Genomic DNA, 57,671 nt, shown 5'->3' with positions numbered 1-57,671 from the left:
GGGATTCTTCGGGCACTAACCGAACAGTTTCGCAAGATTTATGGAGGCTAATATGGAAACGACAACTGGACAAAGACTTATTGACTCTCTTCAAGAAGCCTTAGATTACGCAAAAGGTAGCTCTACTAGGGAAGCCAAGGTGTCTCATGTTGAAAGGCTTAAGAAGATAGAAATCCCAGACCTTCTTAACGCCAAAGAAATAAGGGAACAGTTAAAAATGTCTCAAGCTGAATTTTCTGCACGGTTTGGAATCAATCTTAATACGTTAAGAAACTGGGAACATGGGCGTCGTGCGCCTGATTTGGCAACAAAATCCTATTTGTATGCTATTTCGCGTAATGCGGAGTTAGTGGAGAAAGCCTTACATTCTTAAGCGAACCAAATTTCCCCAATGCTGGTCAATAAGTTTATTGAATTCTTATGTGAAATTCGCTAGTGTGCAGCATCGTCCCCTTCGTCTAGAGGCCTAGGACATCACCCTCTCACGGTGGGAACACGGGTTCGAATCCCGTAGGGGGCACCAGAATTAACAATACTTTCGGATAATTTTCCGGGGTTTTTTTGTAACCCCCGCGAAAGCGGGGGTCCAGTTGTGTTTTATAGATTCCCGCCTTCGCGGGAATGACATCCGTGATGTTACAACTTAATGTGATAAATCAGGAACAATGCGGCTGCGGTCGCGGTTACTTTGAACGACCAACACTCTTTGACCTGCACTCATTTTCGGCTCGGCCCCTTGGGTCAGGGTAATAACGTCACCTCGGTCAAGCTGGACTTGATATTCCACGCCCTCTTGTTCTGTCACTTTCCCTTGAATCAAATGACCAGCGCCAGCACCGGCCAGGCCACCTAACACACCCGTCACAACGCGGCCTTCTTTACCGCCGCCGATTTGCGAGCCTAATAAGGCGCCTGACAGACCACCAATGACCGAGCCAGCGCCAGGTTGGCTAGCATCCTGGGCATTAATCATAACAGGGCGAGCCGCCACGATAACACCCTTTTGGGTTTGACTGATTTCACCAGCGCCCTTGACGCTGTAGTCATTGCCGCCCAACTTAGGTGCACATCCAGTGCTGAGCAAAGCAGAAGCGATAACGGCTGAGGCTACAAGAATATTTTTCATCATTGCTTTCCATTTAGTAAAATTTTATATACCTGGCTATTATAGGCAAATTTTATGGGCGGTAGCAAAACTGTTTTAACCATTTCACGAGTGATCAGTATATAATCACAGGATGGAAGGACCAAGGAATGAGGAGAAAAAGCGATGACCCCAAAGTATGAAGAAGATTTTTATGGTTGGGTGACAGGCAACATAGCGTTTCTTAAACAAAAGAGGTTTGACGAAATGGACATAGAACATTTGATAGAGGAACTGGAGGATATGGGCAATAACAAAAAACACGCTTTGATTTCAAGGCTTGCTCAATTAATTTTCCATCTTCTTAAATGGCAATATCAACCAGATTTTAGGGGTCGCAGTTGGGAAGGTAGCATTAAAATGCAACGTATGGAATTAGAGGAGCTTCTTCAAGATAGCCCAAGTTTAAAAAGCAAAGTGACCGAAGGATTTTCTGTTGCCTATAAAAAAGCACAATTAATCATTCAAAAAGAAACGCCTATTGATCTAAAATTGATGCCTCAAATTTGCCCCTACACATTTGAGCAATGTTTAGATGACGAATTTTATCCTGATTGAAAAGTTGTTGTCTGGATTGCTAGGTCGCCTGCGGTTCCTGGTAATGACGTGTTATCGAAAGTAGTGTCATGACTGATTTATCGCTTTACACACAACAGATACGAGAGCGCGTCAACGTGTCTGAGGTGATTGGACGCGATGTCAAGCTTGCACGTAAAGGGCATGAATTCCATGGACTCTGTCCTTTCCATTCTGAAAAAAGCCCCTCTTTTACCGTTAATGACCACAAGGGTTTTTATCATTGTTTTGGATGCGGCGCCCACGGGGATGTTATTCAATATGTCATGCAACGACATAACCTGGATTTTAAGGCAACCATCCACCAGCTGGCTGAAACGGCGGGCATTACGATACAAGAGGTGGAGAGACAACCCGAAAAGGCTCCCCCTCCTGATTTGTATAAAATTTTGGAGTTTAGCTGTCAGTGGTTTGAGACAAGTCTTCAACAAAGCCGTGGAGAGGGGGCGCGTGAGTACCTGGCCCAGCGCGGGTTTAGTCAATCAACCCAAACCCAATTTCGCTTAGGCTTTGCCCCAGACCCAAAACAGGGCGGCGGGTCTTTGTCCCAGACCTTGACGCAAAAAGGATTTGATAAGGCCTTAATCTTAAAGGCAGGCGTTTTGATTCAAACAGATGATGGTGGGCGAATTTATGACCGGTTTCGTGGCCGGGTCATGTTTCCCATTTTCGATGTTAAAGGCCGTGTTCTTGCCTTTGGTGGCCGCATTATCGGATCAAAGGATCAAACGGCGGATCAGGCAAAATATATTAATTCCTCAGAGACCCCTCTTTTTCATAAAGGGCATGTTCTTTATAATTATCATCAAGCTTTTAAGCATATTAACAAAGATATCCCCCCCATTCTTGTGGAGGGGTATTGTGATGTCATATCATTGTATCAAGGCGGATTCACGACAGCCTTGGCTCCCCTTGGGACAGCCTTGACAGAGCAGCAGTTGAATTTATTGTGGCGCCGCCATCCTTCCCCGATTTTATGTTTTGATGGTGATCAGGCTGGTGTGCGTGCCTCTTTTCGGGCAATTGAGCGAGCGCTGCCGTTGCTAACGGCCGATAAAAGCCTCAAGATTTGTTATCTGCCTGCTGGCGAAGACCCAGACAGTTTTTTGAAGGCAAGGGGACCCTCTGCGTTTAAAGGGATGCTTGATCAATCTCTCAGCCTGATTGACAGCATGTGGACCAATATAATGAAAATACAGCCGGCAGAGGCCCTGTCAACCCCTGAAGGCAAGGCGAAGTTTAAGCGCCAGGTATTTGATTTGGTCAAAACAATTCAAGATCCAGACATGCGCAAGTTTTATGAATTGGATGTGACTGAGCGCCTGAATCGGTTGTGGTACCAAGAAAAACGTTTTTTACCTTCCCTGAAAAAGGGCAAACCTCAGGTGAATTTAGGATCTTTGCCTCTTCCCAGGATATCCGATAAAAAAAATACCCTAGCCCATAAAATATTATTGGCAACTTTGATTACGCACCCTACTTTATTGAAAGAGGTGTTCGAAAAGTTCGCGGGTCTTGAATTTCAAAAAGAAAGCTGGCAGAATATGAGGCAATGCATGCTAGACTATTCCCAAGAAAATTTACAGACTTTAAAAGACAAACTACATGAACTGGGATTTGCCTCAGAACTTGATGCGTTGTTTGACAAAGAACTGTTTTTGCACGCTCCATTTGCCATGCATGGCAGCGACCCAGACCTTGCCCTAGAGCGATGGCAAGATATTTGGCAACAAACAACATGGAAGCAAGCAGTAAAAAATGATCTTAAACAAGCGCAAGAAGACACAAAGAAATCTTTTGATGACCAATCTTGGCAAAAAATGAAGACGTTGAAAAACATCTTCCCGATTTGACCCGTTTTTAAGGAGTATACAAATCATTATGGCTATAAAGAACCCTAAAAAAATTGACATCCCTTCAACAGGAGCAGAGGCTGACATTCCTCTAATCGAACTGAGCAAAAGCAATTTGTCTTTAAAAAGACTTTTGGCAAAGGGTAAGGAAAGAGGTTACATCACCTATGACGAATTGAATGAGGCTTTGCCCCAAAACCAGCTCTCTTCTGACCAAATAGACGAATCAATGACCTTGATTGCCGAAATGGGCATTAACATTGTTGACAGTGACGAGGCGGAAGAAACATTTTTGTCAGGCGATTTAACGCCGCCTTTACCGACTTCAGAATTTGAATTTGACGAAAGCAACGAGGAATCTGAGGAAGAAGTTGCCGGTCGCACGGATGACCCTGTCCGCATGTATTTGCGCGAAATGGGCAACGTTGAATTATTGTCTCGTGAAGGGGAAATTGCCATCGCGAAGCGCATCGAGGCAGGCTATCAAACCATGATTGGCGGTCTTTGCGAAAGCCCTGTTACGGCTCAGGTTTTGAATCATTGGAGAGAAAATCTAGAACAGGGTCGCTTGTCATTGCGTGACTTAATAATTATAGATACTGGCAATCAAGAGGACGCTGATCTTGATTTAAAAGAAGACGAGATAGTCACTGATTTGCTTGAAGAAGGTGTTCAAGCCCCTGTTGTCCCCGAAGTCGATGATGCAACAAAGACAAAGGTTATTGGTTTATTCCAAAATCATGTTGATATGTATGCTCAACTGTTTGGGCATCAAAAACATCTTTTGAAAACCAAGGGAACGTTGGTTGCAGACGATGAGTCCTATAAAAATCTTAAACAGAATCTTATAAAGAATTTTGACGAATTAAAGCTGAGCATCGACAGCATCGAAGAACTGATTGAACAGCACAACATTCTGAACCGCAGCATTGCGACGCTAGAGAGAAATTTAGCGACGCAGGCTGAAATCTGTGGCATCAAACGGGATCAGTTCTTACAGCTGTTTACCAAGCATAACTTCGACCAAAACTGGTTGAAGGAATTACAAAAGCAAAGCCATAAAACGTGGCTAAGGTTTTTAGAGGCGCATACGACCGATTTGGAAAACTTGGTCGCAGAAGTTGAAAAAGTTGAGACCAAAATTGGCATTCCTTTCAGTGAATTCCGCAGAATCGTTGCGGTTGTTCAAAGGGGGGAACGTGATTCTTCCAGGGCAAAAAAAGAAATGATCGAGGCGAACCTGCGCCTGGTGATTTCGATTGCGAAAAAGTATACGAACCGTGGACTGCAGTTCTTAGATTTGATTCAAGAAGGAAACATTGGCTTGATGAAGGCGGTTGATAAATTTGAATATCACCGTGGCTATAAATTTTCAACGTATGCAACTTGGTGGATTCGCCAGGCGATTACGCGGTCGATTGCCGACCAGGCGCGTACCATTCGTATTCCTGTGCACATGATTGAAACGATTAACAAGTTGGTGCGCACCTCTCGTCAGATCATGCATGAAATTGGTCGTGAACCCACGCCAGAGGAGTTGGCGGAGAAGTTGATGATGCCTTTGGACAAGATTCGTAAAGTGATGAAAATTGCCAAGGAACCCATCAGTTTGGAAACCCCCATCGGTGACGAAGAAGACAGTCATTTGGGTGATTTTATCGAAGATAAGAACGCTGTTTTGCCCATTGATGCAGCGATTCATGCGAACCTGCGGGAAACAACCACCCGGGTTTTGGCAAGCTTGACCCCCCGTGAGGAGCGGGTTTTGCGGATGCGGTTCGGTATTGGTATGAACACCGATCACACCTTGGAAGAAGTTGGTCAGCAGTTCGTTGTGACCCGTGAGCGTATTCGACAGATCGAGGCGAAGGCTTTGCGCAAATTAAAGCACCCAAGCCGGTCACGCAAGTTGCGCAGCTTTTTGGATACATAGATAACTTAGTAAAACTGGATGGCCACGCGGCTGTTCCCGATTGTCACCCCCGCCTACGCGGGGGTCCAGTTGTATTGTTGTCTGGATTCCCGTCTGCACGGGAATGACATTCAGGGCATTAAAAAGACTCAAAAGAATTCGCAAAATCATTTTGGATTTAGGGCGTGTCATCAATTGAATAAGTCATAGATTTCTGTTTTAATTGAGAAAAATTTTACGAGGTTTTTTTCGGTGAGACGCTACGCATTACGGGATGATCAATGGGATCGCATTAAGGGTATGCTACCTGGAAGGGAAGGATATGTTGGTGCAACAGCAAAAGACAATCGCCTATTTATAGAAGCCGTTCTATATCGATATCGAGCTGGAATTCCGTGGCGTGATTTACCGGAACGTTTTGGGGATTTTAGAGTTATTCATCTACGCCATTCGAGGTGGAGCCAATCAGGTGTGTGGAAGAAAATTTTTGAGCTATTAAGCCAAGATGCTGACAATGAATACGCTATGATTGATTCAAGTATAGTGCGTGCTCATCAGCACAGTGCTGGTGCTAAAAAAAAGAATTCTCAGCTGACCAAGCGATTGGACGAAGCAAAGGAGGATTAAGCACCAAAATTCATGCCACCTGTGATGCGTTGGGAAATCCAACAGGGTTTTATTTAACAGCCGGACAAGATCACGATTTAGAAGGTGCCGATGCCTTAATAGATAACCTTACGCAAGCTGGTGCCGTCTTAGCTGACAAGGCTTATGACGCAGACGAACGTATGAGAAAAAAACTTGAAGAGAAAGGATGTGAGGCGGTCATTCCCCCAAAAAAGAATAGGATCAACCCTTGTTCGTATGATAAAGACCTCTACAAGGCCCGGCACCTCATCGAAAACTTCTTCGCCAAACTTAAACAATACAGAGCCATAGCCACTCGATATGATAAAACAGCTCGAAACTTCCTGGGAGCCATACATTTGGTTGCTGCGGCTATTTGGCTTAATTGATGACACGCCCTAGAATAATCCTTGAATATTAAAAAATAGTCTCTACATTAACGGTATCAATCTCAAATGAAAGAGATCGTTAGCATGAAACGTTTTTTTAAATCTGTCTTACTGCTAGGCTTTGTCAGTGTTGTTGGTCTTCACGGCCAGTCAGTATGGGCGTCCTCCTCTTCTTCCTTTTCAAATTCAGCAGCTGATTCTGATCTGGTAAACGCGTCAGGACCAAGTAAGATTACAACTTGGATGCACCACTATTTTTCATATGATAAATTAGCATCCCCTCTGAAAGACAAAAATGACGATAACAGCCGCTTAACGGACGCCGTAGCAGGACACATGAGGGCAGCTGATGGAGAAATGCTGCACCGACTGTTTTATGAGCCCAAGGTAGATGCGTGGTTGGCTCTTTACCAAAAAGTTGCGCCTGAAAGGCAATTTTCCGCACTTGATCTGGTCACATGGTTAGATGAAACCAAAACTAATATTTTTGATGCCTACGCCGCTCCACAAGGACCTGAACCAATTGATAGGGCCGTCTATCTTTATATTCCCACCCTATTTGATAACGCGATTCAGAAAATTTATACAGGCTGCTTGTGGCGTAAGTCTAATTTAGAATCAGTTGACTTTAGTGACAAGAGAGACGAGCTCGTTAAAGATAAGATTATAGAGGTTTATAATAGTGCGGTTTCTGGGCTTTACTTAGTTAAGCCCAAAGGTCGTGTTTTTTGGTTAGAAAAATCCTCAGAAGAAAAAAAAGGAAAAGCCCCAAATTCAAAAAAAAGTCACTTTGTACTTTCGGAATTATCTCATGAACAAATTCAACAGAAAATTTTTGCTAAAGATCCTCTAAAAGATATTAAATACTCTAAGAAAGAATTCGGGCAAATTACATCCATTCTCTTATTTGGCGAAATGGATGACGATATGATATACAGTGAAGATGATGACGATACAATATACTGGGAAGAGGATGTCCCCTATAATGATTCGAATGGCTGTCCAAAAAGTTTATATACGGTATCTTGTTACGGGCACGGGTTGAAATTACTAACTCCAGCACAACTCCGCAGAATTATGACGAGCCTTGCCACCGATCAGCACGTTTCTCTAAAGATTAAAACTAACTTGCTGTATGCAGCGTTTCAACACCCAACGACCACTCCCGAAGCAATTTCACAAGCTCTGTTTGCTTGTGTTAAAGCAAGCATACCTGAACCTGGAATTATAGGCGCATTTGATTGGCTGCAACATTTTTCGGATCAGTTTCATTCTGAATTAAATGTTGAAAAGTTTCAAAAGCTTCATTTTAGTCCCTCCAGACAAGATCAATTATTGAAATTGTACGAAGAAGCTTTAAAAAAGAGGTCTGAGAATTTATTGAGCAAATGGGAAACGTTATTCAAATCACCGCTTTTTTCAAAAGATAAAGTTTTTTCAAAGGCGCTAGCAGCTTGTCAGATTTTAAAAGACATTATGCCAAAAGTTGTCCAGTCTTTTCTGTCAAGTCACGAGGATAAATGGGTACAGGGTGATGAGGAAACGAAGAAGTCAGTTGAGGCAATGTTAATGGAAATTTCGAATCCCTATTCAAGAATTTATAGATATAGAGGTATGTAATTTAGGTAATTTTGGACGCCCTACCTAAACCCTTCACTCCAAATCCCCTTGTCGGTCACGACGCCGTCGAGGGGTTCGTCGTGGGGGTTTGTCTCCAAGAATTCTATAAATTGCTGGTGCGCAGCCACCCCTATAACCTGCGGTTTTTGCACCCTGCCTCGCAAAGCCTTTATGGTCCGGTCATAATATCCTCCCCCACGCCCCAGGCGCGCGCCAAACGGACCAAAGGCAACCAAGGGGACCAAAAGCACGTCGGGAATCACTTCAGGCTCCGTCTCTGGGGGCGTCCAAATGTCATAAACACCCTTTACCAACGGTTTATCAACATTCCACTGCCGGAAAGCAAGCGCTTGGTCAGGGCCTACAATCACGGGCAGGCAGCACACCCCGCCCTGTTGATGCCAAAACTGCAAATAGGACATAATGTCGGGCTCAAATTGATGTTGGCTGAAGCCGGCAATGACCAAAGAAGATCTGCCGGCAAAATATTCCTGTAGGTGATGGTTAATTTGATCACTGATGGCAGTCCAATCCAATAACCCAAGAGTCTTTAGCATGTCGGTTCTTTGCGTTTGCTTAGCCATTTTGATTAATCAAGCGAGTGATTGGCATCGTCCCGTCGTTGACAGGGCTTTTGTCCATAAATAGCCAGTAAATTATTGCGGGTGACCCACCGTACGGTATCATCAAAAAAATTGTCCGGGTCCGCAGATGGCTGGCGATCAACGAAGATTAAATCATCGGCCGCATTCACAGCCTTATCGTGGGAAGAGGTTGGTCTTCGATTGCCAGCATCAGTAAAGGCTCCTTCTCCCTTGGTACCATGGCTAACCAAGACAAAGGCGATAAAATCTCCCCTGCTATTTTGCATAACCGATCGACCTTGCGCGTCATGAACCTGTACCTCGGCAAGGGGGTTACTAATTTCGCAGAAAACCCTTTCAGGGGCAGAATCTGTTTGGGGCATCATCAGGTCGTCTGTATTGGTAAGCTCTGGCACGACGGCATACGTTATCCAGTGGCGATATCCGTCTTTGGCGGTGGCTTCGGGTAGGCCCAGAGTTCTGTAGGGTACCAAACCAATGACACGGCCGTTTTGACTGACGCCATCAGAACCTCCAGGTGCGGCAGCACAAGGTAGGCGCTTGTGAGTTAAAACGAAGCTGGCCAAGGCTTGAGTGATTTGGTTAAGGTGTTGCTCTGTTTTATGAACCTTTTGTTGTTTCATCATCTGTGTCAGAGCGGGCAATGCAAAACTGCCGATAATTCCAATTATGCACAGCACCATGGCTATTTCTAGCAACGAAAATCCCGGCAAAGAAAAGGAGGAAGGAGCTTTTTTAGCCTTCATTTAGGGTTTCTTGCGAAACGTATCCAAGGTCACCACGTTTGATACGGGGTTGCCGTTTTCATCCACAGCCGGTGTAATTGGCGCTTGAGTATCCTCTTCACCTGGTTCCAGCGCTGTATATTCAGGGCTAAATTGCAAACCAAATTTAACTGATGGGTCAACAAAGCTGATGATTGATTCAAAAGGAATGACAAGCCGTTCATTTATATCATCAAAACATAACGTGACCGCAAACCGGGTATCATCAACCGTTAAATCCCAAAACTCATGCTGCAAAACAATGGTCATTTCATCCATGTACTGTTCCCGCAAATAATCAGGAATTTGTACCAATGGGTGGTCGGTTGCAAACGTTACATAAAAGTGATGGAGGTCTGGTAAACCATAATTAGCAGCCACGGACAAAGCCTCACGAACAACAGCCCCCAGTGCTACCTGAACCATTTTCTCATAATCAAGTTGATCTTTTTTGCTCACTTGAACCCCAAATAACTTTTAAAATCCCTAACAAAGTGGGGGCATTCTGTTGCCCGGTTGCCCCCGTACCGCGCTAAGTTTCACAACCTTACCGACAGTAATACTGAAGGTTAGGCAGCGATTGCAAAACGTTGACCGCGGTTAGCATTTGCAGCTTTCCGACGATTACGGTTTGCACCTAAGCGAGTGCTGTTTAAATTGGCACTTATAAAAATAGCCCGATAACGGCGGAACAATGCCGGGCAAAAATCATATCTTTATCACGTACGTCGATCCTATTTCGCCCCCATATTTTTGGTGGAGGCGCCGGGTACCGCCCCCGGGTCCGCTCCGTCTATTTCACATGATGTTTATCGCCATAGTTGATTTGCATCAACAGTATAAAGATAGACCTTTTTGCGATGAAATCAAGAAGATTTAGTTTTGCATTTAGAAGGAGTATAAATCTTCGGAAAATGCTTTAGGCAACCAGCTGTTTAATTTTAGACACTTGGTCAGCTTGTTTTTCAAAGCTGTGATCGACTTTTCGGGCAAAGCAGACCCCAATTAACCCTAAAAGGCCACCAAACGTTACATATAAACCTGCGGATCGATAATCATTCGACCACCCTACAAGCGCGGCGCAAATCAAGGGTCCTGTGCCACCGAAGATGGCGCCCCCTAAATTATATCCAACTCCCAAGGCACTATGTCGACCGGTTGTTGGGAAAAGACCCGCTTTAAACAATAAAGAGGGACCTGAGAAAATGGTATTCAAGATTGATAAAACAACTTGCGTAATGATGGCCGCCATCAGCGTGCGGGCCGATAATAAACAAAACAAAGGGTAAGATAAGAAAACCATACCAAGGGCACCTAAGATCATCATTCTTTTGGCGCCGAAACGGTCGCCCAAAGCCCCCATAATGGGAAGAAAAACCAAATAGATGACCATGGCCAGGCTATAAAAAAGCATAATTTGCGAATGAGCCAGGTTCAAGTCTTGGGACAAAATGGACCCCAGATAGGTTGTTGCGGCATAAACGGGTATAAACGAAGCTCCACCAACACAAATTACGCACATAAAATTTAGAGGGTAGCTTTTCAAGACAGTGAGCAGTGGTCTTGTAATTGTCAACTTTTCATCAATAATCTTTTGGAAGTCAGGGGTTTCTTGCAGTTTGTATGAACGATGAAAGCCAATCAACCCAAAAACGCCGCCAATTAGAAAGGGGAATCGCCAACCCCATGCAGGATCAAAATATTTTGTGAACAGGTATCCCATCAATGTTCCGATTAAGCTACCCAAAAATCCAGAGGAAATAAGAACAGCGCCCCAAAAACCAGGACTACTTTTCTTTGTATGCTCAACGACAAATACTGAGGCACCGGAATATTCCCCCCCGACACATAATCCTTGCAAAAGCAAACAAGAAACTAAAACGATGGGGGCTGCTGCACCAATTTCTTGATACGTTGGCAACAAGCTGATGACTAGCGTTGGTAAAACAATTAAGAAAAGTGAGGTTTTTAAAGCATATTTTCGACCATATTTATCCCCGACATGTCCAAAAACGATGCCCCCTAAGGGGCGCATAGCCATACCTAAGGCAAAGGCAGCAAAGCTAGCCAATAAGGATAAACCGGGCCTGTCTGACGGAAAAAAAAGGGGCGCCAATAACGTTGCAAAAAAACTGTATAAAGTGACGTCATAGCACTCCACACAATTACCTAATGTTGCGAAAACAACCTGTTTATTAACCCGAAGGCGCCCAAAAGACATACTATTTATTTTTTGCCCTAGCTATTTGAATTCTGTTCGGCGTTTTCTTTTTCCAAAGTTTCCCTTAAAAAATCACCAAGAACAGTAACCCTTTTAAATTTTTGTAAAGATTTAGGATAAACATAGTAAATTTTAACGGACGGTCCAATAAAATTCGGCAGAACTACTAAATCAGTTGTCTCAGCGATGGCATATTCCTTAGAAATAGCAGCAATCCCAAGACCAGCTTCTACGCATCTTGTAAGACCATAAGCAGAATTTATTCGTAAAAATGGAGTCCGTGGGGGTTGATTTTTTTGTAAACCAAAATGTAAAAGCCAATTGATATTGCCGAAGGGGTTAGGTGCATCATCACCGTAAACCAATAAGCGGTGTTGGCTTAAATCTTCTGGCTCCTTGGGAATGCCAAATTTGTCTAAATACTCCCTCGAAGCGTACAGCCTTAGATGAAAAGTTGTCAGATAAATCTGTACAAGCTCTGGCTGATGGGGCAAAGCCGTTCGAATCGCTACATCGGCCTGACGAATTTGTAAGTCCAATTCATCATCGTTACCAATTATGGTCAGTTGTATATCAGGATAGAGGTCGAAAAAGTTTTTCAAGTAACGTGTTAACCAGGAATTACTTAAGGCAAAAGTCGTAGCCACACGAAGCAAACCCTTAGCTTCGTTGCGATCACTTTTTAAAAGCATCTCCGTTTCGCGCAATTTTTCTAAAACTTCTGCCGTGTTTTGGAATAGGATTTCACCGGACCCAGTTAGCGTTAATCCGCGGGGGTGGCGATTAAATAAACTGACGCCTAAGCTGTGTTCAATATCAGCAATTTGGCGACTAACAGCCGAAGGAGACAAATGAAATTCTTGTGCTGCCTTAGCAAAACTTCCACACCTTGCGACTACATGAAAGGCACGTAACTTATCCCAATCCATTCTACATCCCTTAAAGTTTTTCCAGACTTAAGTTATTCGTAAAGAATACAAAGCCTGGCCTCTCCTTGGAAATGCAGCGAAAACATACGACATCCCCTCAGACACGACACCATCCTAGGGGTTTATATTACATACTCTGAAGGTTTTGTACACAAATTTTACAGGGGCGCCGAAAGCCTACGGCTTGACCCTAAACGGGGAAAAAGGAAAAGGCCGTATCTTACTTCCTCCCAAAACGGTTTTAAGAAGTCCTAAAAAGAAACCTTTTCATCTATGTCTTTCCATTTATGGCCGTAAAGACTGGCAAAAACAAAGAAAAGAAGAAATACGTCAATACATCGATGCGTTTAACGCACGGCCAAAAGCCTTTGTTATTTCTGCGGAACCTTATTTTTTTAATCTATTTCTTTGAGGGGCGGCGTAAATTATGCATGCCTTTAGACATAGAATAGTTACCATCTGATAACAATAAAGCTATGGCAAAGAACTTCTTTAATTTTGATGGACATAGTTTAGGGGTGGAGTAAGAATTCTCTAAAGCATTATCTTTGGCTACTGCAGGACATTGGATAGATAAAAGCAGATTTATTAAAATCACCACTAACACCATAGGAGCTTTTTGCATAGATCAATCACCATAAAATGCCATCTATCTATTATTTTACTAAAATTATATCTTTTTGCAACGCCTAAAAATTAAGGTCCAGATAGTTCTATATCCAATGGATTTGAAAATAAATCCTGAGCGCCCGGAGTGAACAGAGGGGGACATGAGGACGCGAAGTGACGCGATCTTCGAAAAGCAGATTTTGAAAGGCGAAGGGTATAAGCTAGGTAGAGGTTGCCTCCAGTTTATCTCTTGTGGTACATCGTCCAAAACAAGAACTCGCCACGAGGCTAGCTCATTCGTTATAAGTGAAATAAAATGTCACATGAATAATTTTATGTGCAGGGAGTTTTATATTTCTACTTGAAATTAAACATATTAAAGCCATATAAAAGGCACAAACAATTCTACATACCTTCGGTTTTTATTATGAAAAGATTTCTTTTAATTCTATTTTTTTCGTCTTTAGGATCTCTGTCTGCATCGGATTACTTAACCATTGAAAAACAAAACGATGAAATGGACAAAGCCATATATAAACCTCCACTTCACAATCAAGAAGAAATAAATTCTGAAGTGGCACGTATAGCGATAGAAACCTATAAAAACATTAATGAAAATTGGACGTACGTCCAAGCAGATAAAAGAGGTTCCATAGAATCTAGCTATTGGCGATGGGAAATTCTTTCTTTGGGTAGTCATCATGTTCCAACGGCTGTCTTTCAAGGCGAAGCTATTTCCCAACTGTTCCCTGCCCTAAAGGACATTGTTCTTCGTAAGGCAAGTCTTGAGTGCTTAACAGCAGGCAAGGCTGTTAGAAGTATTGCATTAGCGAAAATTCTTGGGAAAAATTCGTTCATGACCTATGTTGACCAATTATTTTTTGAGAAAAGTTTAGAGTTGTTCTCACCAGGCTTATATAACCAGCTACCTTATGGAAAAGGTATTGGTGAAAAACCCTTTTATCAGCCTACTTGCAAACGAGAAAAGGGACACTTCGTGTACATAACGAATATACCAGACTACTCAAATATAGTTGACGATGGGGCATCACGAGGTCAGAATGTCGTGTGCGTTGGAAATAACCAATATATTGGATTTGGAGAACGTTTCAAAGATGGCCCCTTATCTGAGGAACAGATAGCGGAAAACTTTTACACTGACTTGGGAAAGCATGCTGAGTTTCATAAAAGATACCCCACCAAAGATTCTTATCTTGAAGCACGGCTTAAACATCAAAAGGCTTTCGATGCGTCTTATCAATACGGCTATTTCAACGCAGACCTTATCAAAAAATTTCTCAACAGAAATGGTGAATTTGAAGATACCTTTTCATCCTAACTTTGCCTGTATTTTCCTCTTTCCTGCCTCTTGCCCCCCATAAACCCTTTTGGGGGGAAAAGGGGTGGAGGAGAGGAAGGGACAAAAGTCTTTAACTAATATCCAGGCACAACAAGATCTTGGATCAATGCCTTTAGACGAAGAATGTCGTGGGTTTTGTCCGAAGAAGTTATCCCAATTGCCTCAAAATAAGAAGAAGGGGTGCTTAAAGGAAAATGGCTTGGTGTTATTGGATTTCTGCTTCCATATTGAGTAAAACTACCAGACTTTGCATTAATGCGATTAAAGACACCATCACCTCCGAATTGATTAAGCGGCTTTATAAGATTACGACCCAGAACATAGTCAAAAATAGTCGTCAGTACCACCCCTGAATCTTCTTGGTTTACAGGACTTGGGATCATAGTCTGATAATCAGAATCCGAAATTCCAAAAACCGCTCTTAGAAAGATGGATAATTGAGTAGCTGGCGTTTTGTACACAGGATTATTGCTTACTGTTCTACCAAACTTCAGTGGAGTTATGGGGGAGGAGTAATAGCTTGACTGGTTGAATAAAGTAGCAACCAGTTGCCCTTCTAATATCGTGTATTCACCGATGGTTCCTTGCATAACAACCCGTTTTTTGTTCTTTTTTTTTCGAGAATCATTGAGGGAGCTTGGTTTGACGTTAGAATCTTTGATAAATTGTCCAGAAAACAACGTAGAGTTGTCTGTACCGCTGAACTTCACGCCTTTAGATTGAACATCATAACCAAACACAGAATTTATCAAATTATCCACAGACCGAGTAACCATCTGCACTGTTACATTCATATTGATGTTGGTTACAAAAGCAGAAATGGGCGCACTATTGCTTGATGTTGTATTTGTGTTGGGGAAACCAATAGCGGTGGCGATCGCACGAAGAGTCGCTGCCCCTATGAAGTTGGAGGGGTAATTTTTTGCTTGTCGCCTTGTCATATTGACTACTTCGTCTAAACTACCCATGGGTGTGGGCGTGTTAGCTGACGTTCGCGCTGATAGTTTCTTCAGGATAAGTGCGTAAGATGCAGGCGTTGTAGCAGGTGTAACCGGAGTTTCACCAAAAACAAAGTTATAGGCTGAAAGCAGACCGTTCAGGGCAATCAAACTTATACTGCCTGTTAAAGCATTCGTATACCCCGTCGCTACAATATAGCCGTTCGTCTGGAAATTGAAACGAGTGCCCACCAACAGTCTATCAATCTCAATGCTGGTCGGTAGTGTTAACTGGCCTGTCATATTTAAGATGCCACAGGTCTGTTGTAAAAAATTAATACCCAAAAGCCACGAACTGCCTTCAATAAATGTTACTTTGCCAGTATAAATTGTTCCATATTTTCCAAGAACACCCCCGTTTTTTACCGTAATATCACACCGGTTTTTATCACTTCCCAACGAAGCCCTGAAAAACTTAGGGCTAGTCCCAACAATCAAGGACGCCCGAACAAAAACCTCGCCCTCACCCGAATAGGGCTGATGCATGTTAACCACCATGCTCCCAATATTGTTAGTAACAATACCTTTTAATTGCCTAATATTCGCAGTATTTCCTAAATTTCCAACAATCTGACCGTAAAAATAGGGGTGTTTTATTTTTTTATGGTTCTTTGATTGGCCGCTTAAATCTTTTTTTTCCTCATTTTGCTTGGCCACATGCACGAAGTTGGGATTTGTGCTCTTTTCTAAATCTGTCCCTACTCCTTCTGAAGTGAAGGCGTCCTGGCCGTATATTATGAGAAGACAGCATAATCCTGCTTTTAAAATTTTAAGGTGATGGGCAAACATATGAAACACTCTTATATTTCTAGAACAATAATGCATCATAAATCAAAATACATTAATAAGTGTTTAATTGTGTTTTATTATAGAGGATCTATTTATGAGTAAACAAATAAAATAAATTTACTAAAATATTGAGACATGGGTAAATAAGGTATAAAGGGTCGTTATGAATAAATTAGATATTATTATACCCAATTCACCTCTAAGTTTTCAGCGACTACTCAGCAGTGTTTTTGGCGTAATCAACGCGGTTGACCATTTGACCCTTGTTGTTGCCATTCACATCATAAACAAAAACCGTGTTTGTTTTGGCCGAGATGTTGAGACAGATCACCAAACGATCCAGCTGTTGTTGAAACGATTGAATGCGGCAAAGGGTATAGTCAATGACCTGTAATTTGACCTTGGTGCTTTTAACGTTGCCTAAACGAACCACTTGCACCTCGTTCAAAGGGATGCCTAAATTCATTTTGGTTTCTAACTGGGCCCCATATCCGCCGTTTGGAATAATAATGACCAGGTCAGAATGCTTTAAGGTGGCCGATGTGAACAATTGATTGCTGATGTCCCCCGTAGTCAGTCGGCTTGATTCACCGTACCAACCAAACAACTCGCAATAATCGTTGAAATTTTCCACCTCTGACTTGAGCATGTCGTCGATTTTAATCATCCATTCTGGCGACTTGACACCACCATCCTCTGGCGTTGTGGTGTCGGTCGTTGCAACGCGCAGGTTCGTTTTTCCCGGAATTTCAGTAATGGTATAATTTTGTGGCATAATGTGGTTTCCTTAAACGACGATTACTTAGCGGGCGGTGGTAAAGTTGCCACCAATCGGATAGAGGCCGTTAATTCCTCCATCTGAAAGTGTGGGCGTAAATAAACAACCGCGCGGTAAGAACCAGGTTTGCCTGGAATATCAAAGACATCAATGCGGGCTTCCCGAAGGGGATATTTCGCTTTGACGCTTTGGGGCGCATCGTCGTTCAACAAAATATAACTGGCAATCCAGGTATTTAAATACAAGGCCACGTTGTCTTTTGTCATAAAGCTGCCAATTTTATCGCGCATGATCACCTTGATGTAATGGGCGAAGCGCGAGGCTGCTAAGACATAAGGCAACCGTGCTGATAACGACGCATTGGCATTGGCATCGTCCAAATTATACACCTTTGGTTTCTGGCTGGTTTGGCCGCCAAAAAAGGCAGCATAGTCTGTACCCTTGCAATGACACAGCGATATAAATCCAAGGTCGCTCAGCTCTTTTTCACGACGATCGGTAATGGCCGTCTCTGTTGGGCATTTCAGCGCAATGTCTCCATCCGTTGTTTTAAAGGTATAGGATGGTAAATCCTCGACAATACCGCCGCCCTCTACGCCCCGAATGGCGGCTGTCCAACCATACAGTGCGAAGGCATTGGTGATCCTCTGGGCTAAAATATAGGCCGCATTCCCCCAACAGAAATGGCTGCTGTTGGAACCGGTGACGTCCTCTTCAAAATTCAACCCTTCGACCGGCACCGTATTGGCGCCATAAGGCAGGCGCATCAAAACATGGGGTAACACCAGGGATACATACCGGGAATCTTCGCTGGCGCGGAACGATGTCCACTTGATCAGCTCCAAGCTTTCAAAAATCTTACTTAAATCACGGGGGACGCCCAGATGTTCAAAACTATCCAGGTCGAAAAGCTTGGCATGGGCCGCCACAATTAAGGGGGTGTGGGCCGCGGCTGCCACGCCAGAAATTCTTTCTAGCAATTCCAGATCTTGGGGATGACGGGTAAATTCATAATCGCCAACCAGGCATGAATAGGGGTGGCCACCAAAGGTTCCATATTCTTCTTCGTAAATCTTTTTAAACAGCTGGCTTTGGTCAAATTCAATAGCCTTTTCCAAATCTTGCAGCAGTTCTTTTTTCGTAATGTTCAACAGCCTTAGCTTTAGATGGGTGCTGGTTTCCGTATTCATGACCAGGTAATTCAGACCACGCCAGGAACCCTCTAATGCTTGAAAGTCAGACTGATGCATGACTTCATTCAATTGCGCCCCTATCAATTCGTCGATTTGTTGAACGCGTTGGTTCATGAAGGCCACCACATTATTGGTCACAACAGCCGGGGGCTTAGCCAATTGGGCTATGAATTCGCCCAGCATTTGGTGTGCAAACGGATTTTGCGTTTCATCGCGGGCCAATTTTCCCGTTGTTAACAGTTCTGTGAAAACAGGGGTTGGCGTAGCGGCGTCTGTGACCCCTAAATCAGCAACCAAACCGTCATGCTTTGCCGTGTCAGACATAATCGCGGTCAGTAATTCATCCAGCGCGTCATTGCCATCAAGTTTGGTTAATAAATCTTTTAACAATGTGCGTGATTGATATAATTCTGCCAGGGCTGGAATTTGTTTGACCAAATTTAAAGGACCGAAGTCGTCCATGCTTTGGAAAAATAATTCGATACTGGTGTCAGTACCATCACCAAGGACTTTATTGGGAACCCTTATCGCCAAGCGGGGTTTGATGGACGCCATAATTTCATTGAAGTTATCACGATCAATTTCAACAAATTTGCGCGCCTTAACTTTTGGCAAAGGGTCCGTTGGCATGCCGGATAGGTCAGCCATGATTCCGACGACAAAGGGCAATTCCTTCATCTCGATGGCATTTCCAATCTCAACATCATAAGTAATTTGCACACGGGGCGGACGCACACGATCCAGTTTGTGTTGTATACTTTCTGACATTGCTTGTCGTCTCCTCTGTCCCTTTAAGAAGGTTTCAGCCTCTTTTAAGATGGGCTGCCATAAGGCTTGGTCCCACACTTTTTTATTGTCTTACCTTTAAAAATACAGTTCTTATCGTTAAGATTAAGTTAATTTTTAGTATTTTGCCTTTCGATATGCCTTCCTTTCATCGCTACAAAATAACCATCGAATATAACGGTGCCTGCTTCCACGGGTGGCAGCGCCAAACAAATCCGTTAAAGGGTGATCTTATAACAGTGCAAGGTGCCCTTGAAAAAGCTTTCCTTAAACTGACCAAGCAACAAACTTTGGTGGAGGGGGCTGGTCGCACCGATGCCGGTGTTCATGCCACGGGCCAAGTATGCCATTGCGATATGGAAAAGTATTTCCCCCCTTTGCAGTTGCGAGATGCCTTGAATTTTTATCTGCAAGATCAAGGGGTTTCTGTTTTAGAGGTGGAGGAAGTTGACCATACGTTCCATGCGCGATTCTCGGCCACCTTGCGCACCTATCATTACCACATTATAAACCGCCGCCCCCCTTTGGCCCTTGAATCCGAACGGGCTTGGCACGTCAAGACTCCATTAGACGCCGGGCTGATGCAACAGGCCGCTCAAGAATTGGTGGGCCATTACGATTTTAGTGCCTTTCGGGCAGCCGAATGCCAAGGGAAAAGCCCCATGAAGACCCTCAGCCGTTTTGACGTTGCGGTTGAGAACGACAGGATCGTGGCGATCATTGCATCCCGGTCGTTTTTGCATAATCAGGTGCGCATTATGATGGGAACGTTAAAACGCGTGGGCGAAGGGAAATGGACCCGCGAAGACGTCATTAGAATTCGCGATTCCAAACAACGTCCCCTTTCCGGCCCCACCGCCCCTGCCCATGGGTTGTATTTGACTGGGGTTCAGTATGATTAAAAAGGAAAATACAGGTCCTTTAGGGTTGGGTCCGCATTTATAAGACCTCCTAGAACCTGGATCGTGTCATGGGGACGCCTCGTCAATCCTTCCAGTGCCCTTGTATCTTCATGACCCAATAGCCAATGCAAGGTCAATGCAAGGTCAATGCATTCCGCCCGGCATAACTGGTTAATGACCAAAACGCTAAACTTTTCTCTCTTTTGCCAGCAATTAAATCTTCAATAGAACAATTGGCTTCTGAGGAGACAAGCATATTCTCATCACCAGAGTGAGTGCTAAATCCTCCATCATGAAAAACGCCGCTATCACGGTTGATGGTTATTCCTGTTGGTGTCTGCCAAAAACTAATATGGGGATCAAAGCCCTTATTATAACCTGATGCTTGTAAAGGGGCGTCTGGATCAAGCCAATATTGGGGCCGGAATAAAAGTGCTCCATCAAAAAGTTCTCCATTAATGTCATTTTCTTTTATGTACGGCTGCGGAACAAAAAAGATATCAAGGTCTTTATCGTTAATGCCGGCAATCTGTTGTTGAAGCGCGACTGGTAAAAGAGGTCGAGAAAGTCCCGTTTTCAGTTTTGGCGTAAGAGGAAACATACCTCTGTTGGCACCGGGTGAGGGGTTATAAGGATGAAGAACGGGTGTTTTAGGAAAAGCGCCATAATACATATTGTTTATACCACTATCTATTAACCACGATGGCTGAATCCTCTGATAACTTTCAATTATCTGAGCAACAACGGTTTGGTGCTTACGAACATGCTCAGCGCCACCATTAAGCTTAAGGCTATTCACAGCATTGTTCCTAACGGCAAAATTTAATCCCCGCACCATCAAAGCCCGTTCCGCTGGGGTAGCCGCACGGTCGCTGATTCCACCAACACCGGCACCAGAGCCAATAATTAGGGCAATTTTCTCAGCCGCACGAGCTGCGCGGCTTTCTTGCAGATGGTAAATGAATTGAACGGCCAAGCAGGGCTGATTAGACAGATTGGGAATTTGCCTGCCTCTAAAGGTTGCGTACTCACGCGTTATCTCACCCTCAAGCCCCATTGACTGGGCATGAATGCCACCTAGAAAACAGGTAAAAACAAAAAATCTTCTTAATAGTTTCAACATTCGAATTCAAACCCTTAATAAATTCACTTCCTTGAATATAGGGTGTTTTTTGTTTGTTTCAAGGGATATAAAATCCGGTCAATAAAACTGCCAATACCAACAACAAAGCGACCATGGTATAAAAAAAACGCTGGGTTCGAGAAAATCTACCAGACGGGGAACTCTCCGAGACGATATCAAGCTCGCCATATTCATTGGCCGAGGGCTCATTGGAGGGTGGGGTCTCTCTATTAGTTCTTGGTCGCCTGGCACGGAACGGAATAACTTTGTTATCAGAATCTTCAGACATTATAACTCTCTGACTGGGTTTCTATTCTTTCAAGAATGCACAGTTTTTAAAAAAGTTGCAAAATTTTAAATAATTTTTAATCTTTTTGTGTAATCCTATGTCCCTTGGGAATGAAGAGTTGGGGATTTCATAGATGACGGTTTTTAACGACTGATGATACCTTAAAACCTACATCTTCCAGGGCAAGGGGGTCAAGACGGCGTTTGTGGAACTGGCGCCTTCTTGACCAAAAGTTTTTAGATGGGCGAAAACGCTTAATGCTTCATTTCACCCACAGGCTTTGCATCAGCCAGTTTATTCAAGTCAACGACAACATAATGGGTGTTGCCAGCTGGAAGAAATGGACCTGTGTAAAGCCAATTGTAGGTTTGGCGATTGCGTTCATCAATGACTAACCAGGGTTCAGTCGAGCGTTCTGAATCGTAAAGGGTAAAGCTTTTGATAAATCTGGTTTCCTTATCAATATCAACCGAAATAAGAGAGGGATATTTTTTCAATAAGCTAAAGTAATCCTCGTCAGACTTTTCTAAAGGCAGTCGTTGCCAAGAATCAAACGCCGACTTTATCTTCTCTTCCATAACCTTTGACAAATAAGCTTCCTGTTTGGCTTTTGACGGAATAAATTTTCCGTCTTGTACGTCATATACTTCCATCAATTGTCTGAGTTTTTTAAAAACTTCATCTTGAGACTGAGTCGGACTAAGGTTCTGCAATAATTCTTCAACTTCTTCTGTTTTTCTACTCTTGATCCTAGCATTTATTTGCATTGTCAGTACAGGTGGTGCGTTAAGTTTTTTGCTAAAGTACTCTAAAATTTCACCCCTAACCCGTTGACCTTCTGTTGAATTTTTGAATTCTTCAAACGTTACCGATGCTCTGTTTTGGATTGTTTTCTCTCTGATCTGCATTGTACGTTCGTCTTCCTTTGTTCCAACAAAAAGGTCACCTGTTGGTAAAGCCTTGGCTAAGATGCTTCGCATGATATCGTTTGGGACATTGATCATACATCTCCGTTTGGGGTTTTGCATCAACATAACTTTTGCCGCAAACGAATGAAGGTCGACAGAAATGCCCTTAGGGCGTGCGCTACTGCCTTGAAGGCTGGCGCGCGACGCAGAAACGCCCATGTGGGATGTAATTCAAAGCCTCGGGCGTTGAGGTTACAGTGACAAACATTTCAATATCGTAGTCTGCCCCCCCAGAACCTCTATGTTTTTCTGGATTCTGGCTGCGGGTGATGTAGGCGACCCAGATTTCACTTTCCAAACGTGATATTTCTCCTAATACCCTTCGAAAGTGATCGGAACCGTCTTTGTTCATATTTGTCCCGTTCGGGTGGTCACCGTAGCTTTCGACGCTACTATAGTTCTTCCAAAACGTGATATTGTTATCGTCCACCCGTTCCATCACCAGTCGTAAGTCGTGATCTTTCATTTGGGCTACATAAAAACCATCATCAAGTTTTTGAACCAAAGGCCTCCAGTCTTTCCCCACATCAGCTTTTGGGGTATCAAGATCAGCCGATGATGCGAGCAAGTTGGTGGTCAAAACAAAAAAACCATACAGTAGTAACGAATGAAATCTCATTTTCAAGGCCTTTATAAATTAATCTTAATTTAGAATATGTCATATAAATGATTAATTAAATGTTAAAGTTCGTTTTTTTATTTAAACAAGTTTCGCCTTAAAGTCATTAAAATTTTTAAACAATTTTTAATTATTTTGTGTAATCCTTACTGTGGCTTCCACAAGTTTCAAAGGAATTATTTAGATGATTAAATTGATGAAAAAAAACAGCTTTCTAATGTTCGGCTTTTTGTCCTTGTCTTTACCCCTTCATGCCCAAACTGAATTTTATAAGGAACTGGCGGGCTTAAATCAAACCTACGCCCAGAAAATCGAAGAAACGGCCCAAACACCTTATGATGATTTGGATGGTATTAACCTGAAACGATTTGGCGTTGTGGCTGGCCTAGAGCGACAGGTGGGGAACGTGGGCCCGACGGAGGATGAATGGGGCGCCATCACGGAGTCAGTGTGGCAGCATGCCGCATGTCTATTGGAAAATGACGATGTTTATAGGCAAGAAAGGGGATTCATGAAGGATGGGTTTAAAACCCAAATTCACCGTTTGTTGCAATCGCTTACAGGTGGTAAAGCCCTTGAGGATTTGGATGTAGACTACCTAGAAAATGCGCTGGCGTTACTGTCGGGGCTTTTTTATGCGTTTGAGTTGTTCGTCCCCCTTCCCTTTGATGGGTGGGAGGTTGCGGGGCTAAAGGCGTATCATCGGACCAAGCTTTTCACCTCAGAGTTTAAATCACACCTGGATGATTATTTTTATAAGAGTTATGAAAAAATAAAGGGGGATGGGGCAGGGGCCTTTTCACAAAAACAACAGGGGCACTTTTCTTTTTTTACGCCCGCGAGTGGGACGGCTGGTTTTACGATTGTGGCCAGGAATTACGTCACCAAGGATTTGAAGCAACAAGCGAAAAGTCCCCTTTATGGAGCGCGCATCAAGGACAAGAATGTCATTCAAAATCAATACAAACCAGGTCTTGATGCCCTGGACGCCGATCTTCCGCAGGCATTTGAAATACCCCTAAAACCCCTTATGGTAGGGACCTACAATGTTGCCAAGTTTCCCGATTCCCCTTATCCCCTTTGGTTGATCCTTAAAGATTTCAACAGAAATGACGATTGCGTAAAGGCGTTGGGAGCCTTGGCCAGTCACAGTTTATTGGGTTTTGTCTCTCAAAAATTTCTGTTTACTGTGCAGCAAAGGCCTGGGTTAGAATCGGACGGACACCCGCCTTTTCATACCGACGTCGTTATGCTGGACTTAGAGGAACATATGATGGGCCTTTACCATTTTTTCTCTGATGACCTTTGGGAGAGCTGCTATATACAGAACATCCGACCCCATGTCCTGGTGGCTAAGCTTACAAACTGCGTTGCTGGGGTCCACATGCCCTGGCGTTCAGCCTTTGCGGGGCGGTGGCGGCCATAGCTTGGGGGATTTTGATTGGTAAAAACATTGAAGTATTGTACAATTTAATTGTACAATTATAGAGGGGATTATGAATATAGGTATTTCTTACAGCGAAATTAGAAAGAACCTGAAAAAGAATTTTGATCGTGTTTGCTTGGACCATACGCCAATTCTTGTGACAAGGAAGAAGGGCGAGAATGTGGTCGTCATTTCTGAGGAGGATTTTCAATCCCTTCAAGAAACTGCTTACCTTTGCCAATCACCCAAGAATCTTTCAAGACTTTTGGATGCCCTTGATCGAAAAGAAGGACATAGCCTAGAAACGGTCAAAAATGCACTTGGAATTTGATGAGAACGTTTTTGATGACCTGCGTTACTGGGTAGAGGTTGATCGAAAAAAAGCACAAAAAATAATGGCATTGATAGAGGAAATCAGAAGGTCGCCTTTTTCAGGAACAGGGAAACCAGAACGTCTTAAACACAAACTTGAAAAGTCTTGGTCCAGAAGGATCGATCAAGAACATCGGGTGGTGTACACCGTTGAGGATAAGAAAATAAGAGTTCTTTCTTGTCGGTATCATTACTGAGAATTGAATTTAGTTGACCCGGAATAGTATCATTAGGATATAGCAGATCGTTTTAAAGCCCCACCTTCATAAAGGTTTCCCATGACCCAGATCCCCCACATAACATCACCAATTTTAAACGGCATTAAGCATGGCTTTTTTGGACGCAAGGGCGGGGTGAGCCATGCTCAACCTGGTTTTGAAACCTTGAACGTGGGCATGAACAAGGGGGATAACATCGATGAGATTGTGGAAAACCGCCGCCGTATTTGCCAACAGTTTGGTCTGACTCTGGATGATCTGGTTATCGTTAATCAGCAACATACTGATATCGTTCACATCGTTGACAGACCTTTTAAAAACGTAGCTATAGGCGATGCTTTGGTTACAACCAAGCCCAACCTTTTATTGGGCATACAAACGGCCGATTGCGTGCCTGTTCTTTTTGCTGATTCTGAAAATCAAGTTGTGGCCGGCGCCCATGCGGGGTGGAGGGGGGCCCTGAAGGGCATTTTGGAATCGACCCTTGATAAGATGATTAAGGTGGGGGCGAATAGGTCAAACATAAAGGTGGCCCTGGGTCCATGCATTTGGCAGTCCTCTTACGAGGTGGGACCTGATTTCGTTCAAGCTATGAAAGACCATCCGGGTGCGTATAGACCTGAATTTTTTATACCCGGCAATCGGGCCGATCATTTTTATTTTGATTTACCAGGTTACGTGGTGCATCGGCTGCAGAAGGCGGGCGTTGAACATATCGCCACCTCGCCCTTTAATACCTTTACCAACCCCGAAGAATTTTTCAGTTACCGCTTTAAAACAGTCCACCAATTGCCATACCTGGGGTTGCAGCTGTCGGTGATTAGGCTCTGATCACATTATTTTTTGTCATCGCCATCTTTCATGCCATCCTTGAACGCCCTTAAGCCCTTGGCCAGATCGCCCATAACCTGAGGCAACTTGCCCGCGCCAAAAATAACCAGCACAATCACACCCAGCATCAATAAATGTCCAAAACTCATGCCCATTGTTCATTTCCTTCTCTGTTTTGTGACTTTTTAGATTATAGCCAATTCAGCTCATTTTGCTGCTTCTTCGTCATTGTAACGTCCCAAATGCCATTCCCTTGTCATTCCCGCAAAGGCGGGAATCTAGAACAATACAACTGGACCCCTGCCTTCGCGGGGGTGACATAATGGACGCTAAGGTTACGAAGGAACCAAACAAAATCACCTGCTGCACTTATACACCCTTTTCAAATGACTTTGCTGAACTTTTATTTTGGTGAAGAGCTACTGGCTGCAGACTTGTGTTCTAGTCCTTCCGTTAGCCTTTTTATGGCTTCCTCTGCTTCTTGCTTTTCATCAGTGTCTACAGCTGGGTCCCCTTTAAACTTTTTCCAAGCTAGTATTGCCAGACCAGATTCATTTAATTTTTCTAATTCCTCTGCCGCCGTCTTTAAGTTATCAATGCTTGTATTTGGATTATTTATTATCCCTTGCAAAACTTCTATTAGCGCGGCAGATCCGCCCAATCTTTTCAACTCGTTTAACTCGTCTTGATAGTAATCAAGCATCATAATGTAAGGCTTGTTTATTATCTTTTTTAATGCCTGTATTGCTAGATCAGGTTTTTTTAGTCTTTCTAACGCTTGAGCTGCTTCCTTTAAATCCTGAGTCTGTGGTGCATGCTTATGGTTTATGATCATTTCCCAGGCTTTTGCTGCTGAATCCGTATTTTTTAATCTTTCTAATTCTTTTGCTACTTTCTTCAAATCACTTATGTCTCGGTTCTTATAATCTCTTATTTTTTCCAAAGCCCTTATTTCTAAATTAACTTCGCCAATCTTCTGAAAATACTTTACATGTTCAGTCAAATCAGTAGGATTTGCATCCGGATGCTCAATTATCTTTGCACGAGCTTGTAGCACCATATCGGGACGCTTAAGGTTTTCGAATGCGGTTACAATTTCCTTTAAATCCTCAACAGTCGCATCGGGGTGGTTTATTTGCGTTTCCAAAACCTTTATTGATAGATCTTGTGCTTTTTTAGATTTATCTGTTCCTGCTAATTCGCGTACTTGTCTTATCGCATCCCTTAAACTCTCAGCACTCACATCCCGATGCTCAATTACCTTCTGCCATGCATCCAACGCCAAATCAGATTTTCCAAGCTCTTTTAAGCCATCTGCAGCATCTAACAAATCAGCCAACGTTGCCTCAGTACTTGACGCTAAATTCCTCCAGGCACCCTCTAAAATATCATCAGATTCATTATAGAGGGAACATACGTCCCAATACAGTTCAGCAATCCCAACTTTCAGACGCGCACAAATTTTAAGAGGGAAAATATCGGGATCTATTGTATTTCCATCGTCACCTGTTTCAGGATGCAAAAACTTCAAGAAGGTTTCTTTATTATTTTCCACAAGTTGGTCACGTACTTTCTGCTGAACAGGCAGATCTTTGACAACAAATGGATACGTCTTACTATCCTGTGTAACTTTCATCAGGGTTTGAATAAGAGTATGTTTTTCTGAAGCAGGAAGAGTGTCCAATAGCCGATTTAAATCCTCTGCGTCTTCCTCATCATGGGTAAACAGGATATTCTCTACCACTGTATTCATATCCATATTGGCATGGGGGACCTTTAATGAAAAACTGGCCCCGTCAGCCACAGCGATCGCTGCCAGATGGCTTTCAAGAACGTTCACATTTGCACTTATTTTCTTAGCAATTTTTTCTAATGAAGCTTTGGATAAGTAGAGGGGGTCTTGTTTCTCAACTTCTTTGTAACTGAGGTAAGTATACATTGCATTTGGAACGGCGATATCAAATTGGCGCGTTCTGTGTATAGAGCTTAAGATTTTCTCTCTTTCCTCTGTAGTTGCAGGAGTGTCAGAAATGCCATACCTACCACCAATCGTGCGAGAAATTTCGTAAGAAATATTATTTAATTCATCTTGTAATTCCTCTCGACCCTCGTCGCTCCAATCTCTTATATTCGCCAACTGGTTTACAATAGCATCCCTTCTTCCTTCAAGATCTCCAAGCCATACCATACATGACATTTCACCGGGCTTTTCCAATGCCACGGGCGCATCGTTTTCCGAAGAGGCATAAGCCCCGCCAACGGACCACACAACAAGAATAAACAGGTGCAAGAAGACTTTTTTCATAACTAACAATGCCACATCAAGATAAACTATCCTGATTATACTTTCGGAATTCCTAATGTAAAGTTAATTAGTTCTATATTGATTTTGAGAGAGAAATATTCAGGTGACCTATAAGCCGGGTTTTGTCCAGGATAAAATCCTTGGATGATCATTCATCTGGGATGATTGTTACCAATCACCTCTAGCGACCTACCCGAACAACGGCGTGCAAACCCACCGTATTATTGTGCCTTGCGGTACAATAATAACTTGTTCCTATTTGGTCTTGCTCCGGGTGGGGTTTACCCTGCCACGCCTGTTACCAAACGCGCGGTGCGCTCTTACCACACCTTTTCACCCTTACTCTGTTACAAGCGGTCTATTTTCTGTGGCACTTTCCCTAAAACCTGCTAAAAGCAAGCCCCGCCGGACGTTATCCGGCACCCTGTTTGCATGGAGCCCGGACTTTCCTCTGAATAAACAGCGATCACCCAGTCACCTGACATGCCCTTAAGGTAGGGGTTTATTTTCAAAAGTCAAGCCGATAAAAAACTGCTATTATGAATATGAGCCCCTTAACGCTGATCCAATTTGAATTCAATGCGACGGTTACGGGCTAAGTCCTTCTCGTCTTGCCTTTTTTGGTTTAAGGGTTGGTGTTCGCCAAATCCGGCGGCCACCAGTCGATGGGGGTCAATACCCTTTTCGATCATATACTTCACAACAGAAATGGCGCGGGCGCTGGATAGTTCCCAGTTGGATGGGAACTGGGCTGTTTTAATGGGCAGCTGGTCGGTGTGCCCATCAACCCGCAAAACCCATCGCAAATCGCCTGGAATTTTGGTCCCGATTTCTTTTAGGGCGCCAATCAACTGATCCAGTTTTTTCTTTCCCTCAACCCCAAGCTCTGCCGAGGCTTTTTCGAACAAAACCTCTGATTGGAAAACAAAGCGATCCCCCACAATCAGCATGTCAGATCGCTCTCCAATGGCCTGTTGCAGTTTGGCAAAGAATTCTGATCGGTATTGACCCAGCCGGTTTAAGGATAAGTTCTTTTTATGTTCTGTGGTTAAATCTTGATGGGTTAGTTGCAAAGTTTGTAGTTGTGCCTGCAGATCTTTCAACTCGCTAAGCTTCATCGCCAAGGTGTTCTCAAACTCTTTTTTAGCGGTGTCTGCATCCTCTGTCTGTAAGTTAAGGGTTTTTTTAAGGTCAAGCAGGCTCTGATTTAACGTTTGTAATTCTTCCAACAAAGATTGATTTTTCTGCTGCGTTTGTGTTTTTTCAGTTTCCAAGGTGCCGACGGAGGCTTTCAAAAGGCTAATTTGAGTTTGCAAGGCCACCAAGGATTCTTCTAACTGGTGATTTTTCTGCAGCGTCTCGGTGTGTTGTTTTTTCTCTAACCCCAGCGTGTCTGCCAGAGTATTAAGTTTTTGAGTGAGGCTCACCAAGGCTTGGTCGCGTCCCTGCAAGGCGTCTGTCAACGACAACTGCGAGACGATAAACGTCATTAACACAAAAATAACGACAATCAATAAAGTAGCCAAGGCATCGACAAAACCGGGCCAGATATCCAAGGATGTATGCTGAGTACGACGACGAAAAAACATGAGACAGGTCGCTGTTAGGTTTCGAATATCAAATAGTGTAACCTTAAATCAGATCTTTTTTGCGTGCTTTTTTGTGAGATGGCACTTAACGCAAGTAATATTTTAGGGTTGACGAACGGTTTCTCGGTCTAATAGAATTAATTTTAGAGACATTTTATCTTTATTTAAGGAAACAAAACATGAACAGCATACCTGCGCCCAACGTTAAATTTTCAAACGCTTCCAGTCTTCCTTTGCCTGTTTGGCCATAGATTCCAAAAAAAACCTAGCGTGATGAAACAATATTAACAAGTTTCGTCACGCAACCTGCTCGTACGATATGCCATCTGAAGATTTGGAAGAGGTCCCGGCCAATCTCAATCTTTCTATTTTTTCAAAATGCTGTACACTCCACAAAATTCCAAAAATGGTCGGATAGGCCAGAATCAGTATTCCCCAGTGCCCAAACCATTCCGTCAAATAAACCAATCCAAAAGATGTCCCGATGTACATCAAAGCGCGTGACATGGCGTAGATGAAGCTGGCTACCTTAAAGCGATGGAAGACGGGGAAATTTTTAATCATGATAGGCTCCGAGGGAGTTCCTGACAAAGATAATAAAAGCAGAACAGCCTGTACCAAAAAAAGCTGATTAGGGCTTGTGCAATTGGAAACGATCCACGGCATAAAAAGCATAAAGGCGGCACTCAGCTTGACTCTGACCCTTACTATTTTCAAAGGAGGCGTCTTGTAGCTTAAAACGGCCCATAATATAAACGTGAATAAAAAGATTAAGGACAAGAAAAAGTTATGAAGAATTATATCCTCTGAAGAATAACCAAAAGAACGCGAAAGTGTTGGGTTAAAATAGACAAACACTAAGTAAAAAGAAAAAGGCCACCCAGAATGTATAAGGAAAGAGGCAAAAATGCTCTGCTTGTTAACTTTTTCATCGGGCGTATTTGTAACAGACACAGACGATAACGACCCGGCTTTCTTTTTTCTTTTTTTCTCCTTCGCTGCCAAAAACTCTGGGGTTTCTCTCAATCGTGTTCTAGCCACAGAACCTACTACAGCAATCCCGGAACCAATTCAAAAAGCAATTCTCCAGTTTAACCCACAATGGGTAACCAGCGAAGCTACAGCTAAGGCAGCAACCGCGCCCAACGCCGCAGCCACTGTTACAAAGGCCACAGCGGGATATTGGACCGGTGGTTTCGTAAGTTCAGTCACATAAATTTGGGCACCCACAATTTCACCCATAGACGAAAGCCCTTGAGCAACTCTGCATCCTGTAAGCAGTAAGGTCGCTGTGATTCCAATTTGGGCATAAGTTGGTAGATTGGCTATGACAAGACAAGAAAGCGACATCATTGAAGTGGTAATGATGATCGTTTTTTTACGGCCTATATTATCGCCAATATATCCAAACAACAAAGCACCATAAGGCCTTAGTATATATGTAGAACAAAGTGTAGCGGAGGTGATTAAAGATGCCGTATGCGGGTCGGTTTTCGGAAAAAAAAGCTCATTCAGCAATACTGCCATATGAACATAAAGCATCAAATCAAAGTATTCTAAGAAGGTACCAATCTGAAGAAGACAGATGGCCTCCTTCTGATCTCGACCGAGGTCCTTTAAAAAGCTCATATTAACCATCCTGAAGGACATATACATGATGCTGGATGCTTAACATCATTCTCTGTACATTTCCAATTGAAAAAATGTCAGCGCAATTTAGAAATGGGAGAAAATTGTCTTGGCCCGTTCCTCAAACGCCTGCATCATGCGTTGCGTTAATTGATGAAAGATCGGTCCACCCAAATGCTGCAGCAATTTATTTTTAAATGCGAAATCGACCGAAAATGCCACCTTTGTTCCAGTCTTTTGCGGATCAGGCGAAAAAATCCATTGACTGTTCATGTGCGTAAACGGCCCATCCAACCCTTTTATCACAATGGATTGAAAGGGGTTTAATTCAACCTGACAATCGTATTGGTTCTGGAATAGCCTGTTGCCAAAACGCACGTGGGCCTTAAAAAGATTCGGCGTTATGGGGTCAACACTGGTTTCTAAAATACCGAGGATAAACTGTGGGTAAGATTTGACGTCTGCCACCAGTTCGAACAGCTGGTTCGGTGTGTAGGGAAGGAATTTGTTGGTCGAAAACGATGTCACGCGCTATCAAATCCAACTTATCAAAGCATTCAAAGCATCACGCATAACACCAGCGGGCATTTTTGAAAGGTGATGAAGGGCCTTTTCAGTAAAGGGCTTGGTATATTCATAACAGGTTTCCAGCATATTCTGGCCCTGCAACAGATTTTGCGCCGCCTTAAAATCATCTTCATTGCGTGAGGGCTGATCAAACCAACTCTCCCACACCGGAAAAAAATCGGGATTTTGACACATTAACAAAACCGGCAGGGTGACTTTCCCTTCAAAAAAATCGTTGCCGACCGATTTTCCTAATTTCTCGCCGCCCGGACCGTAATCCAAAATATCGTCCGTAATTTGAAAAGCGATGCCCAAATTGTACCCAAACTGATACAGATCATCTTCCAGCCAGACAGGCATATCAACAATCATTCCGCCTACCTGACACGCTGCAGCAAACAACGATGCGGTTTTCGCACCCACAATTTCTAAATAATTTTCCAGGCTAAGGTTCAAGTCACCTAATAGCTCCAACTGCAAGACCTCCCCCTCAGCAATTCGGGTGGATGCCTTCGATAAAACTTCCAGGACTTTTTGGTTTTCAGCCTCGACCATCAATTGAAAAGCTTTTGAAAATAAAAAGTCACCTACAAGAATACTGGGCACGTTGCCCCACAATCGGTTGGCTGTGGCTTGGCCGCGCCTTAAATCTGATTCATCAATCACATCGTCATGAAGCAAGGTCGCGCTGTGAATCAACTCTACAGCGGCCGCCAGCTGGACGGCGTAACCAGGTTGATCGCGAAACAAATGGCTGCAGGCTATGGTCAACAAAGGCCGCAACCGTTTGCCACCGGAACACAGCAGATGCTGGGCAACTTTTTCTACCAAACCTACCTTGCTTTGAGCGTGACCCAGTGTTGCTTGGTTAACACGCTGCATATCATCGGCCAAAAGATTGTGCAGATGAACAATAGCACTATGAGAGATTAAGGCAGAAACAGCAGACATAAGGATGCAATTGGAATATGATTTTAAACAGCTACTCTAGCCCATTACCGCATCATTGCAAAGGGCGTGTATTTTTTGGGGATACGACGATATAACCGGAACGGGGGATTTGATCCCATTGGGTAGAAGGAATGGGGGTAATATGATCCTCTTTTGACGGCTTGGGGATAGGGGGAATAGGCTCCTCCTTCATAATTTCATCGTTATAACGTTCTCTTGTCTCTTTAAGGGTCTTTTTAGGTTCAATTACAGGAGAAGGAGAATAACAACCACCCAAACACAAGCTTAAGAAAACGCCAAGCATCAAAATTCTCAACATAGCAAACCTTTCTAAATCCAAAACTCTTATGGGAGGACCATAAAGAAATTTTTGAAAGCCTGGAAGAGAAATCTAAGTAAGTAACTTCAACGGCACGCTTTTAAAAAGTTGCAAAATTTTAATTAATCCATTAGATATAGAATATACCTTTGCCGCAAATTTGCTGTAAGGGGGTGTAGCTCAGTTGGTTAGAGCGCCGGCCTGTCACGCCGGAGGTCGCGGGTTCAAGTCCCGTCACTCCCGCCATCCTTTCTTATGACTCCAACGTCTGATTTCATGAAAATCGCCTTACATCGGGCGCGCCAAGCTTTTGATCAAGACGAGGTTCCTGTGGGCGCCGTTCTTGTCTATCAGGGGCGTATTCTCTCTGAGGTCCACAATCTTTGTCGAACACTAAACGATGCCACCGCACATGCCGAGATATTGGCCATTCGTGCTGCGCTGCCCCAGCTTGGACAGCCCTTCCTGGAAAATTGTGATTTGTACGTCACCTTAGAACCCTGTGCCCATTGTGCGGGTGCGATTGCCTTGATGCGCATGCGATGCGTTTATTTTGGGGCCTATGACCCTAAAGGTGGCGCCGTTGACCATGGGGCAAGAGTCTTTGAACACAGCCTTCATAAGCCCCAAGCCATGGGGGGGATATTGGAAACAGAAAGTGCCGCTTTATTAAAGGAATTTTTCCAAAAACATCGTTGATGTGGACAGTGTAAGTGGTAGTATCCTTTTAATCCTTTTATATTTTGATCAAACAAATAGAATGTTCATACAAATTCAAGAACCTGACACCCTATCTGGGCCAGACAAATCTGGGGCAGCAATTGGTATTGACCTTGGCACGACCCATACCGTTGTGGCCTTTGTCGAAAATGGCATCCCGAAAACCCTTGATTTGGGAAATGGCCCTTTGTTGCCTTCGGTTGTGACGTATGGGTCGGGTGATCAAACGATTAAATTTTCGTCGTTTAAGCGCCATATGGAAGAGCCGTCGCTTAAAATCAAGGGATTAAAGACACCCGTTGAGTTGTCGGGAAAGATCCTGCAGCATGCCAAAGAAACCGCTGAAAAGATTTTGGGATTCCCAGTCCATCAGGCAGTTATTACTGTGCCTGCCTATTTCGACGATACCGCGCGCCAGGCAACTAAGGATGCGGCCCACCTGGCAGGGCTAAAGGTTTTGCGCCTGATTAATGAGCCAACCGCTGCTGCCCTCTCCTATGGCCTGGATCATGGAGTGGAGGGGATTTATGCCATTTATGACCTGGGTGGAGGGACGTTTGACATTTCGCTTTTGAAAATGACAAAAGGGGTTTTCCAGGTCTTGGCAACTGCTGGTGATACGCATCTTGGGGGGGATGATATTGATCAGGCGATTGTTGAGTATTGGCAAAAGGGGGGTGATTCATCTGCATCGCTGAATGCCGCGCGGCTGGCGAAGGAGAATCTGACCTTAACGCCAGACCAATTAGATCCCTTAACCAAGCCGTTTATAGACAGAACCTTGGCCATTTGCCAGCAGGCTTTAAGTGATGCGAACTTGAATGTTAAGGATATCAAGGGCGTTGTTTTGGTGGGCGGATCAACACGGCTACGGGCAGTACGCCAGGCAGTGGAGGCGTTTTTTGAAAGCACGCCCTTGACCAATCTTGACCCTGACCAGGTGGTGGCCCTGGGCGCCGCCCTGCAGGCCCATGCTTTAACACAGGGGGGTGATACATTATTGTTAGATGTGACGCCCTTATCGTTGGGGATTGAGACCATGGGCGGGTTGGTTGAAAAAATCATTCCTCGTAACACACCCATTCCAGCCGTCATATCCCAAGAATTTACAACCTATCAACCAGGGCAAACGGCCATAAAGATTCATGTAATTCAGGGGGACCGTGAATTGGTCACAGATTGTCGATCATTGGCCGAATTCATTTTAGAGGGAATTCCCCCTTTGCCCGCTGGCGTTGCCCGGATTGAGGTCACTTTTTCCCTGGATGCTGACGGCCTTTTAACGGTAAAGGCGCAAGAGAAAACAACAGAAATTTATCAAACCGTGACAGTTAAGCCCAGTTATGGATTGACCCTGGAAGACTTAGAAACTATGCTGCAGCAAAGTTTTCTGTGTGGGGAAGAGGATCTTCAAAAGCGTCTTGCGATTGAATCGCAGTTAAGACCGGTGCGAAATCTTTAATTTTCCATACTATAATAATAAAGTGAGAAACAACGATGCCTAAAATGAAATTTATTGAACAAGACGGAACAATCAAAGAGGTCGACGCACCCCTTGGTCTTTCCATTTTGGAAATTGCCCACCGGAACAAAATCGATTTGGAGGGTGCCTGCGAAGGGTCACTGGCCTGTTCAACCTGCCACGTTGTTATTGAAAGCGAATGGTATGATTTGTTGTCGCCGGCTACCGAAGATGAAGAGGACATGCTCGATTTGGCGTTTGGCTTAACCCAAACATCCCGCCTGGGATGCCAAATTATTATGAGTGATGAATTGGATGGGCTGACCGTTCGTCTGCCTTCAGCCACAAGGAACATAATGGTTGGGTAATATAGCTTTGCGGGTGAAACGTTGTGTTTAGTAGTTTATCTTCATAATTTGCCTCGTAATTTGTATTTCTACTTGAAAAAACAGGAGAAGGTATATATCTAAAAACCAGAATGATTTTCTTAATTTTCAAATTAGTAAATATAGGATTTTAGGCAGATGAACAGAAAAATACTTTTTCTACTTTTAGGGGCCAGTTGTAGCATTTTTCTCAATACCCATAAAGCTTGGTCCTCCCAAGAAGATTCGATGCAAGCTCGGCAAAGAGCACTCTTTAACTCCACTGTCTACAATACTAGTGTTTGGGGCGGTCTGGACGAGGCTCTAAGAAGGGCAACACAGACACACTCCTTTTCCTCGTCATATTCCACCCCCTCGCGCACAACTAATCCCACTCCGCAATCGAATGCTGCACTGGCTGCGCAGGCAGTAGCCATTGCCTGCAAAAAACCAACGCAAGATTTTTTCGGTTTTGATCCGCGCTACGCTGGAACCACGGCTGATTTTCAAAGAGAAATGTCAGCTTTGCAAAGAGCAGGCGGGTCTGACGATCTGTTGAAGGACTGGATATCTCAGCCAAACGCCGCAGTTAAATTAACGGGCTTTTTGAATTCCTTTGGTGAGACCCTAGCCACAGCTGATTCAGATGAGGTGGAAAAAACACTTCAAAGTGGACAATCCGTTAACCCGGAAAACTTGCTGGATAAAGCCTATAACGATATGGCGCGTTTAATAAGCGGTCAGGTTGTGCAAATTGATGAAAAGCGAACAGCCACCAAAGAAGAAGAACGGGTTCTGCTTCAAGCTGCTGCTAATCTTGGGCGTAAAAAGGCTGCTGAGTTGGGGGATCCATCCTTGTATGACGGCAGTTTCGAAAAGTTGGTAATGAATGAGTTATTGGAAGCATATAATCTTTTAAACCCTACAGCCCTCAACAAAACAACATTGCGTCACAATACAATATTGTTGAACATTTCGCTTTCTGCTGCGTTGGGTCGCGCCATCGGAACAAAAAATTATTCGATTCATTCAATTCTTTCACAGAAAGGTTTTAATTATGACCTTATAGGCGAAGTGGACACCTATCTGGACTATGTTTATAGCAACTTTTCTAACCCTGGATACAGCAGCGGAATGCCAAATCTTGGTGGTAATTATGGGTGTACCCATACGAATTATCCTCCCGTTCGTCCCATACGATCCAGCGAACATATAGCCGATATTGTTTCTGGTAAGTTTGAATCCTATAACCATGACTCATCCCCGGCAAAAGTTGCAAAAAGGGCTTTGAAAGGGATAGAACTTTTGGGACTTGAACCTTCCTTCGTCCAGGCACGCTTAGATCCATATAGGGATCAAGGTTCTTTTGATGCTTTAAGAAACCCTAATTCGTTTATCCAGGCGATTAGGACCGAATCTCAAAGTTACACGTTTTCACCTATAAAAAGAACATACTTCGATGAACTGTTGAATGGGGTACAACAAGCTCTCTTAGATCCTAATAACATCCATAATATTCCTGGATTTGGTCATGGAAGTGTTGCAGCGGGAAGCTCAGAAGAGGATAAGCAAAAGCTTACAAAACAAACTTGGTTAAATAGCGCCCATGATTTTGTCATCGCTTACCTGTACGCAAAAAGTAATGGATGCCTAGAGGAATTTTACAGCGATGCGACACCGTCCGATAGTTCGCCTTGTCTGCCAGGTAAGATACGCACAGCCCATGAATGGTATGAATCCAAAACCATGTTGGTGAATGATATACCTGGCATTTTAGAAAAGGTTTTTGCAGGTGAAGGCGGCATACAACTGGACAATGCAGTCCAACAACTATATAGAAAATATGTTTGGATGTGCATCGAAATTTTTTCTGCTGAACCTGAAAATAAAGGAATAACGGCTAAAGAAGCGCCAAAAAATGAGAGATTTAAACGTGAACATCTTACCCTTGAAACTGTAAAAGAGTGGCTTGGGGGTATGGTACAAACCAACCTGGCTGGCGTTATTGAGAAATACCGTAAGCGCGGTTCAATGTTTCCTATAAGTGCCTTCCATGCGTACAAGTATAATAACATACGGTTAACGGATGGTCTTAGTGGGGGCCACATGAGACTGACAACACAACAAGCTATCCAAGAACGTCAAGCCCAGGCAAACCAAGCACTTATTAATGAGGTTCTTAATATGGTCGATACCCTTGGAGCAAGCGGCGCGATAGAAATATATGACCCATTCAGAAGAAGTGGACCGCCAAAGTACCCCTTTAATCTAGGTGTCGGTTATCGATTTTAGAAACACTTAAAAAAAGGGGATCACAGGATCCCCCTTTAGATAAAGATATACTTATTTGCTTGCAGCTGGACGTATGTCCCGACGTTTTTCAGCAATACGAGCCCGCTTACCGGTCAGGCCACGCAGATAATAAAGCTTGGCGCGGCGCACATCACCATGACGCACAACCTCTACAGCGATATTGGGTGAATACAGGGGGAAAACCCGTTCAACGCCTTCACCATAGGAAAGCTTACGCACCCTGAAAGAGGAGTTTAAACCTCGGTGCTTACGACCAATAACGACACCTTCAAAAATCTGGGTACGTTCGCGCTCACCCTCGACAACTTTGACGAGGACTTTGATCGTATCGCCAGGGCGAAAATCAGGATGTGTTTTACCGGCGCTGAGTTTAGCAACTTGTTCGGCTTCAATTTGTTGTAACAGATTCATTATAAATTCCTTGGCTATCTCAACGTTTTTAAGGCGCTGAGGTCAGACCCTATCTCTGGTCTAACAGTGTTTTTTATTCAGATAAGCTTGCCATAAGTCTGGCCGCCGCTCCTTGGTTATTTGTTCTGCTTGATTATGACGCCATGCGGCTATTTTTTTATGATCACCTGACAGCAGTATTTCAGGCACGATCTGGTTTTGCCAATTTTGTGGTTTAGTATAGTGGGGAAATTCCAGTAAATCTAGTTCAAAACTTTCAGACTCCAAAGACTCTTGGGTATTCACAATGCCTGGCAATAAACGCACGCAGGCATCAATGACGGTAAGGGCGGCCATCTCTCCGCCAGACAAGATATAATCACCCAGGCTAACCTCTTGCAACCCGTGGTGTTCGCGCCAATGATGAATGACGCGGTCATCAACCCCCTCGTAGCGGCCGCACAGGATGATGGAACCCGCAGGATTTGTATCAACCAAAGAATGGACTTTGTTTTGAGTCAAGGGAACGCCCCGCGGCGTCATATAAAGGATGGATGGCTGGGCACCTTGGTAACTTTCTAACCCCGCCTGCAGGGCAGCATGCACCACATCGGGTTTTAAAACCATGCCGGCTCCTCCACCAAAACACGTATCATCCACGGTTTTGTGCTTATCCAGGGCGAAATCACGAATATTTACGGCGTTCAGTTGCCAAATGTTTTGAGACAATCCTCTGCCCGCCAGGGAATGACCCAAGGGGCCGGGAAACATTTCAGGGAAAAGGGTGAGAACGGTCGCGCGCCAAATCATTAAATATTTATTCGTTGGTATCTATTGTACTGAACCATAACATATGTTCGCCCCAACGTCTTTCTTCTGGGATACAAAAAACACGATGTAGAAACCTACTAAAGCTTTTATGACTGGCTCCAGAAAGCTCTCAGGATCTTTAAGGAAAGCATAGAAACGCCCATACATCTTGTTGTCTGCCTTCTTGTGAGCTTGATTGTTATTCTTTGTACCTTGCTCTCTCACAAACAATCGCTAATCACTACCTTAGAAGCAATACTTCAGGCCGGACTATCTAACAGGTAAGGTAGTCAACGCATGCCAAGGTAAGATTATTTGAGGAACTTATCAAGAAGGGTCGTGGGCTTGATGAGGCTCTTAAGGAAACATACCAACGTCCTAAAAAACCTCTCGACTATCACTCCACCATGCCCTGCAAACATTAAGAACAAGCACGGAGGGTGGAGTCGTTTTTCTATTCTTCGTCAAGCTTCTCGCCAGCGTTCGCCAGGTGATAGTCCAAGGTCTTTTTCAACGCCGTTTTTAGATCAATCTTGGGTTGCCAGTTCAACGCTGTCTGTGCCCTAAGAATCGATGGTACACGGCGGCTTATATCCTGATAATGCACCCCGTAATGATGTTTCGAATCCACAGCGTTAATTTTAACCTTGTCGGCAACTTTCTGGTAACCAGGATACGTACCAACCAATCTAACCAATAACTCTGCCAATTCTTTAATGGATACGTCATTGGCCGGATTTCCCAAATTGAAAATCTGCCCAGTGGCCTTACCCTCTGGGTTTTCAATAATCCGCATCAGGGCATCGATACCATCATCAATGTCGGTAAACGACCGCCGCTGTTCACCACCATCAACCAGTTTAATTTCCTGGCGATGCAATATATCAGCAATGAACTGGGTCACCACGCGCGATGATCCTTCCTTGGTGGAAAAGATATTGTCCAGTTTCGGCCCTAACCAATTAAAGGGGCGAAACAGTGTGTAATCAAGCCCTTCATGCACGCCATAGGCAAAAATGACCCGATCAAGCAGCTGCTTTGAACACGAATAAATCCACCGCTGTTTATGAATGGGGCCCAACACCAGGGTCGAGGTCTCCTCGTTAAACTCGTCATCCTGACACATGCCATAAACTTCTGATGTCGATGGAAAAATGACACGTTTTTTATACGTCACACATTGGCGGACAATGTGTAAGTTGGCCTCAAAATCCAATTCAAAAACGCGCAAGGGATCCGTCACATAAAGGCTTGGCGTGGCAATCGCAACCAAGGGCAAAACGACATCGCATTTTTTAACATGATAGGCGATCCATTCTTTATTGATTGTGATGTCCCCTTCCACAAAGTGAAACCGCGGATGGCCTAGGCTTTCTTTCAATTTATCATCGCCCATATCCATACCAAAGACCTGCCAATCGGTTCTTTGTAAGATGGTTTCTGTTAAGGCACTGCCAATAAAACCATTAACACCCAGGATCAAAATCTTTTTAGACACTTTTTCCGCCACGCTATGAATTCACACATAGTAGTGTTTAGACTAATTCATTAGACTTTTCCAGCGTTCTTGTGGGATTGTACAAGTTCACCCAGGGCTATGGCCTAGAAATTAATCCAAGCGATTAATTTTTATCCAAGAATTTGAATATATCAAGAGAAGCTCCATAAAGTTTTTTTTCCATTTTTTCAACATTGCTTAAAGGCCTACATTGATCTTTCATTCCCTTTAACATGTCCATAAGTGCCATAAAAATACCTTTTCCCAGAAAAAAGAAATTATAAAGCACTATTAATTTCTACGCCATAACCCTGGGGTATTCCCTGATTAGAACGGGGGGCTATTGCGGCTTTGTGTAAAATACTCCTTAAGGATCAGGGCCCTGTCATAAACTGGCAACGGTATCGAAAATGCCCTTAATGGAACCTGGCCGCTTACTTTCATCAATCAAAATTTATAATTTCTCAAATTAAGTAATTATTGTTCGTTAAAATTTGTCCTAACATAAGCAAGTGAATTAAGCATTCATTAATCATTTCAAACTAACTTAAAAAGAAGTACAAGATGTTTGTTTATTTTAAGAACTTATTTTACGGAGATTATTGGGATGAAAAATAATATTAAATTGGCGTCGCTATTGTCAGCCATCAGCCTTGGTTCGGGTGCTTATGCAAGTGGTGCGATGGATAATTTGCCTGCAGTTTCTGACGTGACTTCTAGGGCGTGTCATCAATTGAATAAGTCATAGATTTCTGTTTTAATTGAGAAAAATTTTACGAGGTTTTTTTCGGTGAGACGCTACGCATTACGGGATGATCAATGGGATCGCATTAAGGGTATGCTACCTGGAAGGGAAGGATATGTTGGTGCAACAGCAAAAGACAATCGCCTATTTATAGAAGCCGTTCTATATCGATATCGAGCTGGAATTCCGTGGCGTGATTTACCGGAACGTTTTGGGGATTTTAGAGTTATTCATCTACGCCATTCGAGGTGGAGCCAATCAGGTGTGTGGAAGAAAATTTTTGAGCTATTAAGCCAAGATGCTGACAATGAATACGCTATGATTGATTCAAGTATAGTGCGTGCTCATCAGCACAGTGCTGGTGCTAAAAAAAAGAATTCTCAGCTGACCAAGCGATTGGACGAAGCAAAGGAGGATTAAGCACCAAAATTCATGCCACCTGTGATGCGTTGGGAAATCCAACAGGGTTTTATTTAACAGCCGGACAAGATCACGATTTAGAAGGTGCCGATGCCTTAATAGATAACCTTACGCAAGCTGGTGCCGTCTTAGCTGACAAGGCTTATGACGCAGACGAACGTATGAGAAAAAAACTTGAAGAGAAAGGATGTGAGGCGGTCATTCCCCCAAAAAAGAATAGGATCAACCCTTGTTCGTATGATAAAGACCTCTACAAGGCCCGGCACCTCATCGAAAACTTCTTCGCCAAACTTAAACAATACAGAGCCATAGCCACTCGATATGATAAAACAGCTCGAAACTTCCTGGGAGCCATACATTTGGTTGCTGCGGCTATTTGGCTTAATTGATGACACGCCCTAGACAGCTCAGATCTTCAAAATTCAAAGCTTTCGCTATTGCCGAAGCAACGACTCGATCTCTTGCCACGGCATTAGGTTGCATTCCCGCAAAAGTGAATCTGAATGGTGACGCAATTGCAGATGGTAATGATAAAGTCATCCCGATTGCTTCTATGGTGGCAAATAATACTGTCGCCGTTACAAACATGCAATTAACACAAGCCGTTGATAAATTGATGGAGTGCAGGTTTGGATATACCGCTCTTTCAGAAAGCAGGAAATTCGGTGGGGCTACTGGTGCCAAACTAATGTCAGCTGCAGAACCAACAGCGGCTACTGCGATTGACCTTGATGGATTCAGTAATATTCAACTTACAATAAATGCTGGTGCGTGTCCTAATACGTTTTTCACTACCGGACAAAGTTTGGTCAAGATAGATTGGATCACACCCGCTGAAAAATTGGGCATGTTCCTTAGGACAGTTTTTGGAATTAGCTACACCGCTTATCAAGGCTATTTTCCAGACAGCTTAAGCCTTGCAGATTCAGGAGCAGTTCTAACAACCGTTCTTGATAATGTTCTCGCTCGTGGTACATCCAATACTAAAACTACATTCAGTACAGAAGGAGTGTTTGGTCGTATTAACTTGAATCCAAATCTCAAAAATCCAGTGAACTACTTAACGGCATCATTCATTGTCGGCAATACTTTAAGTGACTTAAGTAACCGAAAGTATGACGTTGCTCGCCTGAGAGCATTGATTACTGACGTCTTTACTATACCTGCGCCTCCTCCACCACCTGCACCAGATTCAACACCTTCTACAATAGGAGATGATCGTTCAAGTGTTCCTACGGGTTCTGAGCTTTTTGGTGGCAAGTAGTAACCCCAATTCAGATAAACTCCATCAAATAATTTTGCCTCCCTCTTCGCAGAGGGTGTTGGGATCCATGTATTTTTATGAATCGCCTCGTCGCCTGCGGCTCCTTGTGATGACAAGGAGTAAGTAAGGCCCTTTGCAATGACGAGAAAATTCCCGCACTTTCATGTGAAAGTGGTATAAACAACAAAACACGGTCCTTTTTAAACAGAAAACTTTGTGCTTGTTTATATTTTAGGTTCTTTCGCATTCGTTGTTTTAACGATGCTGATCACGATGGTTAAGGTATTTCGTCGCAGTGAAAATTATCGCCAGAAATCTGTTGAATTTAACCTGGAAAATGCACGTCTAACATCTGCGTTATATCATGAACGTGAACAGGCCTTAACAAAGATAGAAACACTACAACAGGCCCACCAACAATTAACGGAAACCTTTCAAAATTTATCGAACCAAGCTTTGTTGAATAATAACCAGGCCTTTTTGTCCTTGGCTCAGTCAAGTTTTGAAAAATTCTTTGCCGAATCAAAAACAGATTTAGACCAACGCCAACAAAGCCTGATTAAGCTGGTTGACCCTGTTCAAAAAAGCCTGGAACAGGTTGATCAGAAAATTGGTTTGTTAGAAAAAGAACGCATCGACGCCTACAGTGATCTGCGCCGTCAGGTTGGCGATTTATTATCAAGCCAAAAAGAGCTCCGCTCGGAAACGGCCAATCTGGTTAAGGCTCTTCGAACCCCTACTACCCGTGGGCAATGGGGTGAGATTCAGCTGCGTCGCGTGGTGGAGATGGCGGGAATGATTTCCCACTGTGACTTTATTGAACAAGCCCAGGGGGACGAAGGCCGCTTAAGGCCGGACATGGTGATCAACTTACCTGGTGGCCGGAAAATTATTGTTGACGCCAAAACCCCCCTGTCGGCCTATTTAGAATCGATTGAAGCGAACGACGACCATCAACGCCGGGGCTTCCTTGACGACCACGCGCGCCAGGTGCGCACCCATATTCGAAGCCTAAGCCAACGTGCTTATTGGGAACAGTTCCAGCCCACCCCTGATTTTGTGGTGATGTTTTTACCGGGCGAGGCTTTCTTTAGTGCCGCCCTTGAAAAGGATCCCTCTCTCATCGAGGCTGGCGTGCAAGAACGCGTCATCTTGGCGACCCCCACGACGCTGATTGCGCTTTTAAGGGCGGTATCATTTGGCTGGAGACAAGAAAACATTGCCGAAAATGCCCGATCCATCAGTGAACTTGGCCGCGAGCTATACAAACGTCTAAGCGATATGAACGAATCCCTCGGTCGCCTGGGCCGTCATATTAGGCAGGTGGTTGACAGCTACAACCAAACAATCGGAACCGTCGAACGACGCGTTCTTGTTTCTGCCAGAAAGTTGAATGAACTGGACCCAAGCCTTGATTCCAAGGGGCTTGAGGCTTTAAATCCACTTGATTCTATCCCCAGATCAGTCCAATCTGTAGAAAATTTGTGAGTGTAGTAATTTTTGTGTTTTCTAAAATTAGCTTCAGCTTCTTCCTTTGTGTATTCCTTTTGTCCCTGTCATGCCATCAAAAAACAATGGGTGATACAAATGCCGCACCTGTAGAACCGCAGACACAAAGCCTAGAGACACCTAAAAAATCTGATTCTAGCAACGAAGAAGACACCACGAATATAACGGTCTACAAAGACGCCGCTTTAATACAAAAGATCGTAAAGTTACCTTTAGAATCCGGCTGCCACATTTATAAAATTGATGGAATTGCTGAAACGATTGATCCTTCCTCCTTGATGTTAGAGATTCAATCCAATTCTAAAAGCGGACAAATTAAAGAATATTCTTTAAAGCCTAACTCAAATCCACAGAAGCAAACTAACGGCGAAAAATCCCTAGAAGCCGTTATTACCACCCAGCAACATGATCCTCAAAATCGTTTATCGCTTCTTTATTTATTCAAGAATTTGTCATGGCATATTAAATATGCTTTAAAGATTGATCATCCTTCTGAAACATTATCTCTTATCGGAATGATTGAAGCCAATAACCAATCAGGGATTGATCTTAACAATGTTAAACTTCATTTTATTGACAGTAATGAGCCTGTTTCTGTTAAAGAAAGTCACCTTGTAAATTTTGAGGAGAAAAAAACAAATCAAACCGTTTATTCTTACCCTGATCGCGTTAGTTTGGAAAAAAACGCATCAAAAAGATTGAATTGGATTAGTTCTCCCGCTATACGATTTCAAAAGCAATATCGGGTTTACGTAGGCGGGCAGTATCTTGAAGATTTGTACGGAAAGTTAACCCAACCTGTTGTTGAAACCTGGCTCGTCTTTTCTAACACTCAAAAACAAGGACTAGGGCTGCATTTACTGGCGGGGCAAGTAGCCATTTACACTAAAGGCTCTAATAACAACCCCGAAAGTTTGGGCGCCGCTGACATCCCGGCGACAGCTGTTGATCAAGACATCCACTTGAAAATTCCTTCGGGTGATATCTGGACAACCGTGACTGTAAAAACGGAGATGGAACAGACTGAATTTAAAAAATTAACAGATAAAGCGACAGAGGCTAATTATAGACTTTGTCTTAAAAACACGGGGCACGGATCTGTAAGTATTCAAGTCGTTTTGGATTTTCCCGTCAATTGTACAATCATCAAAACAAACAAGTCTCACACAGTTGACTCGCATAGGCAGTATTCTTGGAATATTGAAATCCCCCCTGAATCAGAAGTTGATTTAAAGTACCGAATACAAGTCGATTTAAGTTGATCTGAATTGGGCATAAATGAATCAAAATCTTATTGATCGTTTCCTGGAAATGTTAGCGGCAGAACGGCAAGTAGCAAAAAACACCACAGAAGCTTACAAGCGGGACTTGGGCGACTTTTGCCAATTCTTACAAGGAAAAGATCTGACTAATATACAAGCCAGCGAGGTTCATTTATATCTGGAATCGCTTGCATTGAAAGAGTTTCTGCCCACGACCATAGCCAGACGAACGTCGGCCCTTCGCCAGTTTTACGCCTTTCTTTTAAGCGAAGAGTTATGTGTTAAAAATCCTTGTCAGCATTTAAAACCCTTGCGTCAAAAACGTGTTTTATCAAATGTTCTAAACGAAGAGCAAGTGAACCAGTTGCTGCAGTCTATTTACGAAGAGGCGACAGACAAGCCAGAGAAAATTCGAATGGCCGCCTTGTTAGAGACTTTGTACGCCAGTGGTTTGCGTGTCAGCGAGCTGGTGGGGATGCCTATGCGCAGTCTTATTGCAGACTCTAAGACAAAAAAGTTACAAAGCATGGTCCTTATTCGTGGCAAGGGAAATCGAGAACGGTTGGTGCCCTTGAATGAAGCCGCCATGATGGCGTTGCAAGCCTATTTGCCCATTCGAAATTATTTTATTGCTAAAAGTGGTCCCAAGTCAGCAGCATGGCTATTCCCCTCAACCAGCCAACAAGGTCACTTGACGCGCCAAGGATTTGGCCAACTTTTGAAACAGCAAGCCATTTTGGCAGGTCTGGATCCGCGCTTGTTATCACCCCACGTCATTCGCCATAGCTTTGCAACTCATTTGTTAAACCGCGGGGCTGATTTGCTGGTTATTCAAAAACTTTTGGGGCATGCCGATATTGGCACCACGCAAATTTATACCCATGTGGTCCCCGATCACTTGATGGAATTGGTGACCGTTCATCACCCCTTACAAAAGTTTTAAATTCACAAAATATTAAGAATTTCTTGATAATATAAGTAATATAGAAGTCATTTTATTTTGTGAAAAAGATGGAAGAATCTGGTTTTGTTTCGATTTTAGGTCACTTAGAATATATTCTTCTTATCGTGGCTTTTATGCTGCGCAATATGGTCTATTTGCGCCTTCTTACCCTGTTATCCAGCTCCCTTGCAATTGTCTATTACAGCTTTTTCTTAGAAAAACCCCTCCTCATCAATGTGGGATGGGAAACAATATTTTCCCTTGTGAATGTCTATCAACTTTTGGTCATTGCCTATGAGCTATATTTTATCAGCTTTAGCGCTGAAGAGGAAAAAATCTACAAAGAATCATTCTCTAAATTCTCGCCGTTACAATTTAAGAAACTGTTAAAATATGGCAAATACCTCCCTTTCGAGGCGGGAGATTACCTCATAAAAGAGAACGAACCCGTCGAAAAACTTTCCTTTATTTGCAGCGGAAAAATGGAAATCATCCATGACAATAAAGTTATTGCCTATTGTAAGTCTGGCAATATCATCGGAGAACTAAGTTTTCTGTCAGGCAGCCTTGCAACCGCCGATGTGAAGGCCGTCGAAAAGGGTGTGTGCCTTTTTTGGGATCAAGCGCATTTAAAGAAATTGCTGGAAAAAGACGAAGAGATCTTCGCAAAATTCCAACTAACCTTTAACGACGAGTTGGCCAAAAAAATAGTGGCTCATAACAGTTGACGTGGATCCCTTAAGTCTTTGTTAATCTATAATTTTTAAAATGGGTCTTAGAATGGGTCTTTAAATTGCCGTAATCAATGATGCCTCAAGATGAAGATCAAACCGTCAAGATTTGGGCAGAGGATGATGAATTTACGCAATTACTGACAAAAGGAACGACAACGTTAAGCCACCTTGTGATCATTCGGACTTACTGCAGGGCCTTAAGCCAAATGGGATTGGATAATTCTCCGACCGATATGGCGGAAATTTTGGCAAATCATCCCGAGTTTATTCAGACCTTCTGTGGGCTATTTTGTCGGCGTTTCGATCCTTCGATAGCGGATTCTCAGAAACCCAAACCCACCTCTTTTCACCCCACCCTTTTCCAACAACTCCACAACCTTCTTACAGCCACCGTGCGAACTAATTTTTACCAACGGGATGCTAACGGTCGATCCAGACCTTACCTAAGTTTAAAGTTTGATTGTCAAAAAATAGACGGATTGCCCGACCCCAAACCCCTGTACGAAATTTTTGTATACAGCCCCCGCGTGGAAGGCTACCATCTTCGAAGCGCGCTTATCGGCAGGGGCGGTATTCGTTGGTCAAGCCGATTGCAAGACTATCGATCGGAAATTCTGCAATTGATGAAAACGCAAACCATGAAAAATGCCATCATCGTCCCCTCCGGCGCCAAAGGGGGTTTTATTTGTAAGAAACTGGCGGAGATAAAAACCCCCGATCAACGGCGGCAAGAGGGCAAAGAGTGTTATGAAATTTTCATAAAAGGGTTATTGGATTTGACCGATAACGTTGACCAAGGTAAGACCACCCACCCTTTGCGAACGGTCTTCTATGACCAAGACGATCCTTATTTGGTTGTGGCGGCCGACAAAGGAACGGCCAATTTTTCCGATCTGTCAAACGCGATTTCTAAGGAATACAACTTTTGGCTGGGGGATGCTTTCGCCTCTGGCGGCTCGCACGGTTACAACCACAAACAAATGGGGATTACGGCACGCGGTGCCTGGATAGCGGTTCAGCGGCACTTCCAGGAAATGGGGATTGATTGTCAATCTCAACCCATCACTGTTGTTGGTATTGGCGACATGAGCGGCGATGTGTTCGGCAACGGTATGTTGCAATCCTCCACCATCCACCTTGTGGCCGCCTTTGACCATCGACATATATTTTTGGACCCCAATCCAGACCCATTTACCGCCTATAATGAGCGCCTGCGTCTGTTCAACTTGCCCGATTCCAGCTGGGCGGATTATGGGGTGGATGTGCTGTCACAAGGGGGCGGGGTTTATGATCGCAACGAATCCGTCATCGTCTTATCAAAAGAAGTTTGTGGTTTGCTTAAGATTGATCCTGCCAAGAATCATACAACGCCCACTGACCTTATCCAGATGCTTTTGAAGGCCCCCGTCGATTTGCTGTGGTTTGGGGGTGTGGGGACGTTTGTGAAATCATCAATTGAGACGCACAAGGACGCTCAAGATCCCTCTAACGATGCCATTCGGGTTAATGCTGATCGGGTGCAGGCCCGCGTTATGGGCGAGGGGGCCAACTTGGCGATCACCCAACGGGGGCGCGTGGAATATGCCCTTATGGGGGGGCGTTTGAACACGGATGCCATTGACAATTCGGCTGGTGTTGATTGTTCTGATCGCGAAGTTAATCTTAAGATTTTGTTTTTGACATCGGGAATATCTGACTATGACCATATCCTGGCGCAAACAGTATCAGAGGTTATGGAAAGAGTCTTGGCCGACAACAACGAACAAACCCTTATTTTAAGCCTAGAAAGTCTTGAACTTAAGGATCCTGGGGCCATTCAGACTGATTTGAAAAAGTATCAAGACCTTATTCAATTTCTTGAAGGTCAACCTGCCCTGCATTTTGACCGACACTTAGAAAAACTTCCAACAGCCCAAGACTTTGAAAAACGCTGCCACTTGTGCCAAGCCTTGACCCGTCCGGAACGGGCGGTGGTGATGGCCTATGCCAAGATTTATTTAGCTCAACAAATCCTAAAGTCCTTTCAAAAAAATCCTTCTTTACCGACCCTTTTCCAAAAGGAATATGAATCATATTTCCCTTCATTGGTGGTAGAAAGATTTAAGGAAAGTTTGAACAGTCACCCCCTAAGGTTAGAAATTACAAGCACAGCGTTGGCAAACAAAATCGTCAACGACAAAGGCCCTTCTTGGTGTATTCAAACGGCCCAAACGCATGGGATAGCCGAAATTGATGTGGTTTTAGAATTCTTAAAGATTTCTAACGAATTTTAATTTTATAGTCGTGCCAACGGCTGTCAGTGTCAAAGGGTGGATAAACATAAGGAATATCCATCCATGTGTTGTGACAATCGAATTGAAAATTTAAACAGTCAAAAAGGGTGCACACTTGAATCCCTCCGGCGTAAGAAATGGGGCTATTTTTGTTTAAACGTTCCATGCTAACTGCTTTGAAATGAGAGATAATCGCCCCCAGGATCTTGTGCATGTTCCAGAATCTTTGGATTTGGGAACCTTTATAAGCTTGCAAGGCTGGCCGAACTGGTTGGGTTTTGATTTTTTCAACAATAAAAAACAACATACTATATGTTTTTAACAATATTGGATTCGTATTAACGACACCAAATGAACTTTGAAAAACAGTGAAAACGTTGGTCAAGAAAGCGGTTGCATCCAAGTAATTGTCTTTTTTATGACGAACAATAAAGTCTTGCATTGTTTGGGTTATATCCTCAGGAATGTCACCTAACATTTCGGCAGAAAGAATAAGACCTATGGTAGAGCAAAACTCTTTTTGTGCCAAAACATGGGGAAAAGCCAAACAGTTTTGGATCGGTATAATGAGTGCATTCATTTGGGTGGCAGGAGAAGCACAAGATAACAACCGCCCATAAAACGCTCCCGGACCTGAAATTCTAATGGTTAAATCGAAGCGCTTGTTTTTTGGTCGATCGGCAATTGTTTTTAAAGGAATATCTGTGCGCCGTTTTTCTTGTATTTTCAAAAAATCATTCACATACGCTATTAAAACGTGCCGCATCATAGAATTTATAACAGGATGACGAGGAGTAGACACAATAAGGCTGTTTGTTCTATTGATGATTTGAAAGTTATGGGGGACTTTAAACGCAGAGGCAGGCAAACGATCCATACCAAAAAACAAAGGTGTCATATCAGTATCTAAATAAACACCACCAAATTGACGCAAAATTTCAAGCCGAATCATATCAGACACAGAGGCAAAATTTCGTAACCCATGTCTTTCAAAATTGATTATATTCCAATATTCATCGTATTGTTCGTCTGTGAAAAAATCCGGCTTCTTGTCTTTAAGTTGGTCAATTTTCCTGATGTCTAATAAGGGTCCATAGGTTTCAAAACCTTCGTTCAACTTTCTTAAAGCGCCCCTGGTCTGTCGCTCTTTCAAGAACTCTAAATTCTTCAAATCATCAACCCAAACGACAACGCTGGCAGAGGACCGGGCCTTCTTTAAAAGCATAGCAAAACGGCTTATAGACGACCAATAGTCCTCATACAAAGGCCCCCAAAGCCAAATATAATGAAAAAGGGGGGGGATTGGCGTGGATGCTTGCGCGAAAGTTTTTTGTAAGGCCAACTGATCAAATGAATCTGTGGATTGAACCATATCATCAAAATTAAGGCGTTTCTTCGTGGCCTGTAACCGACTGAGGTCAAGCTGTTTTAATGTTTTAGGGATAACGGTAGGAGCGACCAAAGGCGTCGAGTTTTTTTCTGTGCTGGCCTGAGCGAATGCTGTAAAAAGAAGAAGAAAAACAATAAACATAAAAAAATCCCCCTGACCATATTCTACAGGGGGAGGTTTTAATTTAAGGTTAATTTGTAAGTTTTTTACTTTGCAACGTTTGTGTGAATCCGGTAATGGGCAAAGGTTTCAGCTGTATTCACATAATTCATAGCCTGACTTAACAATCGACGAACAGAAACAGTCTGGCCTTTTGCTGCGTCCAAGGCATCTATATACGCCTTTGCGCAATTAATCATAGCATTAAAAGCCATAAGGTTATCCCCCGTTAATTTATCAGCGTGACCTTTGATTTCATTAAAGCGCTCTTCCAGTTTTTGAATATCTTTTTCTGGGTAAACCGACTTAGCCTGATGGTGACTTGGTTTTAACTTCGTTAGTTTTTCGGCAGCTTTCAGCTCCTTATGGGCTAATCGGTCTGAACGGTAAATGTTTGTATCTAGTGATTGATATCCCTTAAGAGCCTCAATCCAATTTGAGGCACACTTCACACTCAAATCAAACCAACTTTTTTCACTCTCTTCGACCTTATCTCTTAATGGCATTATTTTGGTTTTAACCTCTTCTAATGCCTTAAATTTATCTTCCACATGCTTTTTAAATTCCTCATGTGTAAGCTGGTGCTTTTTGCGTTTCCTTGGATGCGAACTCTTTTGTTCTGGTTCCTCAACGCCCGAACCAACAACGACAGGGGCAGCAGTTTGTTGTGAGGCAACTTGGGCGCTTTGAACCGTTGCATCAACTTTTTTAAGGATAAGACCCATTGTTAAAATGATGAAAAAGACTGAAATTTTATACATTCGTGCTACTCTCGAAGAATCAATTAATTTTACTAAAATTAATCCTACGAAACCTTTTTCACTCCTGCAACCCCTAAAAAAAAATTATTGAACGAAAAAAACTGTTAATAACTTTGTTGATATCTTGGCTTAAAACCTGCTTACAAAATATGAAAATCCAAATATTTTTTATTATCTTGGGATAAGTCGATCTTATTCAACATCTTATACACAAGTGATTCTTTTGATCACAGCCTGTTATCAAGTTTCCTTAAAATTTTAAGATTCCCCAAAAAGACTGAAACCGTTTCATTTTTCGAGGAAATTTACCTGTGGATAAGGTTGTGGAAAAAAATTTATACATGTTTTAGAACCCCTTCTACCACTACTAACCACCTTTTAATAAATAATATATTATTAGAGAGGGGAAGTTCAGAAATTCTTATTTAAAAAGTATGATAAAAATGTTATAATTTTTTTATATATTTTCAAACAAACGTATATTTAAAGAAAGTGTATTGATGTTAAGGCATTTTTCCTCTATGTATATTTATCAAATACCTATTATCGTTAGGGTGCACCGTATATAATATCATTATTACTTTTAATCGTTTTTCTTCTTCCCAACACCTTACTGGCATCTGCAGAAGTAACTTCTGCCGAACCAGCAGCATTATTTGACCATTTCGGCCCAAGAAACAGGGGAAATCTGGAGAAAATAGAGGCGGTCGTTGCCGGGCGTAAACTTTTCCATCAAGCAATTTTGAGCATGCTTCAAGATCAAAATTCCTCAATTGATGAAAAAGTATTGGAATTTTTTGAGATACAAGGTAAATCCAACGATGATCTTAAAGCGTTAGACTCTGTCATGCCAGCAACAGATCTGTTGAATCTAGCAATAGAATCTACTAATGAATCAATTAATACATTAATGTGTACACAGCTTATTTGTAAGTCCATTAAAGGTTCAAACTATGATGCTCTAAAGGGGGCATCCTTTTTATCTATGAATATCTACTTCACGATTACAAGATTAAAAAGCCCCATCAGTTTGATGTCTAAACACACCAGGAGAATCATAGATACTGGTGATTACCTTGAGTTATCGTACTACCAAAAGATGGCAAGATATTTAATAAAACATCTAAAAAAAAGTGGACTGCCGAATATTTACGAACGAATATCGAATGATATGTTTGAGTCTGTCGAACAAGATTATAGGGGTTTTAAATATAAAATATCGCCTTTAGGTAGAACACTGGAGAGAAATTTAACAGAACTTCTTGAGAAAGGGCAACGGCATTTTCATGACGTGAGTTTTTTTGATGTATCTATGCGTATGACGAGCCATGATTTAGAGGCTAGATCGTTGGGGCTAAAACTTGTCTCAGATATGAAAAAAACAGAAGAACACTTTAAAACAAAAAAAATAATTTATAATAATTTCGTTCCTTTAAAAGGGATTTTTGACGTCTGTGTTTGGCCATACATAGAATTAGAATCAAAAGCTCAAGAATTACTAACGAAGATGGATGAAACAAGGAAACAATTTAAGGGCGAACTTTCTAAACTTCGCGCAGAGAAAGTTGCGAATCCTAAAACCTCTAGTGAAAGTTCCAGCAGTTCAAGTACTAACACTGATCGACAAGCTTTAACAGAAGAACCAGAACCATCTCAACATGAAGGACAATCGTCCGATGATGATGAATCCGGCGTATATGGAGAACTTCATAGGATGGCCATTGCCGCTAATGCTGCTTCTTCCTCAGCCTCAGCTTCAAAATCTATAGCGTCGGAATCCTCCTCCTCCTCTTCATCATCAGAAGTCCCCTTTTCCCCAGGACTTGATGTTTGGAAAGATTTAAAGGGTGGAAAAAAACAGGTTAAATTTGATGATATGATCAAAGCATTCAAGCATTTTCTCAATGCAGATGTTGATTCGTCTCAAACGACCGAAATCACTTTTCGTGGCCCTAATGATATGCTGACAACGATCTACTGTCATACGCCACATGGTTCCCAACTAACAAAGGCTTGGCCGGCTTGGCGTTATAGTATGATTGCGGGTTTGATGGAGTCTGGCATTAAATTTGCAGAGTAGACACCCTGAAATTCCCCCCACGGCAGGCTTTGAGGAACCATACTTGCGAGTTTCGATCAAAAGCGCAGGGGAGGAATTGGTGAACTTGCCAAAAAGACAAGCCTTAACCGGCAGAATCTCTACAAACTCTTTTCGGCCAAGAGGCAACCTAAAATTGAAACGCTTGGGGTGATCTTGGATGGCTTGGGCTTTCGACTTAGCATTATCCCCAAAAATCCATCTGTCAGCGTTCCTTGTGACTTTATCGCTTAAACTTAACTGGTGATTCCAAAGAAGCATCTAGCCATTCTCGGTCAATATCTTGCGGGGCGGCTGAAAATGCCTCCAGCCAACCTGTTCTTAGATAGTTAGGCTTTTTAAAAACAAGCTCTCCGCCTCTGACTTCTACTTCTACTGTTTTTTGAAAATCACACTGGGCCAACAAGGACTTAGGCAACCGAACCCCTTTAAAATTTCCAATTGTTACGATATCTAAGCGCATCTTTCGTGTTTTCCTTTTGTCTGCTTATTGTAGTTACAATGTAGTTATTTTTTTGGATTTGTTAAGAGCTTCGCCACCCTTAAAAAATTCCGACCTTTTCATCTAAGAGGGGTATGAGCTAAGATAACGTCAAACAAAATCGCAAAAGAAATTTCTATGAGCAAGAAACCCTACATCATCGTTTTGGGCAATGAAAAGGGCGGAACGGGAAAGTCGACAGCGGCCATGCACGTCATCACCTGGTTGCTGCGCGAAGGACACCAAGTTGGCAGTTTGGATATTGACGCCAGGCAGGGAACGTTGACGCGCTATGTGGAAAATCGCCGAGTTCGTCAACAAAATAAGGGCGAGGACCTTCCCCTGCCCCAGCATGAGGCCGTGTTTAAAAGCACGCTGGCCAACCAAGGTGAGGCCGAAGCGGAAGATACAGAAAAACTTTCAGGCATCATACAGAACCTAAGTGCTGTTGATTACATCGTGATTGATACACCCGGAAGTGACAATTTTCTGTCACGCCTTGCCCATTCGTATGCAGACATGCTGATCACCCCCTTGAATGACAGCTTTATTGATCTGGACATGCTGGTCAGGGTTACTCCTGAGTCATTGGACATTCTAAGGCCCAGTACTTATGCAGAAATGGTGTGGGAGCAAAAAAAACAGCGGGCTATTCGTGATGGTGGGTCGATTGATTGGATCGTATTGCGTAACCGCCTTAGCAGCATTTATTCCCGCAACAAAGAAGAAATGGGGAAAGTCTTACGCGCGTTGTCTAAGCGAATTGGTTTTCGGTTGATCGATGGATTTGGTGAGCGGGTTATTTTTCGTGAATTGTTCCTAAGCGGTTTAACTTTATTAGATTTGAAAGAGAGCAACACAGCTTTAAGCCTTTCACACATTGCTGCTAAGCAAGAGCTGAAAACACTTATGGAAGCAATCCAGTTGCCCCAACAAAGACAGAACTCAAGAATTGCGTAACCATTATGAATCCCATTAAAACGTGTATATTCCCGGTGGCTGGCCTAGGCAGTCGTTTCCTGCCTGCCACCAAGTCAATCCCCAAAGAAATGATGGTCGTTGTTGACAAGCCCTTGATTCAATATGCGGTGGAGGAGGCAAAGGCGGCCGGCATTGAGCGGTTCATTTTTGTGACATCCCAAGGAAAAACAGCTATTGAGGATCATTTTGATTCCTGCCCAATGCTAGAGATGGCCTTAAGGGCGCGCGGGAAAGTGCAAGAGCTGTCTCTGATCGAGGATATCAAATTAAACCCAGGACAGGCCATCTACATTCGTCAACAAGCCCCCCTTGGATTGGGGCACGCTGTTTTGTGTGCACAGGAACTGGTCAATGAAGACGCCTTTGCGGTCATTCTGGCCGATGATTTGGTTTTGGCGGACCACCCATGCCTTCAACAGATGACCCAAGCCTACAGCCCCTTAGAGGGCAATATGGTGGGTGTTATGGAGGTTCCCTATGATCACACCAACCGCTACGGCATATTAAAAACCTCTCAAGACGCCGATGGACAAAAGATAATTGCGGAAGCTGTAGTGGAAAAACCGGCCATCGACCAAGCACCTTCGCGGATTGCAGTCATAGGGCGTTATATATTGAACAGCCAGATATTTCAGCATTTGCGCACCCAAAAGCCAGGGGCCGGTGGGGAAATTCAACTAACTGATGCTATTCAAGCCATGATTCCAAGGGGGTTGTGCGGATTTCGATTCCAAGGGCAGCGCTTTGATTGCGGTACAAAGGAAGGCTGGCTAGAGGCGAATATGGCTTTTGCCTATGCCGACCCTCAGCTAAAGGACCACCTGAAAGCCATGCTCGATAAGTATCATTTTTAGAGGGTACTAGGGCTTTTGAACTTGAATCAACGTTGAATTATTCCGTTCATTAAAGGGATTCTTTTGCTTTCCATAGATTTTGACTTCAATTTTGTGAAATCCAAACCCCTCCATATATTTTTTCGCTAAGGCATTCGCTGGTTCTCTAAGAAGGGTATAGGCTTGCGCTCTTTGAGATAGAATCTCTTGGTTAATAAACGATTCTATCTGCCCCTTTATCTCGTATACTTTTGCATTCATTTTTCCCAACGTTGGGTCAGATAAAATAAGAGCAGTGAACTGTTCTTTACTCATAGGGATCCCCTTAGAAATGTTAGCTTTTTCATAAAAGCTTTTGGTAAAAGCTTCTTCCAACTTTTTAAGGCCGCTTATTTTTTTCTGAGTTTCCTCTGAAAAGGCAGGCATGGTCATCGTGAAAGGATTTGTTAAAGCGTAATCCGTTCCAGGTTTTTGTTGAAACTGATGATCTAAATAACCCTTTCCTTTTGACGAAAGACAGGCAAATAAGTTTTGCATGCAAATTGGTTGTTCTAAAACAACAGGGGGCAATTTTTCTAAATAAATAATATCAAACCTGTTGTGCATAGATTCCGGCACAGGTTGAGTCCAATCGAAGAGAAGGTCAGGTTGAACCGCACCATCCTCTGCTAAGGTTAGACACCCTTTATGGGAATGGTCACCATCTTTAGTTGCCTCCCATTCATTGTATTGCCCGCGAGATTCAGAAGATGACTTCCAAGAACCAGGATTTTTTCCACATCCTACAACGAGAGACCGGCAAGATGAATTCTTTGCCAGTATCTAAGCAAGGGAGGGTGTGCTGGAACTTGATGCTGAAGAACCGTTGGACTTTTGGACACAACAAATCAGCAGCGTCAGTGTTGTTAATATTGTTTTCAATTTCATTAAAATTAATCCATTTGAGTAAAATATATTTAATTGAAACACAGTATTGTCGGATTTAATGTAAGTCAAACC

At 43.2% G+C, this 57,671-nt stretch carries 57 protein-coding genes, 2 tRNA genes, 2 other RNA genes and 1 pseudogene; 30 read left to right on the top strand and 32 right to left on the bottom strand.

Annotated elements, in window-relative coordinates:
• Positions 1-52: 52 nt before the first annotated feature.
• Both EQU50_RS05510 and EQU50_RS05505 read left to right on the top strand, forming a co-directional pair.
• A complete protein-coding gene (locus EQU50_RS05510; RefSeq protein ID WP_165380351.1) occupies positions 53-373 on the top strand; it encodes a helix-turn-helix domain-containing protein in 321 nt (106 codons plus the stop codon).
• 74 nt (positions 374-447) lie between these two features.
• Positions 448-523, top strand: a tRNA-Glu gene (locus EQU50_RS05505).
• A gap of 120 nt (positions 524-643) precedes the next feature.
• On the opposite strand, the gene EQU50_RS05500 is transcribed toward EQU50_RS05505, so the two are convergent.
• Positions 644-1,129: an outer membrane lipoprotein gene (locus tag EQU50_RS05500; RefSeq protein ID WP_130154136.1), complete on the bottom strand. Its 486-nt coding sequence runs from the start codon at positions 1,127-1,129 to the stop codon at positions 644-646.
• 141 nt (positions 1,130-1,270) lie between these two features.
• Here EQU50_RS05500 and EQU50_RS05495 point away from each other — a divergent pair, with 141 nt between their 5' ends.
• From EQU50_RS05495 to EQU50_RS05475, 5 genes are all read left to right on the top strand, one after another.
• Positions 1,271-1,702, top strand: a complete 432-nt coding sequence (locus EQU50_RS05495; RefSeq protein ID WP_130154135.1) for a DUF29 domain-containing protein — start codon at positions 1,271-1,273, stop codon at positions 1,700-1,702.
• A gap of 68 nt (positions 1,703-1,770) precedes the next feature.
• Entirely contained in the window at positions 1,771-3,573 is a 1,803-nt protein-coding gene (dnaG, locus tag EQU50_RS05490) for a DNA primase (RefSeq protein ID WP_130154134.1), read from the top strand.
• Between the two features lie 28 nt (positions 3,574-3,601).
• Positions 3,602-5,506 (top strand): RNA polymerase sigma factor RpoD, encoded by a 1,905-nt coding sequence (gene rpoD, locus EQU50_RS05485; protein ID WP_130154133.1) that lies wholly within the window; start codon positions 3,602-3,604, stop codon positions 5,504-5,506.
• A 231-nt stretch (positions 5,507-5,737) separates the two neighbouring features.
• A protein-coding gene (locus tag EQU50_RS05480) for an IS5 family transposase (protein WP_130153196.1) occupies positions 5,738-6,501 on the top strand; the annotation gives its coding sequence in 2 pieces (ribosomal slippage) (positions 5,738-6,070 and positions 6,073-6,501; 762 coding nt in all).
• 336 nt (positions 6,502-6,837) lie between these two features.
• On the top strand, positions 6,838-8,121 hold the full coding sequence (locus EQU50_RS05475; RefSeq protein WP_130154132.1) for a hypothetical protein: 1,284 nt from the start codon (positions 6,838-6,840) through the stop codon (positions 8,119-8,121).
• Between the two features lie 20 nt (positions 8,122-8,141).
• Here the strand turns inward: EQU50_RS05475 and EQU50_RS05470 are convergent, their stop codons facing one another.
• The 7 genes from EQU50_RS05470 to EQU50_RS05440 form a co-directional block, all read right to left on the bottom strand.
• Positions 8,142-8,705, bottom strand: coding sequence for a 5-formyltetrahydrofolate cyclo-ligase (locus EQU50_RS05470; RefSeq protein WP_130154131.1), 564 nt, complete (start codon positions 8,703-8,705; stop codon positions 8,142-8,144).
• A 5-nt stretch (positions 8,706-8,710) separates the two neighbouring features.
• On the bottom strand, positions 8,711-9,472 hold the full coding sequence (locus tag EQU50_RS05465) for a type II secretion system protein (protein WP_130154130.1): 762 nt from the start codon (positions 9,470-9,472) through the stop codon (positions 8,711-8,713).
• The gene (locus tag EQU50_RS05460) at positions 9,473-9,949 is read right to left on the bottom strand and encodes an SspB family protein (RefSeq protein ID WP_207216323.1); all 477 of its coding nucleotides are present in this window, start codon (positions 9,947-9,949) and stop codon (positions 9,473-9,475) included. It lies immediately after the preceding gene.
• A gap of 34 nt (positions 9,950-9,983) precedes the next feature.
• Positions 9,984-10,364: a transfer-messenger RNA gene (gene ssrA / locus EQU50_RS05455) on the bottom strand.
• A gap of 45 nt (positions 10,365-10,409) precedes the next feature.
• Positions 10,410-11,711: an MFS transporter gene (locus EQU50_RS05450; protein WP_130154129.1), complete on the bottom strand. Its 1,302-nt coding sequence runs from the start codon at positions 11,709-11,711 to the stop codon at positions 10,410-10,412.
• Between the two features lie 17 nt (positions 11,712-11,728).
• Entirely contained in the window at positions 11,729-12,640 is a 912-nt protein-coding gene (locus EQU50_RS05445; RefSeq protein WP_130154128.1) for a LysR family transcriptional regulator, read from the bottom strand.
• A 400-nt stretch (positions 12,641-13,040) separates the two neighbouring features.
• On the bottom strand, positions 13,041-13,265 hold the full coding sequence (locus EQU50_RS05440; protein ID WP_130154127.1) for a hypothetical protein: 225 nt from the start codon (positions 13,263-13,265) through the stop codon (positions 13,041-13,043).
• A 411-nt stretch (positions 13,266-13,676) separates the two neighbouring features.
• On the opposite strand from EQU50_RS05440, the gene EQU50_RS05435 reads away from it, so the two are divergent.
• Positions 13,677-14,588 (top strand): hypothetical protein, encoded by a 912-nt coding sequence (locus EQU50_RS05435; RefSeq protein WP_130154126.1) that lies wholly within the window; start codon positions 13,677-13,679, stop codon positions 14,586-14,588.
• 95 nt (positions 14,589-14,683) lie between these two features.
• On the opposite strand, the gene EQU50_RS05430 is transcribed toward EQU50_RS05435, so the two are convergent.
• From EQU50_RS05430 to tssB, 4 genes and pseudogenes are all read right to left on the bottom strand, one after another.
• The gene (locus EQU50_RS05430) at positions 14,684-16,396 is read right to left on the bottom strand and encodes a hypothetical protein (RefSeq protein WP_130154125.1); all 1,713 of its coding nucleotides are present in this window, start codon (positions 16,394-16,396) and stop codon (positions 14,684-14,686) included.
• 214 nt (positions 16,397-16,610) lie between these two features.
• Entirely contained in the window at positions 16,611-17,171 is a 561-nt protein-coding gene (locus EQU50_RS05425; protein ID WP_130154124.1) for a hypothetical protein, read from the bottom strand.
• Between the two features lie 23 nt (positions 17,172-17,194).
• Positions 17,195-18,664, bottom strand: a complete 1,470-nt coding sequence (tssC, locus tag EQU50_RS05420; RefSeq protein ID WP_420886603.1) for a type VI secretion system contractile sheath large subunit — start codon at positions 18,662-18,664, stop codon at positions 17,195-17,197.
• Positions 18,662-19,135, bottom strand: a pseudogene (tssB, locus tag EQU50_RS08655) (type VI secretion system contractile sheath small subunit); the annotation flags it as partial. The gene tssC and the pseudogene tssB, both read right to left, overlap by 3 nt.
• A gap of 155 nt (positions 19,136-19,290) precedes the next feature.
• Here tssB and truA point away from each other — a divergent pair.
• Positions 19,291-20,055: a tRNA pseudouridine(38-40) synthase TruA gene (truA, locus tag EQU50_RS05415; RefSeq protein ID WP_130154122.1), complete on the top strand. Its 765-nt coding sequence runs from the start codon at positions 19,291-19,293 to the stop codon at positions 20,053-20,055.
• A gap of 133 nt (positions 20,056-20,188) precedes the next feature.
• Here the strand turns inward: truA and EQU50_RS05410 are convergent, their stop codons facing one another.
• From EQU50_RS05410 to EQU50_RS05395, 4 genes are all read right to left on the bottom strand, one after another.
• Positions 20,189-21,178 (bottom strand): hypothetical protein, encoded by a 990-nt coding sequence (locus EQU50_RS05410; protein WP_130154121.1) that lies wholly within the window; start codon positions 21,176-21,178, stop codon positions 20,189-20,191.
• A gap of 58 nt (positions 21,179-21,236) precedes the next feature.
• On the bottom strand, positions 21,237-21,467 hold the full coding sequence (locus EQU50_RS05405) for a hypothetical protein (protein ID WP_130154120.1): 231 nt from the start codon (positions 21,465-21,467) through the stop codon (positions 21,237-21,239).
• Positions 21,468-21,721: 254 nt separating this feature from the next.
• Entirely contained in the window at positions 21,722-22,594 is an 873-nt protein-coding gene (locus EQU50_RS05400) for a hypothetical protein (RefSeq protein WP_130154119.1), read from the bottom strand.
• On the bottom strand, positions 22,554-23,054 hold the full coding sequence (locus EQU50_RS05395; protein WP_130154118.1) for a hypothetical protein: 501 nt from the start codon (positions 23,052-23,054) through the stop codon (positions 22,554-22,556). Before EQU50_RS05395 ends, EQU50_RS05400 begins: the two co-directional genes overlap by 41 nt.
• A 184-nt stretch (positions 23,055-23,238) precedes the next feature.
• On the opposite strand from EQU50_RS05395, the gene EQU50_RS05390 reads away from it, so the two are divergent.
• The 4 genes from EQU50_RS05390 (at position 23,239) to pgeF (ending at position 25,901) form a co-directional block, all read left to right on the top strand.
• Entirely contained in the window at positions 23,239-24,480 is a 1,242-nt protein-coding gene (locus EQU50_RS05390; RefSeq protein WP_130154117.1) for a hypothetical protein, read from the top strand.
• Positions 24,481-24,550: 70 nt separating this feature from the next.
• Positions 24,551-24,811 carry a type II toxin-antitoxin system Phd/YefM family antitoxin gene (locus EQU50_RS05385; protein WP_130154116.1) on the top strand — a complete coding sequence of 87 codons (261 nt, stop codon included), beginning with the start codon at positions 24,551-24,553 and terminating at the stop codon, positions 24,809-24,811.
• Positions 24,795-25,049: a Txe/YoeB family addiction module toxin gene (locus tag EQU50_RS05380; RefSeq protein WP_130154115.1), complete on the top strand. Its 255-nt coding sequence runs from the start codon at positions 24,795-24,797 to the stop codon at positions 25,047-25,049. Before EQU50_RS05385 ends, EQU50_RS05380 begins: the two co-directional genes overlap by 17 nt.
• A gap of 81 nt (positions 25,050-25,130) precedes the next feature.
• Positions 25,131-25,901, top strand: coding sequence for a peptidoglycan editing factor PgeF (gene pgeF, locus EQU50_RS05375; RefSeq protein ID WP_130154114.1), 771 nt, complete (start codon positions 25,131-25,133; stop codon positions 25,899-25,901).
• Between the two features lie 5 nt (positions 25,902-25,906).
• Here pgeF and EQU50_RS05370 read toward each other — a convergent pair whose 3' ends face one another.
• The 9 genes from EQU50_RS05370 to EQU50_RS05335 all read right to left on the bottom strand — a co-directional run bounded on the left by EQU50_RS05370 (position 25,907) and on the right by EQU50_RS05335 (position 33,261).
• The gene (locus tag EQU50_RS05370) at positions 25,907-26,056 is read right to left on the bottom strand and encodes a Sec-independent protein translocase subunit TatA (protein ID WP_130154113.1); all 150 of its coding nucleotides are present in this window, start codon (positions 26,054-26,056) and stop codon (positions 25,907-25,909) included.
• Between the two features lie 248 nt (positions 26,057-26,304).
• Positions 26,305-28,206 (bottom strand): hypothetical protein, encoded by a 1,902-nt coding sequence (locus tag EQU50_RS05365; protein ID WP_130154112.1) that lies wholly within the window; start codon positions 28,204-28,206, stop codon positions 26,305-26,307.
• A 95-nt stretch (positions 28,207-28,301) separates the two neighbouring features.
• Positions 28,302-28,688, bottom strand: an RNA gene (rnpB, locus tag EQU50_RS05360) — RNase P RNA component class A.
• Positions 28,689-28,760: 72 nt separating this feature from the next.
• The gene (locus tag EQU50_RS05355; protein WP_130154111.1) at positions 28,761-29,795 is read right to left on the bottom strand and encodes a peptidoglycan -binding protein; all 1,035 of its coding nucleotides are present in this window, start codon (positions 29,793-29,795) and stop codon (positions 28,761-28,763) included.
• Between the two features lie 297 nt (positions 29,796-30,092).
• Positions 30,093-30,359, bottom strand: a complete 267-nt coding sequence (locus tag EQU50_RS08460) for a hypothetical protein (protein ID WP_207216322.1) — start codon at positions 30,357-30,359, stop codon at positions 30,093-30,095.
• A gap of 507 nt (positions 30,360-30,866) precedes the next feature.
• Positions 30,867-31,424 carry an MFS transporter gene (locus tag EQU50_RS08455; protein ID WP_207216321.1) on the bottom strand — a complete coding sequence of 186 codons (558 nt, stop codon included), beginning with the start codon at positions 31,422-31,424 and terminating at the stop codon, positions 30,867-30,869.
• A gap of 87 nt (positions 31,425-31,511) precedes the next feature.
• A complete protein-coding gene (locus EQU50_RS05345; RefSeq protein ID WP_130154110.1) occupies positions 31,512-31,952 on the bottom strand; it encodes a type II toxin-antitoxin system RatA family toxin in 441 nt (146 codons plus the stop codon).
• A 6-nt stretch (positions 31,953-31,958) separates the two neighbouring features.
• Positions 31,959-32,942, bottom strand: a complete 984-nt coding sequence (locus tag EQU50_RS05340; protein ID WP_130154109.1) for a polyprenyl synthetase family protein — start codon at positions 32,940-32,942, stop codon at positions 31,959-31,961.
• A gap of 52 nt (positions 32,943-32,994) precedes the next feature.
• Entirely contained in the window at positions 32,995-33,261 is a 267-nt protein-coding gene (locus tag EQU50_RS05335; RefSeq protein ID WP_130154108.1) for a hypothetical protein, read from the bottom strand.
• A gap of 169 nt (positions 33,262-33,430) precedes the next feature.
• Here EQU50_RS05335 and EQU50_RS05330 point away from each other — a divergent pair.
• The 5 genes from EQU50_RS05330 to EQU50_RS05310 all read left to right on the top strand — a co-directional run bounded on the left by EQU50_RS05330 (position 33,431) and on the right by EQU50_RS05310 (position 38,100).
• A tRNA-Asp gene (locus tag EQU50_RS05330) sits at positions 33,431-33,507 on the top strand.
• 30 nt (positions 33,508-33,537) lie between these two features.
• The gene (locus tag EQU50_RS05325) at positions 33,538-33,960 is read left to right on the top strand and encodes a nucleoside deaminase (protein ID WP_242508829.1); all 423 of its coding nucleotides are present in this window, start codon (positions 33,538-33,540) and stop codon (positions 33,958-33,960) included.
• 61 nt (positions 33,961-34,021) lie between these two features.
• Complete coding sequence (locus EQU50_RS05320; protein WP_130154106.1) at positions 34,022-35,443, top strand: Hsp70 family protein; 1,422 nt, start codon at positions 34,022-34,024, stop codon at positions 35,441-35,443.
• A gap of 35 nt (positions 35,444-35,478) precedes the next feature.
• A complete protein-coding gene (locus EQU50_RS05315; RefSeq protein WP_130154105.1) occupies positions 35,479-35,811 on the top strand; it encodes a ferredoxin family 2Fe-2S iron-sulfur cluster binding protein in 333 nt (110 codons plus the stop codon).
• Between the two features lie 156 nt (positions 35,812-35,967).
• Positions 35,968-38,100, top strand: a complete 2,133-nt coding sequence (locus tag EQU50_RS05310) for a hypothetical protein (RefSeq protein ID WP_130154104.1) — start codon at positions 35,968-35,970, stop codon at positions 38,098-38,100.
• Between the two features lie 51 nt (positions 38,101-38,151).
• Here the strand turns inward: EQU50_RS05310 and rplS are convergent, their stop codons facing one another.
• The 3 genes from rplS to EQU50_RS05295 form a co-directional block, all read right to left on the bottom strand.
• A complete protein-coding gene (rplS, locus tag EQU50_RS05305; protein ID WP_130154103.1) occupies positions 38,152-38,532 on the bottom strand; it encodes a 50S ribosomal protein L19 in 381 nt (126 codons plus the stop codon).
• A gap of 60 nt (positions 38,533-38,592) precedes the next feature.
• The gene (gene trmD, locus EQU50_RS05300) at positions 38,593-39,321 is read right to left on the bottom strand and encodes a tRNA (guanosine(37)-N1)-methyltransferase TrmD (protein WP_130154102.1); all 729 of its coding nucleotides are present in this window, start codon (positions 39,319-39,321) and stop codon (positions 38,593-38,595) included.
• A gap of 454 nt (positions 39,322-39,775) precedes the next feature.
• Positions 39,776-40,819 carry a bifunctional UDP-4-keto-pentose/UDP-xylose synthase gene (locus EQU50_RS05295; protein WP_130154101.1) on the bottom strand — a complete coding sequence of 348 codons (1,044 nt, stop codon included), beginning with the start codon at positions 40,817-40,819 and terminating at the stop codon, positions 39,776-39,778.
• Positions 40,820-41,426: 607 nt separating this feature from the next.
• Between EQU50_RS05295 and EQU50_RS08365 the strand changes: the two genes are divergently transcribed.
• The 8 genes from EQU50_RS08365 to EQU50_RS05260 all read left to right on the top strand — a co-directional run bounded on the left by EQU50_RS08365 (position 41,427) and on the right by EQU50_RS05260 (position 49,969).
• Positions 41,427-41,567, top strand: a complete 141-nt coding sequence (locus tag EQU50_RS08365; RefSeq protein ID WP_165380350.1) for a hypothetical protein — start codon at positions 41,427-41,429, stop codon at positions 41,565-41,567.
• 42 nt (positions 41,568-41,609) lie between these two features.
• Positions 41,610-42,373 (top strand): IS5 family transposase gene (locus EQU50_RS05290; protein ID WP_130153196.1). Its coding sequence is split into 2 segments (ribosomal slippage): positions 41,610-41,942 and positions 41,945-42,373, totalling 762 coding nucleotides; the frame shifts between segments, so codons are not numbered across the junction.
• Positions 42,373-43,248, top strand: a complete 876-nt coding sequence (locus EQU50_RS05285) for a hypothetical protein (RefSeq protein WP_130154100.1) — start codon at positions 42,373-42,375, stop codon at positions 43,246-43,248. Before EQU50_RS05290 ends, EQU50_RS05285 begins: the two co-directional genes overlap by 1 nt.
• Before the next feature lie 216 nt (positions 43,249-43,464).
• The gene (locus EQU50_RS05280; RefSeq protein ID WP_242508827.1) at positions 43,465-44,736 is read left to right on the top strand and encodes a DNA recombination protein RmuC; all 1,272 of its coding nucleotides are present in this window, start codon (positions 43,465-43,467) and stop codon (positions 44,734-44,736) included.
• 59 nt (positions 44,737-44,795) lie between these two features.
• Positions 44,796-46,019, top strand: a complete 1,224-nt coding sequence (locus EQU50_RS05275) for a DUF4139 domain-containing protein (RefSeq protein WP_165380349.1) — start codon at positions 44,796-44,798, stop codon at positions 46,017-46,019.
• A 16-nt stretch (positions 46,020-46,035) separates the two neighbouring features.
• Positions 46,036-46,962, top strand: coding sequence for a site-specific tyrosine recombinase XerD (locus EQU50_RS05270; protein WP_130154098.1), 927 nt, complete (start codon positions 46,036-46,038; stop codon positions 46,960-46,962).
• 68 nt (positions 46,963-47,030) lie between these two features.
• The gene (locus EQU50_RS05265; RefSeq protein ID WP_130154097.1) at positions 47,031-47,690 is read left to right on the top strand and encodes a cyclic nucleotide-binding domain-containing protein; all 660 of its coding nucleotides are present in this window, start codon (positions 47,031-47,033) and stop codon (positions 47,688-47,690) included.
• A gap of 77 nt (positions 47,691-47,767) precedes the next feature.
• Positions 47,768-49,969 carry an NAD-glutamate dehydrogenase domain-containing protein gene (locus tag EQU50_RS05260; RefSeq protein ID WP_130154096.1) on the top strand — a complete coding sequence of 734 codons (2,202 nt, stop codon included), beginning with the start codon at positions 47,768-47,770 and terminating at the stop codon, positions 49,967-49,969.
• On the opposite strand, the gene EQU50_RS05255 is transcribed toward EQU50_RS05260, so the two are convergent.
• Together EQU50_RS05255 and EQU50_RS05250 are read right to left on the bottom strand one after the other, a co-directional pair.
• Entirely contained in the window at positions 49,956-51,500 is a 1,545-nt protein-coding gene (locus tag EQU50_RS05255; RefSeq protein ID WP_130154095.1) for a glycosyltransferase, read from the bottom strand. The genes EQU50_RS05260 and EQU50_RS05255 overlap by 14 nt on opposite strands.
• A gap of 65 nt (positions 51,501-51,565) precedes the next feature.
• A complete protein-coding gene (locus tag EQU50_RS05250; protein WP_130154094.1) occupies positions 51,566-52,279 on the bottom strand; it encodes a hypothetical protein in 714 nt (237 codons plus the stop codon).
• Positions 52,280-53,027: 748 nt separating this feature from the next.
• Here EQU50_RS05250 and EQU50_RS05245 point away from each other — a divergent pair.
• Complete coding sequence (locus tag EQU50_RS05245) at positions 53,028-54,359, top strand: hypothetical protein (protein WP_130154093.1); 1,332 nt, start codon at positions 53,028-53,030, stop codon at positions 54,357-54,359.
• Between the two features lie 39 nt (positions 54,360-54,398).
• Entirely contained in the window at positions 54,399-54,611 is a 213-nt protein-coding gene (locus EQU50_RS08650; RefSeq protein ID WP_420886602.1) for a helix-turn-helix domain-containing transcriptional regulator, read from the top strand.
• Here EQU50_RS08650 and EQU50_RS05240 read toward each other — a convergent pair.
• On the bottom strand, positions 54,601-54,840 hold the full coding sequence (locus tag EQU50_RS05240) for an AbrB/MazE/SpoVT family DNA-binding domain-containing protein (RefSeq protein WP_130154092.1): 240 nt from the start codon (positions 54,838-54,840) through the stop codon (positions 54,601-54,603). The two genes, EQU50_RS08650 and EQU50_RS05240, sit on opposite strands and share 11 nt — an antisense overlap.
• A gap of 156 nt (positions 54,841-54,996) precedes the next feature.
• Here EQU50_RS05240 and EQU50_RS05235 point away from each other — a divergent pair, with 156 nt between their 5' ends.
• Complete coding sequence (locus EQU50_RS05235) at positions 54,997-55,818, top strand: division plane positioning ATPase MipZ (RefSeq protein WP_165380348.1); 822 nt, start codon at positions 54,997-54,999, stop codon at positions 55,816-55,818.
• A 5-nt stretch (positions 55,819-55,823) separates the two neighbouring features.
• Positions 55,824-56,693, top strand: a complete 870-nt coding sequence (locus tag EQU50_RS05230; RefSeq protein ID WP_130154090.1) for a UTP--glucose-1-phosphate uridylyltransferase — start codon at positions 55,824-55,826, stop codon at positions 56,691-56,693.
• Positions 56,694-56,699: 6 nt separating this feature from the next.
• Here EQU50_RS05230 and EQU50_RS05225 read toward each other — a convergent pair whose 3' ends face one another.
• On the bottom strand, positions 56,700-57,290 hold the full coding sequence (locus EQU50_RS05225; protein WP_130154089.1) for a hypothetical protein: 591 nt from the start codon (positions 57,288-57,290) through the stop codon (positions 56,700-56,702).
• Positions 57,291-57,671 lie beyond the last annotated feature (381 nt).

It is taken from the genome of Candidatus Finniella inopinata (genome assembly GCF_004210305.1).
GTDB classification, from domain to species: Bacteria; Pseudomonadota; Alphaproteobacteria; order Paracaedibacterales; family CAIULA01; genus Finniella; species Finniella inopinata_A.
This window is presented reverse-complemented; position numbering and strand designations above follow the sequence as displayed.

Bases quoted from the DNA above. Each gene is read 5' to 3' on its own strand.
- EQU50_RS05475 (WP_130154132.1), top strand. From the start codon at position 6,838: ATGAGGGCAGCTGATGGAGAAATGCTGCACCGACTGTTTTATGAGCCC.
- EQU50_RS05435 (WP_130154126.1), top strand. From the start codon at position 13,677: ATGAAAAGATTTCTTTTAATTCTATTTTTTTCGTCTTTAGGATCTCTG.
- EQU50_RS05500 (WP_130154136.1), bottom strand. From the start codon at position 1,129: ATGATGAAAAATATTCTTGTAGCCTCAGCCGTTATCGCTTCTGCTTTG.
- dnaG (WP_130154134.1), top strand. From the start codon at position 1,771: ATGACTGATTTATCGCTTTACACACAACAGATACGAGAGCGCGTCAAC.
- EQU50_RS05440 (WP_130154127.1), bottom strand. From the start codon at position 13,265: ATGCAAAAAGCTCCTATGGTGTTAGTGGTGATTTTAATAAATCTGCTT.
- EQU50_RS05395 (WP_130154118.1), bottom strand. From the start codon at position 23,054: ATGAGATTTCATTCGTTACTACTGTATGGTTTTTTTGTTTTGACCACC.
- EQU50_RS05245 (WP_130154093.1), top strand. From the start codon at position 53,028: ATGCTTCAAGATCAAAATTCCTCAATTGATGAAAAAGTATTGGAATTT.
- EQU50_RS05355 (WP_130154111.1), bottom strand. From the start codon at position 29,795: ATGTTTTTTCGTCGTCGTACTCAGCATACATCCTTGGATATCTGGCCC.
- EQU50_RS08365 (WP_165380350.1), top strand. From the start codon at position 41,427: ATGAAAAATAATATTAAATTGGCGTCGCTATTGTCAGCCATCAGCCTT.
- EQU50_RS05510 (WP_165380351.1), top strand. From the start codon at position 53: ATGGAAACGACAACTGGACAAAGACTTATTGACTCTCTTCAAGAAGCC.
- pgeF (WP_130154114.1), top strand. From the start codon at position 25,131: ATGACCCAGATCCCCCACATAACATCACCAATTTTAAACGGCATTAAG.
- EQU50_RS05390 (WP_130154117.1), top strand. From the start codon at position 23,239: ATGATTAAATTGATGAAAAAAAACAGCTTTCTAATGTTCGGCTTTTTG.
- EQU50_RS05255 (WP_130154095.1), bottom strand. From the start codon at position 51,500: ATGTTTATTGTTTTTCTTCTTCTTTTTACAGCATTCGCTCAGGCCAGC.
- EQU50_RS05270 (WP_130154098.1), top strand. From the start codon at position 46,036: ATGAATCAAAATCTTATTGATCGTTTCCTGGAAATGTTAGCGGCAGAA.
- rpoD (WP_130154133.1), top strand. From the start codon at position 3,602: ATGGCTATAAAGAACCCTAAAAAAATTGACATCCCTTCAACAGGAGCA.
- EQU50_RS05380 (WP_130154115.1), top strand. From the start codon at position 24,795: ATGCACTTGGAATTTGATGAGAACGTTTTTGATGACCTGCGTTACTGG.
- truA (WP_130154122.1), top strand. From the start codon at position 19,291: ATGCCTTCCTTTCATCGCTACAAAATAACCATCGAATATAACGGTGCC.
- EQU50_RS05405 (WP_130154120.1), bottom strand. From the start codon at position 21,467: ATGTCTGAAGATTCTGATAACAAAGTTATTCCGTTCCGTGCCAGGCGA.
- EQU50_RS05450 (WP_130154129.1), bottom strand. From the start codon at position 11,711: ATGTCTTTTGGGCGCCTTCGGGTTAATAAACAGGTTGTTTTCGCAACA.
- EQU50_RS05325 (WP_242508829.1), top strand. From the start codon at position 33,538: ATGAAAATCGCCTTACATCGGGCGCGCCAAGCTTTTGATCAAGACGAG.
- rplS (WP_130154103.1), bottom strand. From the start codon at position 38,532: ATGAATCTGTTACAACAAATTGAAGCCGAACAAGTTGCTAAACTCAGC.
- EQU50_RS05445 (WP_130154128.1), bottom strand. From the start codon at position 12,640: ATGGATTGGGATAAGTTACGTGCCTTTCATGTAGTCGCAAGGTGTGGA.
- EQU50_RS05310 (WP_130154104.1), top strand. From the start codon at position 35,968: ATGAACAGAAAAATACTTTTTCTACTTTTAGGGGCCAGTTGTAGCATT.
- EQU50_RS08455 (WP_207216321.1), bottom strand. From the start codon at position 31,424: ATGAGCTTTTTAAAGGACCTCGGTCGAGATCAGAAGGAGGCCATCTGT.
- EQU50_RS05315 (WP_130154105.1), top strand. From the start codon at position 35,479: ATGCCTAAAATGAAATTTATTGAACAAGACGGAACAATCAAAGAGGTC.
- EQU50_RS05470 (WP_130154131.1), bottom strand. From the start codon at position 8,705: ATGGCTAAGCAAACGCAAAGAACCGACATGCTAAAGACTCTTGGGTTA.
- EQU50_RS05425 (WP_130154124.1), bottom strand. From the start codon at position 17,171: ATGCCACAAAATTATACCATTACTGAAATTCCGGGAAAAACGAACCTG.
- EQU50_RS05370 (WP_130154113.1), bottom strand. From the start codon at position 26,056: ATGGGCATGAGTTTTGGACATTTATTGATGCTGGGTGTGATTGTGCTG.
- EQU50_RS05365 (WP_130154112.1), bottom strand. From the start codon at position 28,206: ATGAAAAAAGTCTTCTTGCACCTGTTTATTCTTGTTGTGTGGTCCGTT.
- EQU50_RS05285 (WP_130154100.1), top strand. From the start codon at position 42,373: ATGACACGCCCTAGACAGCTCAGATCTTCAAAATTCAAAGCTTTCGCT.
- EQU50_RS05265 (WP_130154097.1), top strand. From the start codon at position 47,031: ATGGAAGAATCTGGTTTTGTTTCGATTTTAGGTCACTTAGAATATATT.
- EQU50_RS05465 (WP_130154130.1), bottom strand. From the start codon at position 9,472: ATGAAGGCTAAAAAAGCTCCTTCCTCCTTTTCTTTGCCGGGATTTTCG.
- EQU50_RS05410 (WP_130154121.1), bottom strand. From the start codon at position 21,178: ATGTTGAAACTATTAAGAAGATTTTTTGTTTTTACCTGTTTTCTAGGT.
- EQU50_RS05240 (WP_130154092.1), bottom strand. From the start codon at position 54,840: ATGCGCTTAGATATCGTAACAATTGGAAATTTTAAAGGGGTTCGGTTG.
- EQU50_RS05260 (WP_130154096.1), top strand. From the start codon at position 47,768: ATGATGCCTCAAGATGAAGATCAAACCGTCAAGATTTGGGCAGAGGAT.
- trmD (WP_130154102.1), bottom strand. From the start codon at position 39,321: ATGATTTGGCGCGCGACCGTTCTCACCCTTTTCCCTGAAATGTTTCCC.
- EQU50_RS05430 (WP_130154125.1), bottom strand. From the start codon at position 16,396: ATGTTTGCCCATCACCTTAAAATTTTAAAAGCAGGATTATGCTGTCTT.
- EQU50_RS05230 (WP_130154090.1), top strand. From the start codon at position 55,824: ATGAATCCCATTAAAACGTGTATATTCCCGGTGGCTGGCCTAGGCAGT.
- EQU50_RS05335 (WP_130154108.1), bottom strand. From the start codon at position 33,261: ATGTTGAGAATTTTGATGCTTGGCGTTTTCTTAAGCTTGTGTTTGGGT.
- EQU50_RS05400 (WP_130154119.1), bottom strand. From the start codon at position 22,594: ATGGGCGTTTCTGCGTCGCGCGCCAGCCTTCAAGGCAGTAGCGCACGC.
- EQU50_RS05235 (WP_165380348.1), top strand. From the start codon at position 54,997: ATGAGCAAGAAACCCTACATCATCGTTTTGGGCAATGAAAAGGGCGGA.
- EQU50_RS05250 (WP_130154094.1), bottom strand. From the start codon at position 52,279: ATGTATAAAATTTCAGTCTTTTTCATCATTTTAACAATGGGTCTTATC.
- EQU50_RS05320 (WP_130154106.1), top strand. From the start codon at position 34,022: ATGTTCATACAAATTCAAGAACCTGACACCCTATCTGGGCCAGACAAA.
- EQU50_RS05385 (WP_130154116.1), top strand. From the start codon at position 24,551: ATGAATATAGGTATTTCTTACAGCGAAATTAGAAAGAACCTGAAAAAG.
- EQU50_RS08460 (WP_207216322.1), bottom strand. From the start codon at position 30,359: ATGATTAAAAATTTCCCCGTCTTCCATCGCTTTAAGGTAGCCAGCTTC.
- EQU50_RS05340 (WP_130154109.1), bottom strand. From the start codon at position 32,942: ATGTCTGCTGTTTCTGCCTTAATCTCTCATAGTGCTATTGTTCATCTG.
- EQU50_RS05495 (WP_130154135.1), top strand. From the start codon at position 1,271: ATGACCCCAAAGTATGAAGAAGATTTTTATGGTTGGGTGACAGGCAAC.